We start from the raw sequence: 56,399 nt of genomic DNA on the forward strand, positions 1-56,399 counted from the left end.
GCTCCTTGTAGATCCGGCCCTCGATGATGAGGGCGACCATCTGGCCGAAGAGCTCGGTGGCGGCGCGCAGCTCCATCGAAAGCTGGCGTGGCGCGTAGTGGTGAAGCGCGAAGAGGCCCCAGAGCTTACCGTCGATCACGACCGAGATCGAGAAGGAGGCGGCGACGCCCATGTTGCGCAGGTATTCGATATGGATCGGCGAGACGCTGCGCAGCACCGAAAGCGACAGGTCGATCGGCTGGCCGTAAGGATCGCTCGCCGGGACGATCGGCACGGGCGTCGCGCCGACATCGGCGATGATGCGCGTCTGGTTGCGGATATAGAGCTGGCGCGCCTGGCGCGGAATGTCCGTCGCCGGATAGTTGAGGCCGAGGAAGGGTTCCCGGCCGGAGCGCACGGATTCGGCGATCACCTCGCCCGAGCCGCTTTCGGCGAAGCGGTAGAGCATGACGCGATCGAAGCCGGTGATGCCGCGCAGCTGGCGCACGCTTTCGCGGAAGAGCTGGGTGAGGTCGCCGGTCTTCTGGATCCGGGCGATCATGCTCTTCACCAGCGCGCCGGGATTGACCGTCTGTGTCGTGTCGGTCGGTTCGGCCTCGATGATGATCGAGGCGCCGGAGACATGCACCGCGATGTCGAAGAAGGTGTTCTTGCCGAGAAGGTCGCAGCCGAAGAGCCGCTCCGAGCCGTCATGCGAGGCGATGACCTGGAGCCGGCCGCGGATCGAATGGATCGCCGCCGTCGGGAAGATCGCCGACAGGGGCTCGCCCGGCAGATGGTCGGGCGAGACGTCGAGATAGTCGCCGATATTGGCGGAGACGTGCTGGATCAGCCAGTCCATCGACACGGCGACGAGAAAGCCGAAGGGCTGCACCGTGCCGAGGAGATGGATCGGCTCGCGATCGCAGTTGGACAGATCGACCGGCTCGTCCAGGGGGTGCGGTTCCGCGGTCAAATCACTCGCATTCCGTTCTGAGCCCTGTCGGCGGTCCGCATGGCTTCGAGAAAATAGTCGAACGTCCGGTTCGCGGCGTCCACCGCCCGGTCGCTATCCGCTCCGGTCGCGACGAGCATCTCCGCCGCGTCGAGAAAGGCTCGGAAACGGGTGGGCTGGCCCGCCGCCTCGAGAAAGGACGTCGCGATGGCGGACGGCTTCCCGTCCTCCTCGGCGGCGCGAAGACGTTTCAGGATGAGCCGGGCCCCCAGTCGCGATCCTTCGAGGACATAGGTGACCCCCACCGCTTCGGCAATCGAGGGGCGCGGCAGCGGGAAAGGGGAAACGACGATTGGTCGCAGCTTCATGGCCGCGAGATCGCGGCGCGCGGCCTCGTGGCGGAAGGCCGCCGCGCCGTCGCCGAAATGCCGGAAGACGCCGCTCGCGGCGAGAAGGGGCTCGATCGCGCCGAGGCAGGCCTCGTTGACGATCAGGAAGCGCGCATAGTCACCGCCGCCGCCGTCCGGCTCGCCGATCCGGGCGAAGCCGGCATCCAGACGCTCGTGCGCGAGGCGCGTTTCCAGGCGCAGCCGATGACGGAGGCCCGTCCCGGGCTCGGGCTCTTGGCCACGGGTCGCGGCCGGCGAAGGATCGAACATGAGCCGGCAGTAGCAGTTTTTCCCTGCCGCTTCCAAGGGATGGGGGCGGCGCCGCGTGCCCTCAGAGCCGGTCGCGCAGCGCGAACCAGGACATGGCGAGGAAAAGGATCGGCGCGCGGAGACGCCGGCCGCCCGGAAAGGCGCTGATCTTCAAATCTTCGAGAAGCTTCAGGCGATCGCGATTGCCGGTCACGCGTTCGGCATAGAGCCGCCCGGCGAAGTTCGCCAGCATCACGCCATGGCCCGAATAGCCGCCGATGGCGGTGATGCCGGGCGCGACGGCGCGGATATAGGGCATCCGCTCCATCGTGATGCCGACCGAGCCGCCCCAGGCATGGGTCAGCGGCACGGCGCCGATCTGCGGGAAGATCTCGGCGATCTGCCGGCCGATATCGCCGGCGATGTCGCCGACGGCCGAGGTATAGGTCTCGCGTCCGCCGAAGAGCAGCCGGTTGTCCGGCGTCTTGCGGAAATAGCGCACGACGAAGCGCGAGTCGTCGACGGATTCCCCGCCCGGCAGCACGTCCGTCCCGGCGGGCAGCGGTTCCGTCGCGCCGATGAAGGAGCGGATGGGCATGATGTGGCGCGCCGCCTCGCCGCTGATCGCCCCCCCATGCGCGTTGGTCGCGAGGAGCGCCCGCTCGGCCCTGACCGTGCCGTGCGCCGTCCGCGCCTCGACGCGGCCGCCGACATTTCGCAGCGACAGGACGGGCGTCGCCTCGAAGAGCTTGGCGCCCGCGCCGGCCGCCACCTTTCCCGCGCCGACGAGAAGCTTCAGCGGGTGGAGATGGCCGGTGCCCATGTCGCGCATGCCGCCGAAATAGCGCGCCGAGCCGAGCCGCCCGGCGGTCTCGGCCGCGTCCATGAAGGTCGCATGCGGATAGCCGAAGCGTGTCGCCAGCGCCTCCTGATGGGTGCGATAATCGGCGACGTAACGCTTCTTGTGGGCGACGGAGAGCTGGCCCGGCCGGTAGTCGATGTCGATCGCATGGGTCGCGGCGAAGTCGAGGAGATGGGTCTTCGCCTCCTCGGCGAGATCGAACAGCGCTTTCGCCCGGTCGAAGCCGTAATGTTTTTCCAGCTCCTCCGGCCATTGCCGCTGGCCGGTGCCGAGCTGGCCGCCATTGCGGCCCGAGGCGCCGTCGCCGAGGCGATGGGCCTCGAGAAGCGCGACTGAGACGCCGCGCGCCGCGAGATGCGCGGCCGCCGACAGGCCGGTGAAGCCGCCGCCGACGATCACGACGTCGGCGGCCAGATCGCCCTCCAGCGCCGGATAGGCCGGCCGGTCCGGCACCGAATCCTCGTACCAGGACCGGCCGGGCGAGATGGGGGACTGATAGGCCGCCATCAGACTTGCAGAAGCAGGTATTCGCGCTCCCAGGGGCTGATCACCTGCATGAAGGTCTCGAACTCGCCCCGCTTGATGCCGGCATAGGTGCCGACGAATTCGCGGCTGAAGACGTCGTGGAAGGCGACCTCGGCCTCGAAGGCGGCGACCGCCTCCAGGAGGCCGCGCGGCAGCGAGATCTCGCCGCTCTCGTTCACGGTGCGGTCGGTCGGCTGGTCGGGCTCGATCGCGTTGACGATGCCGAGATAGCCGCAGGCCAGCGAGGCGGCGAGCGCAAGATAGGGATTGGCGTCGGAAGAGGGCAGGCGGTTCTCGACGCGCCGCGCCGACGGGTCGGAGGTCGGGATGCGGAAGGCCGTGGTGCGGTTGTCGTAGCCCCAGGCATTGTTGGTCGGCGCCGACATGCCATAGGTCAGGCGGCGATAGGAGTTCACGTAGGGCGCCATCATCACCAGCGCCGCCGGCACGTAGCGCTGCATGCCGCCGATGAAGCGGTAGAATTCCGGCGAGGGCGAACCGTCTTCCTGCGAGAAGATGTTGCGGCCGCTGTCGATCTCGACCACCGACTGGTGGATGTGCATGGCCGAGCCCGGCTGGCCCTGGATGGGCTTGGCCATGAAGGTGGCGTAGATGCCCTGGCCCATCGCCGCCTCGCGGATGGTGCGCTTGAACATGAACACCTGGTCGGCGAGTTCCACCGGATGGCCGTGGCGCAGGTTGATCTCGAGCTGGGCCGCGCCGTCCTCGTGGATCAGCGTGTCGATCTCCAGACCCTGCGCGTCGGAATAATGGTAGATGTCGTCGATGAGCTCGTCGAACTCGTTGACGCCGCCGATCGAATAGGCCTGTCCGCCCTGGATCTGACGGCCCGAGCGGCCGATCGGCGGCACGAGCGGATAGTCGGGATCGACATTCTTCGAGACGAGATAGAACTCGATCTCCGGGGCGACGATCGGCCGCCAGCCGCGCTCCTCGTAGAGGGCGAGCACCCGCTTCAGCACGTTGCGCGGCGTATAGGCGACCGCCTGGCCCTGCGTGTCGACGAGGTCGCAGATCACCTGCGCCGTCGGGTCGGTCTCCCAGGGCACGGCCGAGAGGGTCGAGAGATCGGGCACGAGCTTCAGGTCGCCGTCGTTCGGCGAATAGCGGAACTCGCCCGATTCCTCCGGATATTCGCCCGAGATCGTGTGCATGAAGAGGGCGGAGGGCAGGGCGAGCGAGGTGTTGCCGGTGAATTTCTTGGCCGGCATCATCTTGCCGCGCGGCACGCCTGCGAGATCGGGCGTGATGCATTCCACATCCTCGATGGCGCGCACGCGCAGCCAGTCCGCCGCCTCGTCCATCGAGCGCACGCCGCGCCGGGAATCGAGGAAGCCGCGCCGCTCGTCCGCCGCCGGCAGGGCGGGCGCCGGATCGCGCTTCGGATTGGCGGCCGTGCCGACCGGCGTCGCCTCCTTGGCGGGCGGCGGCGGCATCGGACCCTTCGGACGATCGATCCTGCCCGGCGACTTCGGGCGCGACGACTTCGGTCTCGACTGGTCGGACATGCAATCCTGCGTGACATGGTGGTGCGCGCGAACCATAGCCGAGCCCCGATCGCGAGGAAAGGCGGCCGTTGCGCCATGCTCGCGCCATGCCGCCTGTGTCTGCCGCTTGACGCGCGGCGTTCCGAAGCGCAGGCCAGCGCGCAAAACTTGAGTGAAAGCGACGAAGATGGACCAACGGGTTCAACAGAAGGCCAAGACGCAGGGGATCGAGGACACGATGTCGGGCGGCAGCGCTGTGGCGCGGGCCGTGATGCGGATGGTGGAGGGCGCCGAGCGGCTGAACCTGCGCCATTCGGCGATCGGCAACCCGCCGGTCTATCCGACCGACACCTTTCCCTGGGCCCGCGAGGTCGAGGCCGAATGGCGGCTGATCCGGGCCGAGCTCGATCGCATCCTGGTGCGCCGCGAGGAACTGCCGGCCTTCCACGAGATCTCCTCGGAAGTGCGCTCGATCTCCTCCGACCGGAACTGGAAGACCTTCTTCCTCTGCGGCTACGGCATCAAGTCGGAGGAGGCGATCCGCCAATGCCCCGAGACCTGGCGCATCCTCCAGAAGATTCCCGGCCTGAAATCGGCGATGTTCTCGATCTTCGAGCCCGGCAAGCATCTGCCGCCGCATCGCGGCCCCTATAACGGCGTGCTGCGCTTCCATCTCGGCCTCATCGTGCCGCCGGAGCCGGAGAAGATCGCCATCCGCGTCGAGAACGAGCTCTGCCATTGGGAAGAGGGCAAGGCGCTGATCTTCGACGACGCCTACGAGCACGAGGCCTGGAACCATTCGGATCAAGTGCGGGTCGTGCTCTTCGTCGATTTCGAGAAGCCGCTGACCTTCCCGGCCAATCTCACCAACAAGGCGATCCTCAACCTCGCGATGTTCACGCCCTTCATCCGCGAGGGTTACAAGGCGCACAAGTCGTGGGAGAAGATGTTCTACGGCGCGGGTCGCATGCATCGCTGACCCGGCCGCCGGGCTTTGCGGGGGAGGGCGCGATGGAGGAGCCGGTCTGGCGCGAGATGCGGGACGCCGATCTCGCAGGCGTGGAAACGCTCGGCAACCGCATCCATCCCGGCCTGACCGAGCGGCCGGAGGTCTTCGCGGATCGGCTCGCGCTCTTTCCGCAGGGCTGCCAGGTCCTCGCCACGGCGACGACGATCGAGGGCTATGCCATTTCCCACCCGGCGCGGCTCTTCGATCCGCCGCCGCTCGACACGGTGCTCGGCCGCCTGCCGGACGATGCCGACGGCTACTACATCCACGACGTGGTGGTGGCGCCGCATCTGCGCGGCGCCGGCCATGCGCGCATCGGCGTCTACCATGCGCTGGATGCCGGCGCCGCCTTTCGCGAGACGGCGCTGATCGCCGTCTACGGCACGATGCCCTTCTGGCAGCGCTTCGGCTTCGCCGACCGCACGGGCGGCATCCGGCCCGAGAAGCTCGCGCCCTACGGGCCGGAGGCCCGCTACATGGTCCGGCGCAAGAGCGCGGTGGAGTTCACGCCCCGGGCCGGCTGAAGGCGAAGGCGCGGGCCGGCGGGTGCCGCCGCCCTTCTCCCGGCTTTTATGCTAGCCGGTTGCCGATCGGCGGCGCGCCCGAAACGCGGCGCGGCGCGGCGAAGGGCGTCCTTCGCGCGACGATCGCGACGATCGATAGGTTGCTGTGCTTCAACGGCTAAGAGCTAAGTCGTTGTATTCGCATGCTGTGATGTCTGAATGCCCGGAGCCGACATGCGGAGGGCCGTCTCATGATCACGACGAGCGACGATGACGCTCTTTCGTCGGCCGCGACGGTCATCGATCGGGAGAAGCCGTCGCGGAAGAGCATGCTGCGCGGCAAGCGCATCCTGATCGTCGAGGACGAGTTCTACATCGCCGACAGCCTCGCGATGGACTTCGCCGATCTCGGCGCCGAGATCGTCGGGCCGGCCGCCTCCATCGACGAGGCTTTCGAGCTTCTCGGCACGGGCGAGACGGTCGACTGGGCCGTGCTCGACATCAATGTCCAGGGCGCGATGATCTACCCGCTGGCGGCGGCGCTGCGCCGTCTCGGCCTGCCCTTCGTCTTCGCCACGGGCTATGATCACTGGATGATCCCGGCCGACTACCAGTCCGTGCCGATCTGCCAGAAGCCGGTCGATCCGGCGAGCGTCGCGCGGCTGCTCGCGCGCTGAAGGGCGCGCGGGCGCCTCAGCTCTCGATCGGCAGGTCGATGGTGCAATGCACCCCGTCGGGACCGATCTCGTAGGTGGTCTCCGCCTTCAGCTGGTAGGGAAGCGCGCGCTCGATCAGCTCGCGGCCATAGCCGCCGCCCTCGGCCGGCGCGTTCGGCATCGGCAGGCCGGTGACGCCGCTTTCGATCCATTCCACCCGCAGCCGCCGCTTCTGGCTCGCGGGATCGGTTTCCACGCGCCAGTTGACGGCCAGCTCGCCGTCCGGGGCGGCCAGCGCGCCATATTTGGTGGCGTTCGTCGCGAGCTCGTGGATGGCGAGGGCGATGGTCTGCACCGTGGCGGAGCGCAGCCGCACGCCCGCCGGCCCGTCCAGCCGGACGCGGCGCGACTGCGGCTCGGCCAGGGCGCCGCGCGCCGAGAGCTCGGTGTGGACGAGCTCGTCGAAGGTGACCCGCCGCCCTTCCTCCAGCCGGGACAGAAGCGCGTTGACGCGCGACAGCGCGCCGAGGCGCTCGCGGAACTGGAGGAGGAACTCGGTGAAGCCCGGGCTCGATTCGGCGGTCTTCTCCGCGATCGCCCGGACGACGCCGAGAAGATTGCGCGTGCGGTGCTGCAATTCGGCGAGCAGCACGCCCTGGCGCTCCTGCATCTGGCGCATCTCGTCGATATCGGTCGAGGTGCCGAGCCATTCCACAACCTTGCCGTCGTCGCCGAAGACCGGCATCGCCCGCGTCCGGAACCAGCGATAGGTGCGATCCTTGGCCTGGAAGATCCGGCCCTCCATTTCCAGCTGGCCGCTCGTCAGGGAGTCGCTCCAGGCGCGGCGCGCCCGTTCCCGGTCGTCGGGATGCACGGCGTTGATCCAGCCGAAGCCCCGGCTCTCCTCTTCCGACAGGCCGGTATAGAGCGACCATTGCATGCTCGCCCAGGTCCAGGCGCCGTCGCTGGAGCCTCGCCAGACGAGCTGCGGAATGCCCTCGGTGAGGGTGCGCAGCCGCTTCTCGCTTTCCTGGAGCGCCTGCTGCGCCTTTGTCAGCGGCGTGATGTTGGTGAAGGTGACGACGATGCCGCCGATGAAGTTGTCGACGCTGCGATAGGGCAGGACGCGCGCCATGTAGCGGGCGCCCGTCGTGCTCTCGACCTCGCGATCGACGCTGCCGAGCGTGCGCAGCACGCGGCGCACGTCGTCCTGGAGGTCGTCATAGGCGATGCGCGACTTGATATGGCCGATCGGCCGGCCGATATCGGTCTCCACCAGATGGAAGACCTCCGTCAGAGCCGGGGTGAAGTTCATCACCCGCAATTCGTTGTCGAGAAACACCGTCGCGATCTGGGTGCTTTCGAGGAAGTTCTTGAGGTCGCTGTTGGTGCGGGCGAGTTCCTGCACGCGATGCGCCAGCTCGCCATTGACCGTGGTCAGCTCCTCGTTGATCGACTGCAATTCCTCCTTCGAGGTTTCCAGCTCCTCGTTGGCCGATTGCAGCTCCTCGTTCAGCGACTGATATTCCTCGTTGGAGGATTTCAGTTCCTCGTTGGTGCTTTCCAGTTCCTCGACGGTGGCCTGGAGGCGTTCGTTCGCGACGCGCAGCTCGGCTTCCAGGCGCTGCACGCGCTCGTCCTGGCGCGGAAGCTCGCCGCCATCGGCGGCGCCGTCCGCAGCGAGCGGCTCGGCATCCTCCTTGAAGATCACGACGAAGCTGCGGGAGGAGGACTGCGTCTCCTCCACCGGCTCGACGATGATCCGCACGGTGCGCGACTGGCCGTTGGTGCCCATGCGCAGATTGCCGGCCTGCACCGGGCGGTTCTGCTCGGCCGCCTGGGTCAGCGCCATGCGCAGGTCGAGGCGCAGGTCGGGATGGACGAGATTGGGCAGGTTCAGGCTCGCCGCGCCGCCGGCCGGCTCGATGAAGCGGCCGGCGCGCCCGGAGAAATGCAGGACGTTGAACTGCGCGTCGACGATGGCGAAGGCCGGCGCATAGCGCTCGGCGATCCGCTCGGCCGTCCGCGACAGGCCGAATTCCAGCGGCGGATGACGCTTTTCCGACGCGGCCTCGCCGCCGACCCGGCGTTCCGTGGGCGTGAAGGGAAAGTCGGGCAGGATGCGTGTCGCCGTGTCGAGGCGGCGGAAGATGCGGAAGCGCGGCTCGATCGGCACGAAGAGATTGGCGTGGCGCGAGGCATTCTCGGAATTGCCGAGAAAAAGATAGCCGCCGGGCTTCAGCGCGAAATGGAAGAGGGGGATGATCCGGCTCTGCAATTCGGCGTCGAGATAGATCAGGAGATTGCGGCAGGACACGAGATCGAGGCGCGAGAAGGGCGCGTCCTTGATGACGCTGTGCTGGGAGAAGATGCACATCTCCCTGATGTCCTTCACGACGCAGTAGGTATTGCCTTCCTTGACGAACCAGCGCGCCAGCCGTTCGGGCGGGACGTCGCGGGCGATGTCGGCGCTGAAGCGCCCGACGCGCGCCGAGGCGAGCGCGCGCCCGTCGAGATCGCTGGCGAAGATCTGCACCTGCGGCACCTCGTCCAGCGTCGCCATGTGCTCGCGCAAGAGGATGGCGATCGAATAGGCCTCCTCGCCGGTGGAGCAGCCGATGACCCAGACCCGCAGCTGGTCGTCGCGCCGCTTGTCCTGGAAGAGCCTCGGGATGATCTGCGTTTCGAGGAGTTCGAACTCCTTCTTGTCGCGGAAGAACTGCGTCACCCCGATCAGGAGGTCGTTGAAGAGGTTCTGTGCCTCGTCGGGCTGGCCGCGCAGCACCTCGACATAATCGGCGACATCCTCGACCTGCGTCACCTGCATGCGGCGCTGGATGCGCCGGATGAAGGTGCCCGACTTGTAGCCGTGGAAATCGTGGCCGGTCTTCTGGCGCAGGAGCGTCACGATGCTGGCCATGGCGCCGGAGACCTCGCGCGTCAGGCTCTGGCCGGGCTCCCTTTGCCGCGACAGGCGCCGTCCATAGGCCATGACGCGATCGGCGAGCTCGTCGGGCGGCAGAAGGAAGTCGGCGAGCGCGGCGGGGCTCGAGCTCGTTTCCAGTTCGCCGCCGCGATGGCGCTCGGTCTCCTCCGCCAGCGTCAGGCCGCCGAGTTCCTTGATCGCCGTGAAGCCGAGCGTGCCGTCGTCGCCGGTCCCCTCGAACATCACGACGATGGCATGGCCATGTTCCTCGCGGGCGAGCGAGAGGAGAAGATTGTCGATCGTGCCGCGCGCGCCCGGCTCGCCCTCCGGCGGCGCCAGATGGAGCCGGCCGTCGGCGATGGTGGTCAAGACGTCGGGCGGGCTGAGATAGAGCCGGCCCGGCTCGATCCGCATGTCCTCGTGGACATTGACGAGCGTGTGGCCGGCCGCCGCGACGGCCTGCCGGAACGCCGCCTCGTCCAGGGCCTCGCGATGCTGGAAGACGAGGATCGCCGCCAGATGCTCGTCGAGGGACAGGCGGGCGAGGAAGCGCTCCAGCGACCCGGTCGCCGCCGCCGAGGCGCCGAGCGCCAGGATCGGCGTGAGGCCTGGCTCCGCCGCTTCCGATCCCTGGCCTCGGCCCTCGCTGTCCATCACGTCTCCCGCCCTTCGATCTCGCTCGGCGCATCGCGGCGCCGCCCCCGGCGAACACCGCGCGGCGTCCGCGCCTTTTCTGGCCCGCCGGCGGCGACCGTCGGAGCCGGCCCTTCGGCGGGCCGGTCCGAATCCCGCGCCGCAGGATAAAGGCTTCCCCATCGGGAGGCATCAGGGCTTCGGGCCGGTTTGGATAAAATTGATTCCCGGCTAAGGCTCCTCCTCCCCGCCCGGCGGCGCGGGCAGCGAGCGCAGCACGGCACGGCGGATCGTTTCGGCGTAGCGACGATATTCCCGGGCGCGCTCCTCGTACATCTCGGCAACGGCGGGCCGACCCGCCTCGCGACCTTCGCGCGCCATCTTCTCAACGAGTTCGGCGCGCTCGCCGATCACCCGCAGCGCCACCCGCAGCGCTTCGTCCACCGAGCCTTCCTGCTCCTTGGCGAGCGCCTCGCCGGTCAGCGCATGCCCGACCTGGCAGCGGAAGCGAAGCGGCTTGGCGTCGCGGATCGCCGACAGGACACCGCCGCATTGCGGGCAGGTGAGGGCGACGGGATCGGCGAAGCGCCGGAAGGCGTCGGGATCGATCCGCTCGCCGGCCGCGATGTCGACCTCCAGGCGCAGATCCGGCGGCACGGGCGGCATCGGACCGGCCGGCTGGGTGACGAGATCGGACAGGATGTCGCCGATCCGGGCGCTCCGCAGGGCGAAGTCGATCTCCACCGCCCGCATCGCGCCGAGCGGCATCTCGTCCGCCACCGCTTCCGCCGGGTCCTGGACGAGCGCCAGGCCGCCGCATTGCTTGATGGCGCGCAGCCCGGCGGCGCCGTCGTTGAGAAGGCCGCTGAGCAGGACGCCGACGACGCGCGGGCCGTAGCTCGCGGCGGCCGAGCGGAAGAGCGGGTCGATGGCCGGCCGCGCCATGTTCTCGCGCGGCCCGTGGCCGAGCCGGATGGCGCCCGGCTTGAGCAGCAGGTGATGGTCGGGCACGCCGAGATAGACGATGCCGGGTTCGATCGGCATGCCGTCGCTGACGGGCCTCACCGGCAGGCGCCCGGCGGCGGCGGCGACCGTGGCGAGAATGCCGAGGCTGCGGGCCGGAATGTGCAGGACGATGAAGACCGCCGCCGGCAGATCGGCGGGCAGGGCCGCGAGGATCGTCTTCAAGGGCGCCGTCGCGCCGGACGATCCGCCGATGACGACGATGTCGTGATGGGTCATGTCCCGTCCTCCCGAAAGGCGAATCGGCCACGGGCGGGTCGGTTCCGGCGGAAGGCGGGAAGATGCTTGGCCGGACCTTCCGGCGCGCCGGCCGGACGCTCGGCATTCGTACGGGCAGGGGGAGGGCGGCGGCCTTCCGGTCTTGCGTTCTCAGTGCGCCCCGGTGCCGAAGCGCAGGGCGCTCGCGCCTTCGGTCAGGCGGCGCCCGACATGAAGAAGCACCGCCTCGATCAGCTTGCGGGTGGCCGGATCGTCGTCGAGCGCGGTCTCGTCATAGGCTTCCATGAGGGAATTCGCGATCCGCACCAGGGTGTCGACCGACGTCGCCGAGAGCGTGTCGCCGACCAAGGGAAACGACCCTTGCGCCGCGTGCCGCTCCAGGGCCTCGACGAGGGCGTCGCGAAAGGCGGCGTGCAGGTGCGGCGCGAGGTCCTCGAAGCGCAGGAGCGGACGGGCGCGGGCGCGCGCCACGTCGTCGCCCACCAGTTCCCGGCTGGCGGCGATGAGGCGCGGCGGGCCGAGGCCGTCGCGGAACAGGGAGACGTGGTTCTCCACCCAGACGAGCTTGCCGGACGGGCGGACATAGCGCTTGCGGATGACAAAGGCCTCGCCGGTGAGGCGGAGCCGGTCGAGATCGGCGATATTGTGGCCGCGATCCTCGCGATAGGTCACGTCGAGCAGACTGCACGCTGTCAGTTCGGCCGAGGGCATCTGCAGCACTTCGCAGAAATTCGCGTCGACGCTGAGAAAGCGGCCGTCCTCATCCGTAAGGGCATGGCCAATCATGGACGAAACGGACACGGCGCCAGCTTCCCTTTGCTTGGGCCTATAGTCTCGTGCCCCGACGGATTTCCGTCAATCGACGCTAGGATAGTTTTCCGCGCGGACTTTGTCCAAGCCCCCGAACCGCTCCAGAACGCCGTCCGCCCCCAGCCGAGCCTTCCGTCGCGACCCCGTTCCTATTGCGCCAGGAAGCGATTAGGAAAAGAAACGACAGTCCCGATCGAAGAAGCGCGCAAGCCCCGACGGTAAGCGGGGCGATGTCGACTATCGGCGGAGTTGGGAGGAAGCGCTGGCGGAAAGGGGGGGATTCGAACCCCCGATACGGTTGCCCGTATGCCGCATTTCGAGTGCGGTGCGATCGACCACTCCGCCACCTTTCCGGGGCGGACATATCTTCGAAACGCGGGCGTCTGTCCAGATGCTTCCGCAACATTCTCGTCATTTCTTCGCGGGCGCCCCCGCCGGGGCGCGCCGCGTTGACGTTTCGTCGCGGCTGCGGTATCGCACACGCGGCCATTCGTGGGTCCGGCGCTCCTCCCTTCGCGCGCTCCGCCCCGGCCAAGCAAAACCATAAGAAGACGGCCCGGAACCCCTGTTCCGAGAGTCCGTGAAAGGACCGTAATGTTCGCAGTGATCAAGACGGGCGGCAAGCAGTACCGCGTCGCCGCCAATGACGAATTCACCATCGAGCGCATCGCCGGCGAGGCGGGCGACAGCGTCTCCTTCGCCGAGGTGCTGATGGTCGGCTCGACGATCGGCGCGCCCTTCGTGGCCGGCGCCACCGTCACCGCCGAGATCGTCGAGCAGACGCGCGGCCCGAAGGTGATCTCCTTCAAGAAGCGCCGCCGCCAGAATTCCAAGCGCACCCGCGGCCATCGCCAGGACCTGACGCTGGTCCGCATCGGCGAGATCCTGACGGACGGCCAGGCGCCGACCGCCAAGGCGAAGGCCGCGACGACCGAGGGCGCGGCCGAGGCCGGTGCCGACGAGGCGCCGCAGGCCGCCAAGCCGAAGGCCGCCCGCAAGCCGAAGGCCGAGGCTGCCGAGGCGACCGAGAACTGATCCGCGCCCCCAGGCGTTCCGACCCCTCCGCGGAGCGGGTCTTCACCGAGATTGAGCGAGCGCGTGCCCCGGCTTCGAGCGAGGGGCGTCGCGGTTCGAAGGAGACATAGAGATGGCACACAAGAAGGCAGGCGGTTCGTCCCGCAACGGTCGCGACTCCGAGTCCAAGCGCCTCGGCGTCAAGAAATCGGGTGGCCAGGCGGTCGTCCCGGGCAACATCATCGTGCGCCAGCGCGGCACGCGCTGGCACCCGGGCGCCGGTGTCGGCATGGGCACGGATCACACGATCTTCGCCACCGTCGAGGGTACCGTGACGTTCCGCAACAAGGCCAACCGAGCCTATATTTCGGTCATGCCGAAAGCCGCAGCCGCAGAGTGACCGGAGCTTCCCGAGCACCGGTGTCCCGACGACCCGGTGCCTAAGAGGCGGACCCGAACGAGGGTTGTGATCTCCGAAAGGTGCGAAAAGGGGAGGAGGGGCGCCTTCTCCCCTTTCTCGTTGCCCCTGAGAGACCGCAGCCATGAGACACGACCTCGACGATCTGGCGGAAGATCCGCTCGAACCTCTCTCGACGCCGCGGCTGCGGCTGCGCGCGCCGCTGGCCGCCGATCTGCCGCGCATCGCCGAACTCGCCAATGACCGGGGCGTCGCCGAGATGCTGGCGCGCGTGCCCCATCCCTATACGCTGGAGGATGCCGAGGATTTCCTCGCCATCGCCGAGGGCAGCGTCGTCTTCGCGGTGGCGCTCGCCGCCAGCGACGAATTCATCGGCGTCTGCGGCCTGCGGCCGACGGAGCGCGCTCGCACGGCCGATCTCGGCTATTGGCTCGGCCGGCCCCATTGGGGGCGCGGCTATGCCACCGAGGCGGCGCAGGCCGTCGTCGATCTCGCCTTTCGCCAGGGCGGCATGGACTGCGTCCTCGCCGGCTGCCGCGCCATCAACGGGCGGTCGCGGCGCGTCCTGGAGAAATGCGGCTTCCAGTATCGCGGCACGAGCACCTTCGTCTCGCTCGCGGCCGGGCGCGTCGCCGGCGAGCAGTTCGGCCTCGACCGCCGCACCTGGGAATCCTTGAAGGCCTGGGGCCGTCTCGGGGCGGAAGCATGCTGAGGCGCGGCGGCGGGCGGGCGTTTCTCGCCGCCTTCGGCATCCTCGTCGGATCGGCGGCGCAGGCGGCGGATTTCGATCCGCTCAGCTTCTTCGCCGGTCGCGCGACGAGCGAGGGTACGGTGACGACCGCTCTCGTCTTCACCGAGCCGTTCACGGCGACCTTCGAGGGACGGGTTTCGAAGGGGAAGCTGGTGCTCGACGAGCGCTTCCGGTTTCCGGAAGGCGAGCGGCTGCAGCGCTGGCATCTCCGGGCGGCGGGCTTCGAGCGCTATGTCGGCACGGTGGAGACGGCCGGAGCGTCCGGCGCGCTCCACGCGCCCGTGCCGGTGACGGGGCGCATCGAAGCCGGCCGGCTGCGGCTCGACTATCGCGGCTATGCGCCGGGCGGCGACACGCTTCTGACCTTCCGGCACCGCATCGCGCTGCGGCCGGACGGGACGGCCGAGAACCGGGTTCGGGTCTCGACATTCGGCCTGCCGCTCGCCACCTCGCGAGTGGTGTTTCGCAAGGTGCCACGGGGCACGAAATGAGTTAGGTAAAGGCGCGGCGGCAACGCCGGCGGGATGTTGCGACGATGAAATTCCTCGACCAGGCGAAGGTCTATATCCGCTCCGGCGATGGCGGGGCCGGCTCGGTTTCGTTCCGGCGCGAGAAGTTCATCGAGTTCGGCGGGCCGGATGGCGGCGATGGCGGACGCGGCGGCGACGTCTTCGTCGAGGCCGTCTCGGGTCTCAACACGCTGATCGACTATCGCTATCAGCAGCATTACCGCGCCAAGACCGGCATGCACGGCATGGGCCGCAACCGCACCGGCGCCAAGGGCGCCGATGTCACGCTGAAGGTGCCGGCCGGCACGCAGGTCTTCGCCGAGGACAACGAGACGCTGATCTGCGATCTCACCGAAATCGGTCAGCGCGAGCGCATCGCCGCCGGCGGCAATGGCGGTTTCGGCAACGCCTATTTCCGCTCCTCGGTGAACCAGGCGCCGCGCCGCGCCAATCCCGGCCTCGAAGGCGAGGAACTGACGATCTGGCTGCGGCTGAAGCTCATCGCCGATGCCGGCGTCGTCGGCCAGCCGAATGCCGGCAAGTCCACCTTTCTCGCTTCCGTCACGGCGGCGCGGCCGAAGATCGCCGACTATCCCTTCACCACGCTCCATCCCAATCTCGGCGTCGCGACGGTCGACGCGCAGGAATTCGTCCTCGCCGACATTCCCGGCCTGATCGAGGGCGCGCATGAAGGCGTCGGCATCGGCGACCGTTTCCTCGGCCATGTCGAGCGCACCCGCGTGCTGCTCCATCTCGTCGCCGCGACGGAGGCGGACGTGGCGAATGCCTATCGCGTCGTGCGCGGCGAGCTCGAAGCCTATGGCGCGGGCCTCGGCGAGAAGCCCGAGATCGTCGCCCTGTCGCAGACCGACGTGCTCGATCCCGAGACGAAATCCGAGAAGCTGCGCGAACTGGCCTCGGCCGCCGGCGGTCCGGTCCATGCGCTGTCCGCCGTCAGCCGCGAGGGCATGACCGACGTGCTGCGCGCCTTGCGCGACGCGATCGCCCGCGAGAAGCAGACGGAAGAGGCGCCGGAGCCCGATCCGCGCTGGGAGCCGGCGGCGGCGGAGCGCGGGCGGTGACGGCGGAAGCCGCACTGCGCGGCGCCCGCCGCGTCGTCGTCAAGATCGGCTCGGCCTTGCTGGTCGACCGGGCGAGCGGTCTGAAGCGCGACTGGCTGGCGAGCCTCGTCGCCGACGTCGCCCGGCTGGCGGCCGAGGGGCGGGAAGTCCTCCTCGTCTCCTCCGGCGCCATCGCGCTCGGCCGCAGCGTCCTGAAGCTGCCCGGCGGTCTCCTGCGCCTGGAAGAGAGCCAGGCGGCGGCGGCGGTCGGCCAGATCGCGCTGGCGAAGGCCTATGCCGATATCCTGGAGCCGCACGGCATCGTCGCCGGCCAGATCCTCCTCACCCTCGGCGACACGGAAGAGCGGCGCCGCTATCTGAACGCCCGCGCGACGATCGGCACCCTGCTGCAATTCGGCGCCGTGCCGGTGATCAACGAGAACGACACGGTGGCGACGGCCGAGATCCGCTATGGCGACAACGACCGGCTGGCGGCGCGCGTCGCGGCGATGATGTCGGCCGATCTTCTGGTGCTCCTGTCGGATATCGACGGTCTCTATACGGCGCCGCCGGCGCTTGACCCCGAGGCCCGGCACATCCCGCTCGTCGAGCGCATCACGCCCGAGATCGAGGCGATGGCGGGCGCGGCGGCCTCCGAATATTCGCGCGGCGGCATGCGCACCAAGATCGATGCCGGCAAGATCGCCACCGATGCCGGCGTCGCGATGATCATCACCCAGGGCCAGCGCCTGTCGCCGCTCGGCGCCGTCCTGTCCGGCGCCCCGGCGACGCTGTTCCGCCCGACGGCCAGCCCGGTCATGGCGAGGAAACGCTGGATCGCCGGCCATCTCAACGCCGCCGGCCGTCTCGTCGTCGATCGCGGCGCGGTGCGGGCGCTGCGCTCCGGCAAGAGCCTCCTGCCGGCCGGGGTGCGCAAGGTGGAAGGCGAGTTCGGGCGCGGCGACGCGATCCTGGTGCTGGACGAGGAAGGGCTGGAGATCGCGCGCGGCCTCGTATCCTACGATGCGGGCGAGGCGCGCGCCATCATGGGCCTGCGCTCCACCGCCATCGAGGCGGTGCTCGGGCGCGGCACGCGCAGCTGCATGATCCATCGCGACGATCTCGTGGTGGCGCGCCATTTCGATGCGGCGGAGGAGGCCGCATGAGCATGCTGGACATGGTGGACAAGGTCGAGGCGCTGATGATGGATCTGGGCGCCCGCGCCCGGCTCGCCGCCCGCGCGCTGGCGACGGCGCCGACCGAGGCGAAGGACGCGGCGCTCCGCGCGATGGCGGCGGCCGTCGCGGCGGACCTGCCGGCGATCCTTGCCGCCAATGCCGAGGATCTCGCCCGCGCCCGTGAAGCGGGCCTCGCCCCCTCCTTCATCGATCGGCTGACGCTGACAGAAACGCGCGTCGCCGCGATCGCCGAGGCGCTGCGCGAGGTGGCGACGCTCCCCGATCCCGTCGGCGCCACGATCGCCGACTGGCAGCGGCCGAACGGGTTGCGCATCCGCCGCGTCCGCACGCCGCTCGGCGTCGTCGGCGTGATCTACGAGAGCCGGCCGAACGTCACCGCCGATGCCGGCGCGCTCTGCCTGAAGGCCGGCAATGCCGTGATCCTGCGCGGCGGCTCGGATTCGGCGAAATCCTCGGCGGCGATCCATGCGAGCCTGCAGAAGGGCCTCGCCGCGGCCGGTCTGCCGGTCGACGCGATCCAGCTCGTGCATGTCAGCGACCGGGCGGCGGTCGGGCACATGCTCGCCGGCCTCGGCGGCGCGGTGGACGTGATCGTGCCGCGCGGCGGTCGCAGCCTGGTCGAGCGGGTGCAGGCGGAAGCGCGCGTGCCGGTCTTCGCCCATCTCGAAGGCCTCTGCCATCTCTATGTCGACGGCGCCGCCGATCTCGGCATGGCCGTCTCGCTCGCGGTGAACGCCAAGATGCGCCGCACCGGCATCTGCGGCGCGGCCGAGACGCTGCTGGTCGATCGCGCCTGCGCCGCCACGCATCTGGCGCCGATCCTGGCGGCGCTGGCCGAGGCGGGCTGCGAGATCCGGGGCGACGCGGACACGCGCGATCTCTATCCGCAGGCCTTGTCCGCGAGCGAGGCGGACTGGCGGACGGAATATCTCGACGCGATCCTCTCCGTCGCGGTGGTCGACGGCGTCGAGGGCGCCATCCGGCATATCGAGCGCTACTCGTCCCACCACACCGAGGCGATCGTCACCGAGGACGCGGCGGCGGCCGAGCGCTTCCTCAACGGCATCGACTCGGCGATCCTCCTCCACAATGCCTCGACGCAATTCGCCGATGGCGGCGAGTTCGGCTTCGGCGGCGAGATCGGCATCGCCACCGGCAAGATGCATGCGCGCGGCCCGGTCGGCGTCGAGCAGCTGACGAGCTTCAACTACCGGGTCCTCGGCACCGGCCAGACGCGGCCGTGAGCGGCGTTTCGTCCCGCGACAAGGCCGGCCGTCGGGTGTCGTCTTCCGGGTCGGGCGAGGGGCCGGCGAGGAGGGACGTGGCCGCGCGGCGGCGGCAGGTCGCGGACACGCGCTGATGGCGGCAAGATCGTGATGAGGGACGCTGCGTCGCTCGCGCCGGACCCCTCCCTGCGCATGCCGCTCGCGCTGCCGGGAATGCGGATCGGCCTATTCGGCGGTTCCTTCGATCCGCCCCATCCCGGCCATCGGCTCGTCGCGGAGACGGCGATGCGGCGGCTGGAACTCGACCGGCTCTGGTGGCTCGTCTCGCCCGGCAATCCGCTGAAGCGGCATGATGGGCTGCGCCCCCTCGCCGAGCGGCTCGCCGCCTCGCGCGCGCTGATGCCGGAGCGGCGGATCGACGTCACCGGCTTCGAGGCGGCCCATCGCCTGCGCTATACGGCCGATCTCATCCGCCTTCTCGCCCGGCGCCGGCCGCATGTCCGCTTCGTCTGGGTCATGGGCGCCGACAGCCTGCGGAGCTTCCATCTCTGGCAGGACTGGCGCGACATCCTGCGCATGGTGCCGGTCGCGGTGGTGGATCGGCCGGGCGCGACGCTGGCGGCGCTGCATTCGCCGATGGCGATCGCCTATCGCGCCGCGCGTCTGGCGGAAGCGGACGCCGCGCTGCTGCCCTTCCAGAAGACGCCGGCCTGGGTCTTCCTGCACGGGCCGCGATCGCCGCAATCCTCGACGGCGCTGCGCGCTTCATCTTCACGCAATTAAGGCGTTACTATCATTCTTTCGGGCTAGGACCGGCACCGCTTCTTGAAAGCGTCACCGTTCGGGCCCTATCTTCATCCTGTGGGAGAGGGCATCCCGCCCTTTCCCGACTCTTGAGGGAAAAGGAAACCCCCTGCTGAGAACTGCCACTCCGGCCGAAGACGCCATGCTCTCCGGTTCGACCGACGGGGACGCCGGCAAGTCCGGCTCGTCCATCGTCGCCACCGTGCTTCGCAGCCTCGATGATTCCAAGGGCGAAGACATCTTCTCCATCGATCTGACGGGCAAGTCGCCGCTCGCCGACCATATGGTCATCGTGTCGGGCCGCTCGAACCGCCATGTCACGGCCGTCGCCGACCATCTCCTGCGCGACCTGAAGGATGCCGGCTACGGCAACTGCCGCGTCGAGGGGCTGCAATCGGGCGACTGGGTGCTGATCGACGCCGGGGATGTCATCATCCACGTCTTCCGCCCCGAGGTCCGCGCCTTCTACAATCTGGAGAAGATGTGGTCCGTCGGCGAGGCGAAGGACGGCACCCTCCACTGAACGGGCCTTCGCCAGGTCGCGCGGATGGGCCGGTCCGGCCCCCGCGCGGCCTCGTTCCGCCCTTGTGCCCGCTCCGCCGAGACGCTAGCCGAGCGCTGCGTCTTTCGGAGGAGCGGGTCATGGAGCGCGACGCATGCGGGTGACGGTCGCGGCGGTCGGCCGGATGAAGGCCGGGCTGGAGCGTGAACTGGCGCAGCGCTATTTCGACCGGCTGGCCAAGGCCGGCGGCGCGATCGGGCTCGACTATGCGGGTCTCCTGGAGGAGACGGAGTCGCGCGCCCAGACGGTGGCCGAGCGCAAGCGCGACGAGGCCGGGCGCCTCCTCGCCGCCCTGCCGGACAAGGCGGCGCTCTGCCTTCTCGACGAGACCGGCAAGACCTTTTCCTCGGAGGAGTTCGCCAACCGCCTCGCCACGATCCGCGACGAGGGCCAGCGCGATCTCGCCATTCTGATCGGCGGCCCGGACGGGCTCGATCCTGAACTGCGCGCCAGGGCGCGCCTCGTCGTCGCCTTCGGCGCCATGACCTGGCCGCACCAGATCGTCCGCATCCTTCTCGCCGAACAGCTCTACCGCGCCGCGACCATCCTCTCCGGCCACCCCTATCACCGCGCCTGACCGGCCGGCCTGTGGCTCGCCGGCCACGCCCGGCCCGCTATTTTCGTCGTTTCGCGCGTCGGCCATGCCCCGGCCATGCTCAGCCCCGATCAAGCCACACGCGCTCCGATAGGCCTGGGCAAAAGGTTGAGCGCTTGTTAACGAGAAGGCGCTAAGCGAAGGCAAGGAAGGCGCGCGGCGCCGGCCGAGGCCGATCGGCGCATGGCGGCGCGGCGTCTTCGCGAAAGGATTTTGGGTTCGTTGCGAAACGGCGGGGCAGGGCGGGCGCGAGGCCCAGGCAGGGAGTGGGTCCGCCGCTCGCTGGCCTGTCTCGCGCTTCTGTCGCTCCTGCCGCCCCTCGCGCGGGCCGAGGACCTGCCGGTGGTGCCGGTCGTCGCCGCGCCCGAGGCCGAGCGGAGCGCCGCCATCCAGGCGGAACGGGTGCGCACCGCCGACCAGCTCGCCGCCCTGTCGGCCACCATCTCGCTGACCAAGGACGGCATCGCCAAGCTCGATGCCGAGATCGCCGCGCTCGCCTCCGACCGCGACCGCCTGCGCCAGGCGATGATCGAGGCGGCCGCCGCGCAGAAGGCGCTGGCCCGCGACGTCGCCGAGACCGAGCGCCGCATCGATGCTCTGGCAGGCGACGAGGCAGGGCTGAAGGCCTCGCTCCGGGCGCGGCGCGGCCTTCTCGCCGAGGTGCTGGCGGCGCTGGAGCGCATGGGGCGCAAGCCGCCGCCGGCCCTGCTCGTCAAGCCGGACGATGCCCTCGGCTCGGTCCGCAGCGCCATCCTGCTCGGCGCCGTCGTGCCGGGCATCCGCTCCGAAACCGAGAAGCTCCTCGGCGATCTGACGCAGCTCGCCTCGGTGAAGACCGAGATCGCCGCCGAGAAGGCGCGCTATGTCGCGAGCCTCACCCAGCAGCGCCAGGAGGAGGAGCGGCTCGCCCGCCTCTTCGCCGAGAAGGAGAAGCTGGAGGAGGGGAGCCGCGACCGCCGCGCGGCGGAGGAGAAGCGCGCCGCCGAACTCGCCGCGCAGGCGACGAATCTCCAGGAGCTGATCGCCGCGCTCGACCGCGACGCGGCGAGCGCCCGCGCCGCCGAGGAGGCCGCCCGCCGCAAGGCGGAGGCGCTCGCCAAGGCCGAGGCCCTGGCGAAGGCCGAGGCGGCCAAGCCGCTTTCGCCCGACGAGCGGGACGGCGACCGGCCCGTCGCCGAAACGCCTCCCGCCGGGACGGCTCCGGAGGCCGAGCCCGGCTACGACGTCGCGTCACTTCGCCGTGACATGGCGCGCATCGCCCCCTCCGCCCCATTTTCGACACTGAAGAACCGTCTGTCGCCTCCGGTGGCCGGCGAGGTCGCGACGGCGTTCGGGGCGAGCGACGGGATCGGGCGGCCGAGCGCCGGCATGGTCTTCCTGGCCAAGCCCGGCGACGTGGTGACGGCGCCGGCGGACGGACAGGTGCTCTATGCCGGACCTTTCCGCTCCTACGGGCAGCTATTGATCCTTGACGCCGGCGACGGCTATCATGTTGTTCTGGCGGGCATGAGCCGCTCGGATGTCGAGGTTGGGCAAAGCGTCTTGGCCGGGGAGCCCGTGGCCGTGATGGGGGCCCGCAGGGTCGCCAGCGCATCGGGTGCCGAGTTCGAGGCGAGCGAGCCCTCGCTTTACGTGGAATTTCGCAAGGACGGGAAACCGGTCGATCCGTCGCCATGGTGGGCGGGACGGCCTTCGGGAAGGACCAGGAATGATACGTAAGCTCTCGCTTCTCTTCGCCGGGGCGTTGATGGGCGCGACGGCGATGACGGTGATCGTCGGCCAGCAGGCCGGCGTCGCCAACGCCGCCGGGTCCGACACCTATCGCCAGCTCGCCATCTTCGGCGACGTCTTCGAGCGCGTCCGCGCCCAATATGTCTCGGTGCCGGACGACCAGAAGCTGGTCGAGACGGCCATCAACGGCATGCTCACCTCGCTCGATCCGCATTCGAGCTACATGAACGCCAAGGAAGCGGCGGACATGCGCACCGAGACGCGCGGCCAGTTCGGCGGCCTCGGCATCGAGGTGACGATGCAGGACGAGCTGGTGAAGGTCGTCTCGCCCTTCGAAGGCACGCCGGCCGACAAGGCGGGCATCCTCGCCGGCGATCTCATCGCCGAGATCAATGGCGAGCAGGTGCGCGGCCTGACCCTCTCCGAGGCGGTGGAGAAGATGAAGGGCGATATCGGCTCGTCCGTCACGCTGACCATCGTGCGCGACGGCGCCACCAAGCCGCTGCGCATCTCGCTGAAGCGCGACGAGATCAAGGTGCCCTCCGTCCGCCACGAGGTGAAGGACGATGTCGGCTATATCAAGCTGCTGAAGTTCAACGAGCAGACCACCGTCGGCATGGAAGAGGCCATCGCCGACATCGAGAAGAAGGTCCCGGCCGACAAGCTGAAGGGCTTCGTGCTCGACCTGCGCCGCAATCCGGGCGGCTTGCTCGACGAGGCGGTCTCGGTTTCCGACGCCTTCCTCGAATCCGGCGAGATCGTCTCCACCCGGGGCCGCAACCCGGAGGAGACCCGCCGCTACAATGCCCGCTCCGGCGACGACATCCACGGCAAGCCGCTGGTCGTGCTCGTCAATGGCGGCTCGGCCTCGGCCTCGGAGATCGTGGCCGGCGCGCTGCAGGACCAGCGCCGCGCGACGGTCGTCGGCACGCGCTCTTTCGGCAAGGGCTCGGTGCAGACCATCATCCCGCTCGGCGGCAACGGCGCCCTGCGCCTGACGACGGCGCTCTACTACACGCCGTCCGGCCGCTCGATCCAGGGTCGCGGCATCGATCCGGACATCGCGGTCGAACAGCCGCTGCCGGACGACATCAAGAAGCAGATGGGCCTCGATTCCAACGACGAGGTGACGCGCGGCGAATCCTCGCTGCGCGGCCATATCACCGGCAAGGAAGAGAATGCCGAGGGCTCGGGCTCGCTCGACTACGTGCCGCCGGACGCCAAGGACGACATCCAGCTGAACTACGCGCTGGACCTCCTGCGCGGCGTGAAGACCGACGCCGCCTTCCCGCCGAAGTCGGAAAAGCGCGCCGCCAACTAAGGGCCGCTTTCTCCGCAGCATCCGAAAGCCCCGGCGGGTCCGTCCCGCCGGGGCTTTTTTATCGGCACGACCGTCGTGCCGCGTCCCCTCTCCCGAGCCGGGAGAGGGTGCCGGCAGGCGGGTGAGGGAGCCGTGGGGCGCGGGCGTCGCCGCCGGACAGCGAAACTGCTCTGCGGCCGAAACGCGGATCGCGAAGCGCCCGTTATTCCCTCATCCGCCTGCCGGCACCTTCTCCCGACTCTGGAGAAGGAGGACGCTGCACGGCCTTTGCCTCCTTCGTAAAGAAGCGGTCGAAGCTGCCAAGTCGGTCGACGGACGAGCGCCCTTCCTCTCCCCTGCGGGGAGAGGGTGGCCGCGAAGCGGCCGGGTGAGGGGCATGGGGCGGTGGAGAATGACCAAGGCGGCTCGGCTTCGCCGACCCCTCATCGCCTCCCGGCACTTCTCCCCGCAGGGGAGAAGAAGGCGGTGGCGCGGCTTCGTCCCGGCCGACACCGCAGAAGCAGCCGATCCGAACGCCCGGCGGCGGCGCCACCGCGTCCCTCTCCCGAGCCGGGAGAGGGTGCCGGCAGGCGGGTGAGGGAGACGTAGGGCACAGACGATGACATTCGCCATGGGGTGCGGATGTCGGCGCTCTATGGCTCCCTCATCCCGCTGCCGCGACCTTCTCCCGACTCGGGAGAAGGAGGAGGCTTTGCGACCTTCGCCTTCCTTGGCGCCGAAGAAGCAGAATGACGGCAGAAGGAAGGGCGCCCTTCCTCTCCCCAGCGGGGAGAGGGTGGCCGCGAAGCGGCCGGGTGAGGGGCCTGCGGCGGTGGAGAATGACCAAGGCGGCTCGGCTCCGCCGACCCCTCATCGCCTGCCGGCACTTCTCCCCGCAGGGGAGAAGAAGGCGACCGCAACGACGGTGCGATCCTCTCTGCCGGACGACAATCCAGCGCGGCAAAACGAAAGTCCGGTCGAGCCACGCTCCAGCCTCGTCTTCTAGGCTTCGGCCCGATGGACGATCTTTACCGACCGCTCGGCCTCGACAGTCCCCACCGCGCCTGGCGCCTGCCGGCGGTGAGGCTGGATCGGCTTGTTCTGATGCTGGCGGTCGGCGGCATCCTCGGCGGCTCCGCCGCGATCAGTCTCGACCGGCCGGTGCTGCGCCAGGTCGATGTCTTCGCGGAACAGGCGGAGCGCGAGGCGGCGGCCGAGATGGCGGCCGCGCTGCCTTCGCCGCCGGAGCCGGCCGTCAAAGCCGCGCCGCTCCAGCCGCTCGGGCGCAGCAGCGCGCCGGAGGACAGCGCCGACCCGAACCTGCCGACGGTCAGCTATCCGCCGAACCTTTCCGGCGACTACGGCCGGCTCGTGCCGGTGCGCGACCCGGGCTCCCTGCGCCAGGCGCCGGGCGAGGCCGACAAGGTGGACGAGGCGCTGACCGAGCCCGGCGAGGAAGGCCCGCTGCCGGTCCGCGCCGCCGATGGCCGCCGGCCCTTCGACGTCTATCAGGCCGAGCCGGCCTCCGATCGCGGCACGCGCATCGCCATCGTCGTCGGCGGGCTCGGCATCAGCCAGACCGGCACGATGCGGGCGGTGGAGCAATTGCCGCCGGCCGTGACGCTCGCCTTCGCCGCCGCCGGCAACAGCCTGGACCGCTGGATGCGGCAGGCCCGCCGGAGCGGCCACGAATTGCTGCTGCAATTGCCGATGGAGCCCACCGGCTATCCCGACGTCTCGCCCGGCGCCCATACGCTGACCGCGAAGGACGCGGCCGGCCGTCGCTGGCGTGATCTCGACTGGTCGCTCGGCCGCCTGACGAACTATGTCGGCGTCATGAACTATATGGGCGCGCGCCTGACGGGCGACGCCGAGGCGATGCCGGCTCTCGCCACCGAACTCGCCCGGCGCGGGCTCCTTTATCTCGACGACGGCACCTCGGCCCGCAGCCTCGCCCGCGACGCGGCGAAGCAGGCGGGGGCGGTCTATGCCGGCGCCGACATCCTGCTCGACGCCCAGCAGGACCCGGACTCGATCCGCCGCCGCCTTGATGCGCTGGAGCGGACGGCGCGGGCCGGCGGGCGGGCGATCGGCGTCGCCTCGGCCTTCGAGAGTTCCATCGCCACGCTCGGGGCCTGGATCCGCGAGGCGGAGGGGCGCGGCATCGTCATCGTCCCCGTCTCGGCCCTTGCCGACGATCCCGAGGCACGATGACGGGATCGCCTCGGGAACCATCCTGCCACTGAGCATATTCTAGGCGCGGTGGCGCGCCCCGTCGTGGCGCCCGACGGGACGAGGCGTCAGATGAGCACGGTGGCGATGGACCTTCCGGCCAAGGCCGGAACGGCGCGATCGAGGTCGGTCAAGGCGCTCGGCGCCGTCAATTTCTTTCTCGCCGACGTGCGCGACGGCCTTGGTCCCTTTCTCGGCATCTTCCTCGTCGGCCAGGGCTGGGACACGGCCTCCATCGGTCTGGTGATGACCATCGGCGGCATCGCCGGCATGCTGGCGACGACCCCGCTCGGCGCGCTGGCCGATGCTTCGAAGGCGAAGCGCTTCATGGTCGGCTTCTGCGCGGCGCTGACCATCGTCGCCTCGCTCGCCATCCTGTTCATCCCGAGTTTCGCCTTCGTCGCCGCCTCGCAGATCGCGACCGGCATCGCCGGCGCGGCGATCGGCCCGGCCCTTGCCGGCCTGACGCTCGGCCTCGTCGGCCAGAAGGGGCTCAGCCATCAGCTCGGCCGCAACGAGGCCTGGAACCATGGCGGCAATGTCGTCGCGGCGGCGGGCGCCGGCTTCTTCGGCTATGAATTCGGCCTCACCGCCGTCTTCATCCTGATGACGCTGATGGCAGCCGGCTCGATCGTCGCGGTGCTGACCATCCGCGCCGAGGATATAGACCACGACGTGGCGCGCGGCCTAGAGCGCAAGGGCGGCGAGGAGAAGGAGGCGCCGTCCGGCTTCAGCGTGCTCTGGCGCTCGACGCCGCTCCTGATCCTCGCGGCGACGCTGATGCTCTTCCATTTCGGCAACGGCGCCATGCTGCCGCTGCTCGGCCAGCAGGTGGCGGCGGAGGCGAAGGCGGGCGACGAGGCCGCCGATCCGCTGACCGCCAGCGGCAATGCCGCCGCGAGCGACGCGGCCGCGCCGACGACCATCGGCCCGACGGCCGCCGCGCCCGGCCAGCCGGCGGCGCAGCCGGCCCGCCAGCCCTCGACCCTCCAGCAGCTCCTGTCCGACCCGGTCTCCTACACGGCGGCGACGGTGATCATCGCGCAGCTCACCATGATTCCGGTGGCGCTGCTCGCGGCGGCCTTCGCCGGGCGGCGCGGCTATTTCCTGCTCCTTGTCGCGGCCCTCGTCGCCCTGCCGATCCGCGGCCTCATCGCCGGGCTCTGGCCGAGCCCCTATGCGCTGGTGCCGGTGCAGATGCTGGACGGCGTCGGGGCGGGCCTTCTCGGCGTCGCCGTGCCGGGCCTCGTCGCGCGGATGCTGAAGGGCACCGGCCATGTGAATGCCGGCCTCGGCGCGGTGATGACGGTGCAGAGCGTCGGCGCCTCGCTGAGCCCGGCCATCGCCGGCGCGATCGTCACTCAGTTCGGCTTCTCGACCGCCTATCTGGCGCTGGCGGGCTTTGCGGTCTGCGGTCTGGTTCTCTGGCTGATTTCCGCGCCGAAGCTCGTTTCCGCTTGCTCCGGCGAATAGGGGCGGCGAAAGCTTCCCGGTCGTCCCGCCCCGCCACGGTTTTTCCAGAGTTCCCATGTCCGTCCTGAATTCGAACGACCTCACCTGGGCGATCTGCGCCTTGGCGGTGGCGGGGGTGATCCTGCGCCCCTTCTCGGTGCCGGAATGGATCTTCGCCGTCATCGGCGCGGCCCTTCTCCCGGTCCTCGGCCTGTTGCCGCTACGCGAGGTGGGCACCGGCATCGCGTCGGGCACCGACGTCTATCTGTTTCTCGCCGGCATGATGCTGCTGGCCGAAGTGGCGCGGCGCGAAGGGCTGTTCGACTATCTCGCCGCCCATGCGGCGCGCTCCGCCAAGGGCTCGCCGCAGCGGCTTTTCGTCCTCGTCTATCTCATCGGCACGATCGTCACCGTCTTCCTGTCGAACGACGCGACGGCCGTCGTGCTGACGCCCGCCGTCGCCGCCGTCGCCCGGGCGGCCTCGGTCGCGACGCCGGTGCCTTACCTTCTCATCTGCGCCTTCGTCGCCAACGCGGCGTCCTTCGTCCTGCCGATCTCCAATCCCGCCAATCTCGTCGTCTTCGGCGAGGACATGCCGCCGCTCGGCGAATGGCTGGCGCGCTTCGCGCTGCCCTCGCTGCTCGCGATCGTCATCACCTTTCTCGCGCTGCGCTGGACGCAGCGGAACGACCTCCAGGGACGCACCAGCAGCGAGATCGCCATTCCGACCCTGTCACGGGGCGGGCGCATCGCGGCGGCCGGCCTCGTCGTCGCGGCGCTCGTGCTTCTCCTCGCTTCCGGTCTCGGCTTCGACCTCGGCTGGCCGACGGCGCTGGCCGGCGCCGCGACGGCTCTCGCCGTGGTGCTCGGCGAGCGCTCGAACCCGCTGGCCCTCGTGAAGGGCGTGTCCTGGGACACGCTTCTCCTCGTCGCCGGTCTCTTTGTCATCGTCCGCGCGCTGGAGCTCAGCGGGTTGCAGACCCTCCTGACCCGCTCGTTCGAAGGCCCGCTCAACGCCGCGCCGCAGCTTGGTGCCCTGATCGCCGGAGCGGTGGCGGCCTTTGGCTCGAATGTGACGAACAATCTGCCGCTCGGTCTCGTCGCCGGCTCCTTCACCACTTCGGCGCATCTGCCGGGGCCGGTGGTGGACTCGATCCTCATCGGCATCGATCTCGGGCCGAACCTTTCCGTCACCGGCTCGCTGGCGACGATCCTCTGGCTCTCGGCGCTGCGACGCGAGAACCTGTCCTTCGGCGCGCTGCGCTTCCTGAAGCTCGGCCTTCTCATCATGCCGGCGGCGCTGCTGCCGGCGCTCGCCGCTGTGATCCTCCAGCCCTGGCGCTGAATCCGGGCTCCGCGGTTGCCTTCGGCCGGTGCCGCGCGATAGTCCATCGCCACAACAGGAACGGATGGCCGCCATGATCGCCCCGATCGAGTTCGAGACGCTCCCCTATCGCCCCTGCGTCGGCATCATGGTGCTGAACGCCGAGAACAAGGTCTGGGTCGGCCGGCGGCTGGTCGAGCCGAAGGGCGAGATGGAGGGCGCGACGGCGCTCTGGCAGATGCCGCAGGGCGGCATCGACGAGGGCGAGGACCCGCTGCCGGCGGCCAAGCGCGAGCTCTTCGAGGAGACCGGCATCCAGAGCGTCTCGCTCATCGGCGAGAGCGAGGATTGGGTGACCTACGACCTGCCGCCGCAACTGGTCGGCATCGCGCTGAAGGGCCGCTATCGCGGCCAGCGCCAGAAATGGTTCGCCTTCCGCTTCGAGGGCGAGGAGAGCGAGATCCAGATCGACCCGCCGCCCGGTGACCACCCGGCCGAATTCGATGCCTGGGCCTGGAAGCCGATGGACGAAGTCCTGGAACTCGTGGTCCCGTTCAAGCGCGCCGTCTACGAAGTGGTGATCGGCGGCTTTCGGCGCTTCGAGCTGGTCTGACGAGGCGTTCGACGCCGTGCGGAAGTGCAGGGGCCGCGTTTGGGACGCGGCCCGTTTGGCGCGTGAGCCGCGCCGCCCGGCTGTTCAGCCGATGGTGAAGTCGATGCGCTGCAGGGTCTGGCCGTTCAACGACAGGCGGACGCGATAGGTGCCCGCCTGCCAGGCGGCGCCCGGGCGGGGGAGGGAGGCCCGCACCCGGCGGCCCACCTCGCCGACGCGCAGCGCCACCTGATCGATCCTGAAATTCGGCGGGTTGTTCGGGCCGGTGTCGAGCGCGAGCCAAGTCACGGTGACGATCGAGCCCGGCGCGACGTCGACGAGATCGGCGCGCATGAAGATTTCCGGCGTATCGAGGGCGAAGCTGCCTTGCGTCGGCGCGCCGTCCTCCGCCGTGGAAACGACGACGTTCTGGACGCTGGCCGCCTCCGCCAGGAGCGGCGCGAAGCTGACCATGGCGAAAGCCAGGAAGGCGGCGCGAAGAATGGAGCGCAAGACGGGACCTCGATCGGATGCGGTGCGGGAGTCTCAGCGCCACGCGGCGGGCGGGAGCGCCGAATCGCCGCGTCGGGCTTCCCCGTCTTCAAAGCACGCCGAATGCGACGAAACCGTGCCGTGCGGCCGCTGTCCAAAAGAAAAGGCGGGCCGAGCCCGCCTTGGTCGCCTGCGACAGGACAATGCCGCGCGGATCAGATGCCGAGCGCGGCGCGGGCATCCTTGAGGTTGGCGAGCTTGCGCTCGGCCTTGAACTTGTCGTCCGGGTTCGAAGCGTCGCGCACGTCTTCCTCGGCATCGCGGATCTGCGCGTCGAGGGCGGCGCCGTTCAGCTCTTCCACCGGCGTCGCGTGTTCGGCGAGAAGGGTGAAGCCGTCCGGTGAGATGTCGGCGAAGCCGCCCTGGACGAAGAAGCGCCGTTCCGTGCCGCTGGCGAGGGTCGCGGTGACGACGCCCGGCTTCAGCGTCGTCATCAGCGGCGCGTGGCGGGCCATGACGGTCAGATAGCCCTCGCTCGCCGGGGCGATCACCGCCGTCACGCTTTCCGAGACGAGGAGGCGTTCCGGGGAGACGAGTTCGAACGGGAAGCTGTCAGCCATGGGTCTTGGACCTGTCGAGTGCGGCCTCGAAATGCTCGACGGCCGTCTGGAACTTGTCGCGGCAGCCCGGATTGCAGAATCCGACCACCGCGCCCTTGTAGAGGGTGAGGGAATCCGGCGCGACCGGCTTCCCCGACCAGGGACAGGTCTCGTTCACGGCAGCCGCGAGGTCGAGACCCGTCTCCGTCATGGCTCAGCCCTGCGTCAGCTTCTTGGCCTTCTCGATCGCCTGATCGATCGAGCCGACCATGTAGAAGGCGGCTTCCGGCAGGTGATCGTACTCGCCCTCGACGAGGCCCTTGAAGGAGCGGATCGTGTCCTCCAGCGGCACGAGCTGGCCCGGCGAACCGGTGAAGACCTCGGCGACAAAGAAGGGCTGGGACAGGAAGCGCTCGATCTTGCGGGCGCGCGCCACCGTCAGCTTGTCCTCTTCGGACAGCTCGTCCATGCCCAGGATGGCGATGATGTCCTGCAGCGACTTGTAGCGCTGCAGCGTCGCCTGCACCTTGCGGGCCACCTCGTAATGCTCCTCGCCGAGGATCATCGGCGACAGCATGCGCGAGGTGGAATCGAGCGGATCCACCGCCGGGTAGATGCCCTTTTCCGAGATCGCCCGGTTGAGCACGGTCGTCGCGTCGAGATGGGCGAAGGAGGTCGCCGGCGCCGGGTCGGTCAGATCGTCGGCGGGCACGTAAATGGCCTGCACCGAGGTGATCGAGCCCTTGGTCGTCGTGGTGATGCGCTCCTGCATCGCGCCCATGTCGGTGGCGAGCGTCGGCTGGTAGCCCACCGCCGAGGGGATGCGGCCGAGCAACGCCGACACTTCCGAACCCGCCTGGGTGAAGCGGAAGATGTTGTCGACGAAGAACAGCACGTCCTGGCCCTGGTCGCGGAAATGTTCCGCGATGGTGAGGCCGGTCAGCGCGACGCGGGCGCGGGCACCCGGCGGCTCGTTCATCTGGCCGTAGACCAGCGCGGCCTTGGAGCCGGCGGCCGAGCCGTTGTTCTCGTGCGGGTCCTTGTTCACGCCCGACTCGATCATCTCGTGATAGAGATCGTTGCCCTCGCGGGTGCGCTCGCCGACGCCGGCGAAGACGGAATAGCCGCCATGCGCCTTCGCGACGTTGTTGATCAGTTCCTGGATCAGCACGGTCTTGCCGACGCCGGCGCCGCCGAACAGGCCGATCTTGCCGCCGCGCGCATAGGGGGCGAGGAGATCGATGACCTTGATGCCGGTGACGAGGATCTGCGATTCCGGCGACTGCTCGATATAGGGCGGAGCCGGCTGGTGGATGGCGCGCTTCGTCTCCGACTGGATCGGGCCGATCTCGTCGATCGGCTCGCCGATGACGTTCATGATGCGGCCGAGCGTGGCGTCGCCGACCGGCACCTCGATGGGCGCGCCAGTGTCGACGACTTCCTGGCCGCGCACCAGACCCTCGGAAAGATCCATGGCGATGGTGCGGACGGTGTTCTCGCCGAGATGCTGGGCGACTTCCAGCACGAGGCGATTGCCGTTGTTGTTGGTTTCGAGCGCGTTCAGGATCTCGGGCAGATGGCCGTCGAACTCGACGTCGACGACGGCGCCGATGACCTGCGCGACGCGGCCCTTCAGCTTGGAATCGGTTCCCTGGCTTTGGGACATCGTGAAGGTGTCGGACATAAGGATCGTTCCTTCCGGTCTCGTCAGAGCGCTTCCGCGCCCGCGATGATTTCGATGAGTTCGGTCGTGATCTGGGCCTGGCGCTGCCGGTTGTAGGAGATCGACAGGCGGTTGATCATGTCGCCGGCATTGCGGGTCGCATTGTCCATGGCGCTCATGCGCGCGCCCTGTTCGGAGGCGGCGTTCTCCAGAAGCGCGCGCAGGACCTGCACCTTGATGTTGCGCGGCGCGAGATCGGCGAGGATCTCGGCGGGATCCGGCTCGTATTCGTAGACGAGCGAGGGACCGCGCTGCGCGTCGGCCGCCGGCGCCTCGACGGCGGCGGGAATGACCTGCCGCGCCGTCGGGACCTGCGTGATCACGTTCTTGAATTCGGAGAAGAAGATGGTCGCGACGTCGAAGCCGCCGGCCGCGAAGCGGTCCAGCACCTTCTCGGCGATCCCCTCGGCCGTGTCGAAGCCGACCTGCTTCACGTCGCGCAGCTCGATGCGGTCGACGATCTTGCCGCCCTGGTCGCGGCGCAGCATGTCGTAGCCCTTGCGGCCGACGGTGAGGATCTCGACCTTGCGGCCCGCCGCCTCGAGGCGACGGACATGCTCGCGCACGAGGCGCACGATCTGGGCGTTGAAGCCGCCGGCAAGGCCGCGATCGGAGGTGAAGACGACGAGGAGGTGGCGATCCTCCTTGCCGGTGCCGGCCATGAGGGCCGGCGCCTCGCCTTCCGTGGCGCTCGCGATATTGGCGATGACGGAGGCCAGGCGGTCCGAATAGGGCCGCGCGGCCTCGGCCGCCTCCTGCGCCCGGCGGAGCTTGGCCGCCGCGACCATCTGCATGGCCTTGGTGATCTTCTGCGTCGCCTTCACGGAGGCGATGCGATTGCGCAGGTCCTTTAGGGACGCCATCGGCGGCTGGTCTCCGGTATCTTCGCGTCGGTCTTAGGAGAAGGACTTCGCGTAGGAGTCCAGAGCGGCCTTGAGCTTGGCGCGCGTGTCGTCCGAAAGCTGCTTCTCGCGGGCGATCGTCTCCAGGATCTCCTTGTGCTCCGTGCGGAGCGAGGCGAGGAGACCCTGTTCGAAGGCGCCGACTTGGTTGACGGCGAGCTTGTCGAGATAGCCCTGCGTGCCGGCGAAGATCACCGCCACCTGCTCTTCCGTCTTCAGGGGCGAGAACTGCGGCTGCTTCAGCAGTTCCGTCAGGCGCGCGCCGCGGTTGAGGAGGCGCTGGGTCGCGGCGTCGAGATCCGAGCCGAACTGCGCGAAGGCCGCCATCTCGCGATACTGCGCGAGCTCGCCCTTGATGGAGCCGGCGACCTGCTTCATCGCCTTGACCTGCGCGGCCGAGCCGACGCGCGACACCGAGAGGCCGACATTCACCGCCGGGCGGATGCCCTGGTAGAAGAGGTTGGTCTCGAGGAAGATCTGGCCGTCGGTGATCGAGATCACGTTGGTGGGGATATAGGCGGACACGTCGTTCGCCTGCGTCTCGATGACGGGGAGGGCGGTCAGCGAGCCGGCGCCGAGATCGTCGTTGAGCTTGGCGGCACGCTCCAGAAGGCGCGAATGCAGGTAGAACACGTCGCCCGGATAGGCCTCGCGGCCCGGCGGACGGCGCAGCAGCAGCGACATCTGGCGATAGGCGACGGCCTGCTTCGACAGGTCGTCATAGCCGATCACGGCATGCATGCCGTTGTCGCGGAAATACTCGCCCATCGCGCAGCCGGCGAAGGGGGCGATATACTGCATCGGCGCCGGGTCCGAGGCGGTGGCGGCGACGACGATCGAATATTGCAGCGCGCCGCGCTCTTCGAGCGTGCGCACGAACTGCGCCACCGTCGAGCGCTTCTGGCCGACCGCGACATAGATGCAGTAGAGCTGGTCGCCGGTGCGGCCCTCGTCATGGGCCGGCTTCTGGTTGAGGAAGGTGTCGAGCAGGATGGCGGTCTTGCCCGTCTGGCGGTCGCCGATCACCAGCTCGCGCTGGCCGCGGCCGATCGGGATCAGCGCGTCGATGGCCTTGAGGCCGGTCGACATCGGCTCGTGCACCGACTTGCGCGGGATGATGCCCGGCGCCTTCACGTCGACGCGGCGGCGCTCGGCGCCCTCGATCGGGCCCTTGCCGTCGATCGGATTGCCGAGACCGTCGACCACGCGGCCGAGCAGGCCCTTGCCGACCGGCACTTCCACGATGGCGCCGGTGCGGCGCACGGTGTCGCCTTCCTTGATGCCGCGGTCGGAGCCGAAGACCACGACGCCGACATTGTCGTGCTCGAGATTCAGCGCCATGCCGCGCACGCCGCCCGGGAACTCGACCATCTCGCCCGCCTGGACGCTGTCGAGCCCGTAGACGCGCGCGATGCCGTCACCGACGGAGAGAACCGTGCCGACCTCGGAGACTTCCGCCTGATTGCCGAAGTTCTTGATCTGATTCTTCAGGATTGCGGAGATTTCCGCGGCGCGGATTTCCATCAGCGGACCTCTTTCAGCGCGAGCTTGAGCGAATTGAGTTTGGTGCGGAGCGACGTGTCGATTTGCCGCGACCCGATCTTCACGATCAGGCCGCCGAGAATCGCCGGATCGACGGTCTCACGCATCGTTACGGTCTTCTTGGCGTAGGCGCCCAGCGTCTCGCCAAGCTCCCGACGCTGGTTGTCGTCGAGGGGCTGGGCGCTCGTCACCTCGGCCTCGACCTCGCCGCGATGGGCGGCGGCCATCTGCTGAAAGCCGCGAATCATGCCGGGCAGCGCGAAGAGCCGCCGGTTTGCCGCCACGACCTTCAGGAAATTGCCGGTGAGCGGGCTCGGCCGGCTGGACTCCACGATGGCGGAGACGGCGGCGACCTGATCCTCGGCCGAAAAGAGCGGGCTTTCGACGAAAGCCTTCAGCTCGGAATTCTCGTCGATGGCGCGACCGAACTGGGTCAGCTCCGACTCGACGCTGTCGATCTGGCCCTCGTCGCGGGCGAGTTCGAAAAGGGACAGGGCGTAGCGTTCTGCGACTCCGGAAACCGGAGAGGATGATGTAGCCACGGAGACGCGCTTCTCTTCCTGCTGCGTTCGAGCATCAGGCAGGGTGCGACTGCCAAGTGCTTGAATCGTTTGCTGATCCTCCCAGCGGACGTCGCGCCGCCGGCCATCCCTTCCTAAGGGCACGGCCCTCCTAGCATAGCCCTTTCGGCTCGACAACGCCGTAAGCTGGCTCCGCGCCAAGCTTTTGCCGCTTTCTGCGAGGCGGCACGGCCGGTCAATTGGGGATGAGGTTAAAGGCCGCCGCGAGCGGCATGGCGGCGAGCGCCAGCTGAAGAAGGAGGAGGAGGGCGTTGAGGATCGTGCCGCCCTTGTCCGACAGCATGGCGACCAGCCGGCCGAAGGCCGCAAGCGCCCAGGCGCCGCCCAGCATCAGCTGCACATAGGGCTGGTCGAAGAGCAGCATCGTCATCAGCCCGTTGCCGATATAGAAGCCGCCGATGATCGAACGCGCCTCGCCGGCGCCTTCCGGATGGAGCGGCGCCGCCTGGAGGCGCAGCGCGCGCAGGAAGGTGCGCGGCAGGAACAGGGCGAAGACGCCGATCAGCGCCGTCACCGCGCCGGCGACGAAGGGCAGCAGTTCGGCATTGGTTTCGGGCAGGGCGAGTTCCAGCATGGCGCTCTCTTCGGCAGGAGGCCGCTCCCTAGCGCGATCGCCGAATCGGGTAAACCGTCCGTTGCGCCTCGGACGGGTCTTCCGTCAGGCCGGGCGGCCGGCGGCGCGCAGCTTCGGCGCGGGGCGCGGGCGCGGATCGCGCAGGAGGCGGCCGAGCGGGCGCTCCAGAACGTACCAGCAGACGACGCCCGATGCCGTCACCAGCGCGACGAGGACGAGAACGGCCAGTTCGAAGGGCAGGATGCCGAGCCCGAGCTTCGCCATCACCTTCGCCCAGCCGGGCAGGGCGAAGACCTGGAACAGATAGATCGAATAGGAGGCGTCGCCGAGAAGGCGCAGGAGCCGGCCGCCGGCATGGCGCGGCAGCGGGCGGTCGTAGAGGGCGAGCACCACCAGCATCGCCGGAAAGCCCCAGGCGAGAAAGCGCGCCGGTCCCGCCTCGTGCGGCGGCCAGTAGACGGTGACGGCGAGCGCGAAGAGGCCGAGACCGAGAAAGGCCCGGCGCGTCAGGGGATCGAGCCGCCCGCCCGCCAGCACCCACCAGGCGATGGCGACGCCGCCGAGGAAGTCGAGCAGCAGCCAGCTCGTCAGAAAGGTGAGCGTCGGATGCGTGGGCCGCAGGATCGTGCCGGCGATGACGAGGGCGCAGAGCACGGCGCCGAGGCCGAGGAGGCCAGGTTTTCTCGGCATCAGCAGCGCGACCGCGAAGAGGCCGTAGAAGAAGAATTCGTAGTTGAGCGTCCAGCCGACGCCGAGCACCGGCGAGATCGGACCCTCCGGCGAGGGGAGGGGAAGGAAAAGGTAGGAGCCGGCGATCCAGGCGAGGTCGAGGCCGCCGCGCGGATGGCCGAAGAGGTCGGGGCCGGCGACCAGGAGCGCGACGCCGAGCGAGGTGAGGAGCCAGTAGATCGGGGCGATGCGCAAGACGCGGCGGCGTAGGAACTCGCCGACCGCGCCGGCCTTCCCGAAATCCCCGGCATGCACATAGAGCATGATGAAGCCCGAGATGACGAAGAAGATATCGACCCCGGCATCGCCGAAGGTCCATTGATTGCCGCGCATCGTCAGAAAGAGCGAGCCGCCCGCCTTGTCGGGAAAGGTGACGGAGATCCGGGTGATCGAATGGATGAAGACGACGGCGAGGGCGGCCAGGGCGCGGAGCAGCTGAATGCCCTCGAGCCTGCCGGCCGAGGCTGATCCGCTGGGTTTCATCGCGCTGCTCCCGGTGGCTCGGCACTCCGACTGACGCTGTCAATAATCATAGGTGGTGGTGAAGAGTCAAAGGCAAAGGGGGCGGGATTACTCAAGCGATTTCAGCTTGAGATTAATAAAATCATAAGTGTCCTAAAGGAAGCTTTGGGGGTCGACGTCGATCTGCACTTGCACGGTGCCGCGCGGTGCCGGCGCCGTGGCGAGCATCGCACGCAGGAAGCCCTGAATGCGGGCCTGCCGGGTGCCGAGCACCAGCAGGCGGTAGCGGTGGCGCCCGCGCACCAGCGCGAGCGGCGCCTCGGCGGGTCCAAGCACCTCGATGCCCGCATCCTGCGGCGCGGCGCGGCGCAGCGCCCGCGCATGGATCTCGGCCTCGCGCTTGGCGTCGGCGGAGACGATCACCGCCGCCAGCCGGCCGAAGGGCGGCAGGCCGGCCCGCTCGCGCTCCAGCGTCTCGCGCTCGTAGAAGGCGCCGGCCGAACCGCTGGCGATCGCCTGCATCACCGGATGCTCCGGCTGATAGGTCTGGATCAGGCCGCGGCTCGGCAGGCCGGAGCGCCCGGCGCGGCCCGTCACCTGATGCAGCAGCTGGAAGGTGCGCTCGGCGGCGCGGGGATCGCCGTTCGACAGTCCGAGATCGGCATCGACGGCGCCGACCAGCGTCATCTTCGGAAAATGGTGGCCCTTGGCGACGAGCTGCGTGCCGATGACGATATCGGCCTCGCCCTCGGCGATGGCGTCGAGCTCGCGGCGCAGGCGGCGCGGCCCGCCGGCGAGGTCGGAGGACAGAAGAATGGTGCGCGCGTCCGGGAAGGTCTCCAGCATCTCCTCGGCGATGCGCTCGACCCCCGGCCCGCAGGCGACGAGATGGTCGAGCGTGCCGCAGGCCGGACAGGCTTCGGGGCGCGGCCGCGAGAAGCCGCAATGATGGCACTGAAGCTGGCCGCGCAAGCGGTGATCGACTAGCCAGGCCGAGCAGTCGGCGCATTCGAAGCGATGGCCGCAGGAGCGGCAGAGCGTCAGCGGCGCGTAGCCGCGCCGGTTGAGGAAGAGAAGGGCCTGTTCGCCGCGCAGGACGGTCTCGCGGATAGCCGTCCGCAGCACCGGCGAGACGAAGCAGCCGCGCTCCGGCGGATGGCTGCGCATGTCGACGAGGGCGAGGTCCGGCAGCGCCGCCTCCCGGAAGCGCGCGCCGAGCCGGACATGGCCGTAGCGGCCCGCGGCGGCATTCACCCGCGTTTCCAGCGAGGGCGTCGCGGAGGCGAGCATGACCGGAAAGCCGCCGATATGGCCGCGCACCACCGCCATGTCGCGCGCGTGGTAGAAGGTGCGGTCCTCCTGCTTGTAGGCGGGGTCGTGCTCCTCGTCGACGACGAGGAGGCCGAGCTCGCGGAACGGCAGGAACAGCGAGGAACGCGCGCCGGCGACGACGCGCACCTGGCCGTCCGCCACCTGCCGCCAGACCTTCTCGCGCGTCTTCGGCGGCAGGTCCGAATGCCATTGCGCCGGCTCCGTGCCGAAGCGGGCCTGGAAGCGGTCGATGAAGGCCTGGGTCAGCGCGATCTCGGGCAGGAGGATGAGCACCTGCTGGCCCGCTTCGAGCGCCGCCGCCACCGCCTCGAAATAGACTTCCGTCTTGCCCGAGCCGGTGACGCCTTCGAGCAGCGTCACCGAGAAGCCGCCGGCCTTCGCCGTCGCGCCGAGAGTCTCGGCGGCCGCGCGCTGGCTGTCGGACAGCGCGGCGCGGCCGTGCCGGAGGTCCGGCGGCGCGACGACGGGCGGCGGCGGCAGGCGCACCGCGCGAAAGGCGCCGAGCTTCACCAGCCCGTCGACGACGGAGGCCGTGACCCCCGCCGCGCGCGCCAGGCCCGGCCGCGACCAGGCCTCCGCCTCGGCGGCCGTGTCGAGCACGCGGGCGCGCGCCGCCGTCAGCTTGTCCGGGCGCGTTCCGGTCGGCTCCAGGCCCTCGATCCAGGGTTCGGGGTCGAAGGCGGTCGGCGCGCGCAGCGCCATGCGCACCACGAGGCCGGGCGGCGAGATCGTATAGTCCGACACCCAGTCGATGAAGCGGCGCATGTCGGGCGTCAGCGGCGGGCAGTCGAAGACATGGGTGATCGCCCGGAGCTTCTTCGGGTCGATCGCCTCCGGCGGCAGGGCCTCGTCCCAGACGACGCCCGCGACCTGCCGGGGCCCGAGCGGCACCTGGACGATGGAGCCGGGCTCCACCGCCATGCCCTCCGGCACGACATAGGAATAGGGGCGATCGGTCGGCAGCGGCACGAGCACGGGCACGACGCGCGCCGGCCCGAACAGGTCCTCCATGATCGATGGTTCGTGTCGCTCGTTCACGTCGCCGCCGCTTCGGCCTATGTCCCAATCCGCCGGCCCGGCGCGGGCCGCTAGGTCTCCATAGCGGATCGGAGGGAAAGACGCATGGTCACGAAGGTTGCCTTGATCGTCGGCGGCGGCAGCGGCATGGGCGCCGATGCCGCCCGCAAGCTGCGGGCCGACGGCTTCGAAGTGGGAATCCTGTCCTCGTCCGGCAAGGGCGAGGCCTTGGCGACGGAGCTCGGCGGGATCGGCGTCACCGGCTCGAACCGCTCGGAGGCGGATCTCCAAGCGCTGGTCGACGGCGCCTTGCGGCGCTGGGGCCGGATCGACGCCCTCGTCAACAGCGCCGGCCACGGGCCGCGCGGCGCGCTGACGGAGCTGTCCGATGCCGACTGGCACGAAGGGCTCGACACCTATCTCCTGCCGATGATTCGGGCGACGCGGCTGGTGCGCCCGGCGATGGAGGCGCAGAAGGCGGGCTCGATCGTCAATATCTCGACCTTCGCCGCCTTCGAGCCGGACCCCGCCTTTCCGACCTCGGCGGTGTTCCGGGCCGGCCTCGCCTCCTATGCCAAGCTCTTCGCCGACGCCCATGCGGCGGCCGGGCTGCGGATGAACAATGTCCTGCCCGGTTTCATCGACAGCTTTCCGGCGAACGAGGCGCGGGTGCGGCAGATCCCGATGGGGCGCTACGGCCGGGTCGGGGAAGTGTCGGAGCTCGTCGCCTTTCTCGCTTCGGACCGCTCCTCCTACATCACCGGCCAGAACATCCGCATCGACGGCGGCATCACCCGTTCGGTTTGACGACGAACGAAGCGCCGGGCGCCCGCCGCTTGGACGACGCCCGGCATGGTGCTAGAATCCCCGCCGTCCAGGATGGCTGCGGGAGGCGGCGATGAAGGACGTGAGTTTCGCGGGGCCGATCCCCGAGGTCTATGCCCGGCGGCTCGTGCCGCTGTTATTCGAGCCCTATGCGCTCGATCTCGCCGCCCGGGTGGCCGAATCGGCGCCTCGGGACGTGCTCGAGACGGCGGCCGGCACCGGCGTCGTCACCCGCGCCTTACGCGCCCGGCTGCCGGACACTCGCCTCGTCGCCACCGATCTCAACCAGGCGATGCTCGATCAGGCCCGGGCGCATGGCGCGGCGCCGGCACGGGTCGTCTGGCAGGCGGCCGACGCCCTGGCGCTGCCCTTCGAGGCGGCGAGCTTTGACGCGGTGGTCTGCCAGTTCGGCACGATGTTCTTCTCCGATAAGGTGGCGGGGCATCGCGAGGCGCGCCGCGTGCTGCGGCCCGGCGGGCGCCTCTTCTTCAGCGTCTGGGCGGAGCTTGCCGCCAACGACTTCGCGCGGACCGTTCACGAGGCGGTGGCGGAGGTCTTTCCGGGCGATCCGCCGCGCTTCATCGCGCGCGTCCCCCATGGCTATGCCGAGCCCGATGCCATCCGCGCCGATCTCGAAGGCGCCGGCTTCGAGGACATCGCCATCGAGACGGTGGAGGCGCGCAGCCATGCGGAGAGCGCCCGCGACGCGGCGCTCGCCTTCTGCCAGGGCACGCCGCTCCGGGCCGAGATCGAGGCCCGCGACGCGGCCAAGCTGGACGAGGCGACCGACTGCGCCGCCGAGGCGCTGGCGAAGCGCTTCGGCACCCATGCGATCGAAGGGCGGCTGCGCGCCTTCGTCGCGACGGCGCGCCGCTAGCGGCCGGGCGCCGGATCGCGTCGGGCCGGCGGCGTCAGACGCGCCGCTCGACCATCATCTTCTTGATCTCGGCGATGGCCTTCGCCGGGTTCAGCCCCTTCGGGCAGGTCTGCGTGCAGTTCATGATCGTGTGGCAGCGATAAAGGCGGAACGGGTCCTCGAGCTGGTCGAGGCGCTCGCCCGTCGCCTCGTCGCGCGAATCGATCAGCCAGCGATAGGCCTGGAGCAGCACGGCCGGGCCGAGATAGCGCTCGCCGTTCCACCAATAGGAGGGGCAGGAGGTCTGGCAGCAGAAGCAGAGGATGCACTCGTAGAGGCCGTCCAGCTTCTCGCGGTCGGCATGGCTCTGGCGCCATTCCTTTTCCGGCTCCGGCGTCTCGGTCTTCAGCCAGGGCTCGATCGAGCGCAGCTGCGCATAGGGCACGGACAGGTCCGGCACGAGATCCTTGATCACCGGCATGTGCGGCAGGGGATAGATCTTGATGGCGCCGGCCACCTCGTCCATGCCCTTGGTGCAGGCCAGCGTGTTGCCGCCGTCGATATTCATCGCGCAGGAGCCGCAGATGCCTTCGCGGCAGGAGCGGCGCAGCGTCAGGGTCGAATCGACCTTGTTCTTGATCCAGAGCAGCGCGTCGAGCACCATCGGGCCGCAATCGTCGGTGTCGACATAGAACGTGTCGAGACGCGGATTCCGGCCGTCGTCAGGCGACCAGCGATAGATCGCGAATTCGCGGACGTTCTTGGCGCCCGCCGGTTTCTCCCACACCTTGCCCTTGGTGATCTGAGAGTTTTTCGGAAGGGTTAGCTCGACCATCTGAGGATTAACCGGCTCGCAGTTTGGAACGGGTCCAGACATAGAAGGGTGCGATGCAAAACGGAAGCGGCAAAGCCGCGCAGCGTTCCGCGCGAATCGTTTGAAAGCGGACCTTCGCCGGAAACCCCGCCGCGTCCGCCTTCAGCCCTGCCATAGCCGGACAAAGGGAAATTTTACGTTGCTGTGCAATGAGCATTTGCAGCGCGACTCGGCGAATGAAGGCTCGTGAGAAAAACCATCCGACTGACCTTGCCGCGGGACGGCGATCTGCGGGCCGGCCTCGGCGGCCGGCTCGCTTTGGCCTCCGCCGCCATCGCGGTCGGCCTGCTGCTGCTGACGGCGGGCGCCCTCGCGCCCGTCTGGCAGGCTTTTTCCGACGCCGGCCGGGACTTCGAGGATCTCGGCCATTTCCGCCATGTGCTCGAAGCGGTGAACCGGATCTCGGTCGAGCGCGGACCCGCCAATCGCGCCATGTCCCTCGGGCCCGGGCATCCCGAGGCCACGATGCGGCTGGCGGAGGCTCGGACGGCGACGGACCGGGCGCTGGACGATCTCGCCGAAGCGGAGGACCGCATCCACGGGGCGCGGGGCGACGACGCGACGACGCGCCGGCTGATCGAGCTGGCGCGCATGGTGCTCGCGAACGGCCGCCGCGAGGTCGACCGGGTCGCCGCCGCGCCGGACGGGTGGCGCACCAGCGCCGATCTCCGCTTCGCGATCGGCGGCATGTTCGCGGCCTACGATGCCTTCCGCCAGGTCGTGCAATGGGAGATCGGCGCGCTCGGCCGGCGCAATCCCGATCTCGTCGGCCATGCGATGGTCACCGACGCGGCGAGCGAGATGCGCGAATATGGCGGGCGCCTCGGTTCGCTCGTCGTGCCGTCGCTGGCGCGGCGCGAGCCGCTGGCGGCCGCGCAGCTGACCGCCATCGCCGAAACGCGGGGCCGCCTCAGGGAACTCTGGGGTCTCTTGCGCCAGCAGGCGGCGCTGGGGCCCGGCTCGGCTTTGGCGCCGCTCGCCGAGGCGATCGAGCGCGACGCGCTGGAAAAGGGCCTGCCGCTCATCGCCCGCCTCGTCGCCGAAGGCACGGGGCGCGCCGACTATTCGCTCGACATCGACGGGCTGACCGCCACCTATGTGCCGACCCTGAAGCCGATCGAAGACCTGCGGCAGGCCTATCTCGACCTGATGGTCGGCGAGGCGGCGGCCAAGCGCCATGCGGCGCTGCGCTATCTCGTCCTGGTCGGGCTCGGGGCCGGCGGCGTCCTGGCGCTGCTCGCGGCGCTGCTCGTCTGGCTGCGGCTCGGTGTCCTCCAGCCGCTGCTCGCGGCCCATGCGGCGGTGATCGCGCTCGCGGCGGGCGACGCGCCGGAGGTCGGCCCGATGGCGGCCCGTCGCGGCGAGCTGCGCCATCTCTTCGCCTCGCTCGGCGTGCTGCGCCAGCGGCTCGCCGAGCGCGAGGCGGCCATGGCCGAGCTTCGGCGGCAGGCGGAAACCGACGCGCTCACCGGCGTCGCCAATCGCCGTTCGCTGGATCGGCGCGGCCTTGCGGTCGAAGCGGGCGCGCCGGTCGGCGCCTGCCTCGTCATCGCCGATGTCGATCACTTTAAGGTGGTGAACGACACCTATGGGCATCAGGCGGGCGACGACGCCCTGCGGCTGGTGGCCGGCCTTCTTCGGCAGGCCGCGCGACCGGGGGACATGGTGGCGCGCTTCGGCGGCGAGGAATTCGCCATCCTCCTGCCCGGCGCCGAGCCCGCCTTCGCCATGCGCGTGGCGGAGCGGCTGCGGCGCGCGCTCGCCGCCCAGCCCTTCCGCATCGCGGACGGCGCCGTCGACGTTCCGCTGCGCGCTAGCTTCGGCGTCGCGGCCGGGCGTCTCGGCGCGCCGGACTGGTACGAGCTGATCGCCGCCGCCGACCGCGCCCTCTACCGGGCCAAGCGCGACGGGCGCGACTGCACGCGCTTCGCCGGCCCGATCATCGAGGCTCCGGCTTCCGAAGGCGCCGCGAAGCCTCTAGGAGAAGGGGTGGCGGCCGCCGCCTGAGGGCGCCGCATTTCGAAGCCGAGGAGGCCGGCCATGGACGCAGCGAAGTTTCTGGGGCGGGCGATCGAGGCGGGGCAGGGGACGGCCGAGGCCGATCTCGTCCTGAAGAACGGCCACTTCCTCGATCTCGTCACCGGCGAACTCGTCGCCTCCGACATCGCGGTGGTCGGCGAGCGCATCGTCGGCACCTTCTCGACCGACTATCGCGGCGCCCGCGAGATCGATGCCGGCGGCAGGATCGTCGTGCCCGGCTTCGTCGACACGCATTTCCATGTCGAATCCTCGCTGATGCCGCCGCAGGAATTCGAGCGCTGCGTGCTGCCGCGCGGCGTCACCACCGGCATCTGCGACCCGCACGAGATGGCGAACGTGCTCGGCACGGCCGCCTTCGACTGGTTCCTCGCCAATGCGGAGACCATGGCGATGGATCTGCGCGTCCAGCTCTCCTCCTGCGTGCCGGCGACGGACCATCTCGAAACCTCCGGCGCGCGCATCGGCGCCGAGGATCTGAAGCCCTTCATGGACCATGCCAAGGTGATCGGCCTCGCCGAGTTCATGAACTTTCCGGGCGTCCTGATGCGCGATCCGGGCGTCATGGCGAAGCTCGCCCTCTTTCACGGCCGCCATGTCGATGGCCACGCGCCGCTGCTGCGCGGCGCCGCGCTGAACGGCTATATCGCTGCCGGCATCCGCACCGAGCACGAGGCGACGGGCCCGGACGAGGCGATGGAGAAGCTGCGCAAGGGCATGACGGTCCTGATCCGCGAGGGTTCGGTCTCGAAGGATCTCCACGCGCTCGCGCCGATCCTCACCGAGCGCACCTCGCCCTTCCTCGCCTTCTGCACGGACGACCGCAACCCGCTCGACATCCACGAGGAAGGGCATTTCGACTTCATCATCCGCACCGCGATCCGCCTGGGCGCCCCGCCGCTCGCCGCCTATCGCGCCGCCTCCTGGTCGGCGGCGCGGGCCTTCGGGCTGATGGATCGCGGCCTCGTCGCGCCGGGCCAGCGGGCCGATCTCGTCCTTCTCGACGATCTGGAGGATTGCCGCGTTTCCGGCGTCGTCGCCGGCGGGCGGATGGTGGAGGACGCCCTCTTCGCGGGCCGCGCCGCCGTCGCGCCGATCGGGCGGCGAAGCGTCAAGGCGCGCCGCGTCGGGCCGGAGGACTTCCGGGCGAAGGGCTCTGGTCCCTCGACCCCGGTGATCGGCGTCGTGCCCGGCAAGATCATCACGCTCCGCCACGACATGCAGCTTCCTTATGACAATGGCGAGCGGCGGATCGATCTCGACCAGGACGCGGTGAAGGTCGCGGTGGTCGAGCGCCACGGCGTCAACGGCAATATCGGCGTTGGCTTCGTCCATGGCTTCGGCATGAAGCGCGGGGCGATCGCCTCCTCGGTCGGCCATGACAGCCACAATATCACGGTGGTCGGGGCCGACGAGGCGGACATGGCCGTCGCGGTGAACGCGCTCGGCGCGATGGAGGGCGGCTTCGTCGTGGCGGAGGGCGGAAAGGTGCTCGCCTCGATCGCCCTGCCGGTCGCCGGCCTGATGAGCCTCCAGCCCTACGAGGAGATCACCGCGACGCTGGTGACCCTCCGCCACGCCGCGAAGAGCCTCGGCGTCGTCCTGCCCGAACCCTTCCTCCAGGTCGCCTTCCTGCCCCTGCCGGTGATCCCGCATCTGAAGATCACCGACAAGGGGCTGGTGGATGTCGACCGGTTCGAACTCGTGGAGGCCTGAGGCGCGGTGACGCGGTCGGCGCCCACGGCCGCCGGGAGATGGTTTCGGTGCGAGGGTCCCCGGTCGTGACGGCTCCGATCGAGGCCTTCGATACCGACATCGCCCTCCTGCCGGTCACGCAGGCGACGCGGGCGATCTTCACCGATCTCTACATCGAGCGAAGTCTCCTGGTCTTCATTCGAACCGGGTCGAAGCGGATCGTCTGTCCCGTCGGCGGCGAACTGTTCGGCGAAGCCGGCGACGTGATGATCTTCCCGCCGCATTCGATGGTGACGATGGAGAATCGTCCCGTGATGAACGACGGCTACCGCGCCGAGGGCCTGAGCTTCCCGCATGCCCTGGCCGACGCGGTCTTCGCCGGACACAGCGTCCGGTCGAGCCGAAGCGGCGTCCAGATCCTGCGCTCGGACCCGCACCGGCCGGAGACCGTCCTCGCCCTGGTCAAGGAAACGCTGGCGGACCCGACCCTGCCGGCCGCGATCCGGCGGCATCGGCTTCTGGAGCCGCTGGTCTGGCTGCGCGAGGCGGGGGTGCGCCTGTCGGCTGGAGACGCCGATCTTCCGCTCGCCCGGGTGCGGCGGCTGATCGAGGTCGATCTGTCTCGTCCCTGGCGCCAACCGGAAGTGGCGGCGCATTTCGCGATGAGCGAGGCGACCTTCCGCCGCTGGCTTGCCCGATCCGGCTTCGGCTTTTCCAGGATTCTGTCGAATACCCGTCTGGAGCGCGGGCTTGCCCTGCTCCAGACGACCGCCGTGCCGGTGTCGCGGATCGCGCTGGAATGCGGCTTCAAGACGCCGTCTCACTTCTCCGAGGCCTTTCGGGAGCGGTTCGGCATCACGCCGCGTCAGATCCGGTCGACGCAGGATTGAGCGTTTCCCGATAGTCTCTGAGCGGTGGGCGAAAGCGCCCGCGTGGCCGGGGCGCTATGCCTCGGGTGCAGCGACCTGCACCCCTGACCAAGAGGCCCATCATGTTTCGCACCACTTTTCTCGCGGCGCTGGCATTTGCCGGCGCGATGACCGGCGCCGCCGGCGCCGAGGACTTCAAGCTCACCAGCACGTCGGTCGCCGAGGGTCGGCCGCTCTCCTCCGATCAGGTCTTCGAGGGCTTCGGCTGCAAAGGCGGAAACGTCTCGCCGGACCTCGCATGGTCGGGCGCCCCCGTCGGCACGAAGAGCTTCGCGATCACCGCCTACGATCCCGATGCGCCGACGGGTTCGGGCTGGTGGCATTGGAACGTCGTCGACATTCCGGCCTCGATCTCCTCGCTGGCAGCGGCGGCGAGCGGCAAGGGCGCGATGCCGGCCAAGGCCCTGGAACTCGCGAACGACTATGGCGCCAAGGGCTTCGGCGGCGCCTGCCCGCCGGCGGGCGAAGTGCATCGCTACGTGTTCACGATTCACGCGCTGTCGGTCGAGACGCTGGATCTGCCGGCGAACCCGAGCAACGCGCTGGCGGGCTACATGATCGGCGCGAACACGATCGCCAAGGCCCATATTACCGCGGTCTACAGCCGCTGAGCCTGTCGGGCGTGAGGATCGGGACCGGTCTCTGACCGGTCTCGATCTTCGATCCGCAGGGCTCTCCCGGAAACGAAAACGGCCCGCTTTTGCGGGCCGTTGGCGTTCGAGGCGAAGGCTTCAGTACACCCGCTTCTTCGGCTTGATGTACTCGATCTGGTTCGACAGCGTGTAGGTATGCACCGGCCGGTCGTCCAGCGTGATGGTCTTGTTCACCGTGTCGCAGAAGGACAGGGTGTGCTTCATCCAGTTCTGGTCGTCGCGGTCGGGGAAGTCCTCGCGGGCATGGGCGCCGCGCGATTCCTGGCGGGCGAGGGCGGAATCCATGGTCACGACCGCCTGGCTGATCAGGTTGTCATATTCCAGCGTCTCGATGAGATCGGTGTTCCAGACCAGCGACCGGTCCTTCACCGCGATGTCCTCCGAGCCATGCCAGACCTCGTGGATCTTGGTATGGCCCTCTTCCAGCACCTCGCCGGTGCGGAACACGGCGCAGTTCGACTGCATCGTGCGCTGCATCCGGTCGCGCAGCTCCGCCGTCGAGGTGCCGCCGGAGGCGTGGCGGAAGCGGTCGAGCCGGGCGAGGGAATTGTCGCCGGCATCGGCGGGGAGGGGCTCGTGGCTCTCGCCGGCCGCCACCGTCTCGGCGCAGCGCAGCGCGGCGGCGCGGCCGAAGACGACGAGGTCGATCAGCGAGTTGGAGCCGAGGCGGTTCGCGCCGTGCACGGACACGCAGGCCGCCTCGCCGACGGCCATCAGGCCGGGCACCACGGTGTCGGCATTGCCGTTCTTCTTGGTCAGCACCTCGCCGTGATAGTTCGTCGGGATGCCGCCCATGTTGTAATGGACCGTCGGCAGGACCGGGATCGGCTCGCGCGTCACGTCGACGCCGGCGAAGATCCGCGCCGATTCCGAAATGCCCGGCAGGCGCTCGGCCAGGATCTTCGGATCGAGATGGTCGAGATGCAGGAAGATGTGGTCCTTGTTCTTGCCGACGCCGCGACCCTCGCGGATCTCCATGGTCATGGAGCGCGAGACGACGTCGCGGCTGGCGAGATCCTTGGCGGAGGGGGCGTAGCGCTCCATGAAGCGCTCGCCCTCGGAATTGGTGAGATAGCCGCCTTCGCCGCGCGCGCCCTCGGTGATGAGGCAGCCCGCGCCATAGATGCCGGTCGGGTGGAACTGCACGAATTCCATGTCCTGCAGCGGCAGGCCGGCGCGCAGCACCATGGCGTTGCCGTCGCCGGTGCAGGTATGGGCAGAGGTCGCCGAGAAATAGGCGCGGCCGTAGCCGCCGGTGGCGAGGATGGTCTTCTTCGCCCGGAAGCGGTGCAGCGTGCCGTCGTCCATGCAGAGCGCGACGACGCCCCGGCAGGCGCCTTCCTCGTCCATGATGAGGTCGATGGCGAAATATTCGATGAAGAATTCCGACGAATAGCGCAGCGACTGGCCGTAGAGCGTGTGCAGGATGGCGTGGCCGGTGCGGTCGGCGGCGGCGCAGGTGCGCTGGGCGGCCGGGCCTTCGCCGAATTCCGTCGTCATGCCGCCGAAGGGCCGCTGATAGATGCGCCCGTCCTCGGTGCGGCTGAAGGGCACGCCGAAATGTTCGAGCTCGTAGACGGCGGCTGGCGCCTCGCGCACCAGATATTCGATCGCGTCCTGGTCGCCCAGCCAGTCCGACCCCTTCACGGTGTCGTACATGTGCCAGCGCCAGTCGTCCTTGCCCATGTTGCCGAGCGAGGCGGCGACGCCGCCCTGCGCGGCGACCGTATGCGAGCGGGTGGGGAAGACCTTGGTGATGCAGGCGGTCTTGAGGCCGGCCTGGGCGGCGCCGAGCGTGGCGCGCAGCCCCGAGCCGCCGGCGCCGACGACGACGACGTCGAAGGTGTGGTCGACGAACTGATAGGCCTTGGCCTGCGGCAGGACGGTGCGATGCGGCTGGCCGCCGCTCGGCGTGTCGGACTGGACCATGGTTCTCAGGCTCCGAAGGTCAGCTTCACGATCGCCATGAGCGCGACGGCCGCGACGACGATGGCGAAGAACGTATTGAGGATCTGCAGCGGCACCCGGAGATGGCCGTGGATGTAGTCCTCGATGATCACCTGCATGCCGAGCCGCATGTGGAAGGTGGCCGAGACGATGGTCAGCGCCATCACCAGGGCGACGAAGGGATGGCCGAGCGCGGCGCGCACATCCGGATAGGTGCCGTCGTGCAGCGCCACGAGGATGATGACGAACAGGGTGAGCAGCACGGCGTTGGAGATGCCGCTCAGGCGCTGGTGCCAGAAATGGCCCGTGCCGTCATGGGCGGCGCCGAGGCCGCGGACACGGGAAAGGTCGGTGCGCATCCTCATGGATGACTCTCCTCAGAAGATCGCGACGGCGAGCCAGAGCAGGACGGTGAGACCGGCCGAGCCCGCGACATTGGCGAGGGCGAGCTTGGTCGAGGTCTCCTTGGCGAGCCCGTGCCCGGTATCCCAGATGAAATGGCGGATGCCGCCCAGCATGTGGTGGATCAGCACCCAGGAATAGACGAAGAGGACGAGGCGGCCGAGGATCGAGCCGAAGAACCAGGACGCCCAGGCGAAGGCCTCGGGGCCGCTCGCGGCGGCGGCCAGCCACCAGACGACGAGGATCGTGCCGAAATAGAGCGCGCCGCCGGTGATGCGGTGAATGATCGACACCGCCATGGTCGGGCGGAAGCGGTAGACGGTGAGGTGCGGCGACAGGGGGCGTGTCAGTTTCGCGTCGGACATGAAGGCTCCTCGGGACGGCCCGTGGCGGAGCTCTTGCCGCGGCGCACCCTACGGCAAGGTAAAAGGTCATCGCGCGCGCGAATGCAAGAGCTTGGAATCGGTCAAATGTAGGGAGGGCGGCCAAAAATCGATTAAGCCGCACGCCGCCGGAAGAGGCCGGTCCGGCGGATCGGACGGGCGCGGGGCGCGGCGCGGCGGCGGGAGCGGTCCCGGCGAATCGCCGCAGGCCGGGCATCGCAGCCAAATCTTGACGATTCGCCCGTAGAATTCGTCGCGGCGCTTCTCTGTCAGTTGTTCCCATGCTCGCCCCACGCCGCATCCAAGGCCAGCGACTTGTCCGGGCGATCGCCGTGGTGATCGCTCTCGCGATCGTCGTCACCTCGGGCATGACGATCCTCGCCGGACGCCAGGACGCGCTGCGCGACGCGCAGGAGGATCTCGACAGCATTTCCAGCGGCGTCGTCCGGCACATGCGCAACAGCATCGAGCTGTCCAACGCCATCCTCACCGGCGTCGCCCGCTCGCTCCAGAAGAGCGACGGCACGATGGACCAGATGAAGACGGTCAGCGAGGACATCGCCGCCGTGTCCGCCGCCACGACGCGCATCCGCGAGATCCTCTTCGCCGAGAGCGGCGGCTGGGTTCTGGCCTCGTCCCTCGGCGAGGCGGGCCTGCACCGCAATGTCATGCGCGAGCCTTTCTTCCGCCGGCCGCTCGCGCGCGACGCCGAGCCGTTCGGCCTGACGAAGACGACGGCCGTCGAGCCGAGCATCGTCGTCAGCCGGCGCGTCGAAGGTCTCGACGGGATCGAGCGGGGCGTCGTCGCCGCCACCATCCCGGAAGCCTATTTCCGCCAGACCTACACGACCTTCGACACCGGGCGCGGCATCGAGGTCGAGCTGCGCGGCGAGGACGGAGCCTCGCTTCTGCGCTATGGCGGCTTCGACCCCGCCGCCGCCTTCGAGGGTCTCAGCATCGAGCGGCGGGTCGAGCCGCTGCCCTATCGCCTGATCGTCCGGCGGCCGAACCGGCTGATCCTCAGGGAATGGTCGTCGCATCTGCCGCTGCAGGCGCTCGCGACGCTGGCCCTTCTCGTCCTCGTCTTCGCCGTCGCCCATCTCGTCGCGCGACTTTTGACGCGCGGCCGGATGGAGCAGGAGGCGCTGGCGCGCCAGGCGATGACCGATCCCCTGACCGGACTCGGCAACCGGCGCGCCCTGATCGAGGGCATGCGCGCCGCCATCCTCGCCGCCGCCGAGGGGCGGTCGTCCTTCGCGGTGCTCCTGATCGATCTCGACCGCTTTAAGGCGATCAACGACGTCCATGGCCATCTGGCGGGCGACGCGGTGCTGGCGATGGTGGGAACGGCGCTGCACGACGTCATCGGCCGCGACGGCCTGATCACCCGGCTCGGCGGCGACGAGTTCGCCGCCGTGGTGCCGGGCCTGTCGCCCGCCGAGCTTCGCGCGACGCTGGCGAATCTGGCCGAGCGCATCCGCCAGCCGCTCGACTGGCAGGGAAGCCAGCTCAATGTCGGCGTCAGCATCGGGGTCGCCCTCTGCCCCGATCACGGCACCGATGCCGACACGCTGCTGCAGGGCGCCGACCTCGCGATGTACCAGGCCAAGCACGGCCGGGACGGCTGCATCCGCTTCTTCGCCGCCGATCTGGAGGATCGCGCCCGCGCCCGCCGCAAGCGCGAGGCGGAACTGAAGCTCGCCATCGAGCGCCAGGAGATCCGCCCCTATTACCAGCCGATCGTCGCCTTCGCCGGCGGCGAGCTCGTCGCCTTCGAGCTTCTCGCCCGGTGGCATCATCCGAGCGACGGCGTGCTGGCGCCGGCGGAGTTCATCGAGCTCGCCGAGGAATGCGACCTCATCACCCCGATGACCCTCGCCCTCCTGCGGCAGGCCGTCGCCGACGCGGCGGACTGGCCGGCTCATATTCGTCTGGCGATCAACATCTCGCCGCGCCAGCTGCGCGAGCCCCTTTTGGCCCATCGCCTCATCGAGGCGGTGCGGGCCGGCGGCTTCGATCCGCATCGCCTGGAGGTCGAGCTGACCGAGGACGCGATCCTCGACGACTACGAGCTCGCCAAGGCCGCCATGTCGGTGCTGCGGCTCAACGGCGCGACGCTCGCCCTCGACGATTTCGGCATGGGCTATTCCAGCCTGTCGCATCTGCGCGAATTGCGCTTCGACAAGCTGAAGATCGACAAGAGCTTCGTCCAGGCCCTGCCGGGCAATGCCGAAAGCCGCAAGCTGGTCGACGCGATCTTGCAACTGGCGTCGAGTTTCGGCATGCGCGTCACGGCGGAAGGGGTGGAGACCGCCGAACAGGCGGCCTTTCTCGCCGGGCGGGGATGCCAGCGCGGGCAGGGCTATCTCTACGGCCGGCCGGCCGACGCGGCGGCGACGCTGCGTCTCCTGTCGGGCGGCGCGCCGCGGCAGGGCGCGACGGCCGAGCACCGCAGCCTCGGCTGAGCGCCGGACGCCATTCCCTCCGGCGGCGCGGGCGCCAGATCGCTCGCGGAAGGAGACGCGGCCTTGGCGAGCGAAGACCCGATCATCACCGTGCTTCGCCTCGTCGACGAGATCGAGGAGGACGATCCCGAGGAACTGGTGCGCCGGTTCCGCAAGGCGCATCCCGATCTCGACCGTCAGGCCTTTCTGGACGCCTGTACGGTGGCGCTCGACATCATCGACACGCGGCCGAAGCGCTTGCACTGAACGCCCCGCCCGACCTCTGGCGCGAGTTCCGATGGGCTAATGCGAAAGGGCTAGGCAGTTCCGTTCGAATGCTGAATAGTGAGGCGAACCCCGAAGGGGACGACCCGAGTCGAAACATCGGAACTCTCATGCACAAACGCCTTCTGGTCAGCGCCGCGGCTTTCGCGCTCGCAATGTCGACGCTTGCGGCATCCGCGCAGGAGAAGGTCCTGCGCATCTTCAACTGGTCGGACTATATCGAGCCGTCGATCCTGGAGGACTTCAAGAAGGAGACCGGCATCGACGTCGTCTACGACACCTATGATTCCAACGAGATCCTGGAGACCAAGCTTCTGGCCGGCGGCACCGGCTACGATATCGTCGTGCCCTCGGCGGACTTCATGTCGCGCCAGATCCAGGCCGGCGTCTTCCAGAAGCTCGATAAGTCGAAGCTGACGAACCTTCCGAATATGTGGGACTTCGTGCAGAAGAAGGTCGCCGCCTACGACCCGGACAATGCCTATTCGGTTAACTACATGTGGGGCACGACCGGCATCGGCTACAACAAGAAGAAGGTGGCCGAGCTCCTGCCGAACGCGCCGGTCGATTCCTGGGCGCTGGTCTTCGATCCGAAGAATGCCGAGCCGCTGTCGAAATGCGGCATCGACATGCTGGATTCCGGCTACGAGGTGATCACGGCGGCCCTGCGCTATCTCGGGCTCGATCCGAATACCAAGAGCCCGGAGGACTTCAAGAAGGCCGAGGAGCTTCTGGTGAAGGTGCGGCCCTATATCCGCAAGTTCCACTCCTCCGAATATGTCAACGGCCTCGCCAATGGCGACATCTGCGTCGCGGTCGGCTTCTCGGGCGACGTGCTCCAGGCCAAGAACCGCGCCGAGGAGGCCAAGCAGGGCGTCGAGATCGCCTATTCGATCCCGAAGGAGGGGGCGCTGCTCTTCTTCGACCAGTTCGCCATTCCCTCCGACGCGCCGCATGTCGACAACGCGCTGACCTTCATCAACTACATGATGCGGCCGGACGTGATCGCGAAGGCCTCGAACTTCGTCCATTACGCCAATGGCAACAAGGCCTCGCAGGAATTCGTCGACAAGGCGATCCTCGAGGATAAGTCGGTCTATCCCGACGAGGCGACGCTGAAGAACCTCTTCACCAAGCAGGCCTACGACGCCAAGACGCAGCGCCTCGTCACCCGCGCCTTCACCACGGTGAAGACCGGCCGCTGAGCCGCGTTCTTCCGCCGTCCGCCCGGTCGCCGCAGGGTCGGCGGCCGGGACGATCATGCCCGTTCCGCCTTGTCCGCGAAAGCCGTCGATGGCCGTCCAAGCTCAAGTCAAGTCCCTCGGCAATATCCGCCGTCAGTTCGAGCCCTGGAACGATCCCGCCGAAAGGCCGCTCATCGAGGTGGCCGGCGTCACCAAGCGCTTCGGCACCTTCACGGCGGTGGACGACCTGTCGCTCGGCATCTACCGCCGCGAGTTCTTCGCGCTGCTCGGGCCGTCGGGCTGCGGCAAGTCCACGCTCCTGCGCATGCTGGCCGGCTTCGAGGAGCCGACGAGCGGCGACCTGCGCCTCGAGGGCCAGAGCCTCGTCGGCGTGCCGCCGCACAAGCGGCCGGTGAACATGATGTTCCAGTCCTACGCGCTCTTTCCGCATATGAGCGTCGAGAAGAACGTCGCCTTCGGTCTCAAGCAGGACGGGATGGCGAAGTCCGAGATCGCCGACCGCGTCGCCGAGATGCTGAAGCTCGTGAAGCTGACGCCCTTCGCCAAGCGCAAGCCGCAGCAGCTTTCCGGCGGCCAGCAGCAGCGCGTGGCGCTCGCCCGCTCGCTGGCCAAGCGGCCGAAGGTGCTCCTCCTCGACGAGCCGCTCGGCGCGCTCGACAAGAAGCTGCGCGAGGAAACGCAGTTCGAGCTGATGGACCTGCAATTCGAACTCGGCCTCACCTTCGTGATCGTGACGCACGACCAGGAGGAGGCGATGGTGATGGCCGACCGCATCGCCCTGATGCGCGAGGGGCGGATCGCCCAGGTCGCGACGCCGGCCGTGATCTACGAGGCGCCGGTCAGCCGCTATGTCGCCGACTTCATCGGCAACGTGAACATTCTCGACGCCACGGTCGAGAGCCGGAGCGACGGCCGGCTGCGCCTCGCCGGTCCCGGCGGCGCGATCGAGGTGGAAACGCCGCTCGCCCTGAAGCCCGGCGCCAAGGCCGGCATCGCGATCCGCCCGGAAAAGATGCGGATCGGCCGCGACCGGCCCGCCGGCGCCGTCAATGCCTTCGAGGGCGAGATCTACGACATCGCCTATCTCGGCGACGTGACGCTCTATGTCGTGAAGCTGAGGACGGGCGAGCTCATGCGCGCCACCGTCATCAACGCGGCGCGCGGCATCGAGGCGCCGCTCACCTGGGACGAGGCGGTCTGGCTCTCCTTCGCGCCGGATGCCGGCGTCGTGCTGGTGGACTGACGGCCATGGCGGAGGAGCGTTCCCAATCCGCCCATGGCGGGCGGCTCTACAAGAGCGTGGTCGTCGGGGTGCCCTATCTCTGGCTCCTCGTCTTCTTCTTCGTGCCCTTCCTGATCGTCCTCAAGATCTCGCTCTCGACGACGACGATCGCCCAGCCGCCCTATCTGCCGGTCTTCGATTTCGATCTCGCCTCCGTCCTCGCGGGCGTGAAGGAATTCGTCCCCGACAATTACGGCTTCCTCTTCGGCGACCCGCTCTATATCGACGCCTATCTGTCGAGCCTGCGGATCGCCGCGACCTCGACGGCGCTGGCCCTTCTCGTCGGCTATCCCTTCGCCTACGGCATGGCGAAGGCGCCGGCCGGCCTGCGGCCCGTGCTCCTGATGCTGACGATCCTGCCCTTCTGGACGAGCTTCCTCATCCGCGTCTATGCCTGGATCGGCATCCTGAAGAACGAGGGCCTCCTCAACCAGTTCCTGCTCTGGACGGGGCTGATCCACGAGCCGCTCTCGATCCTCAACACGGAAGTCGCCGTCTATATCGGCATCGTCTATTCCTATCTGCCCTTCATGGTGCTGCCGATCTATTCGAGCCTGGAGCGCATGGACCACCGGCTGATCGAGGCGGCGAACGATCTCGGCTGCCCGCCGGCCAAGGCCTTCTGGCGGATCACGCTGCCGCTTTCGCTGCCCGGCGTCCTCGCGGGCACCTTCCTCGTCTTCATTCCGGCGGTCGGCGAATTCGTCATTCCCGATCTCCTCGGCGGCTCCGACACGCTGATGATCGGCAAGACGCTCTGGGACGAGTTCTTCAACAATCGCGACTGGCCGGTCGCCTCGGCGGTGGCGGTGATCCTGCTCCTGGTGCTGGTGATCCCGATCGTCTTCTTCCAGCGGTCCCAGGCGAAGGTCGAGCGATGAACCGATCCTGGAGCCCCTTCAACATCGCCTGCGTCGCGCTCGGCTTCGCCTTTCTCTACGTGCCGATCGTGATCCTGGTGATCTATTCCTTCAACGCCTCGCGGCTCGTCACCGTCTGGGGCGGCTTCTCGACGCAATGGTATGTCGCGCTCTGGCACAATACCCAGATGCTGGAGGCCGCCTGGGTGACGATCCGCGTCGGTCTCCTGTCCGCGACGCTGGCGACGGTGCTCGGCACGCTCGCCGCGATGGCGCTGGTCCGCTTCGCGCGCTTTCCGGGCCGGCTGGTCTTTTCCGGCTTCATCTCGGCGCCGCTCGTCATGCCGGAAGTGATCACCGGCCTGTCGCTGCTGCTGCTCTTCGTCGCCCTGGGCTTCGATCGCGGCTTCTGGACCCTGACCATCGCCCATGTGACGCTGACCATGTGCTTCGTCGCGGTGGTGGTGCAGTCGCGCCTCGTCTCCATGGACCGGCGCATCGAGGAAGCGGCGCAGGATCTCGGCTGCCCGCCCTGGAAGACCTTCTTCGTCATCACCCTGCCGCTGATCTGGACGGCGGTCGCCTCCGGCTGGCTCCTCGCCTTCACCCTGTCGATCGACGATCTGGTGATCTCGTCCTTCACCACGGGACCCGGCGCCACGACCCTGCCGATGCGCATCTACAGCCAGGTGCGGCTCGGCGTGACGCCGGAGATCAACGCCGTCTGCACGATCCTGATTGCCGTCGTCTCGG

At 69.0% G+C, this 56,399-nt stretch carries 52 protein-coding genes and 1 tRNA gene (2 of these 53 only partly in view); 31 read left to right on the forward strand and 22 right to left on the reverse strand.

Going from position 1 to position 56,399, the window contains the following annotated elements; translation table 11 throughout:
• From IEY14_RS07375 to IEY14_RS07390, 4 genes are all read right to left on the reverse strand, one after another.
• Nucleotides 1-955: the 5' portion of an HWE histidine kinase domain-containing protein gene (locus IEY14_RS07375; protein WP_244639376.1), read on the reverse strand. Its footprint begins 1,628 nt before the window's first position; only the first 955 of its 2,583 coding nucleotides appear in the window; the start codon lies at nt 953-955; its stop codon lies off the left edge, out of view.
• Nucleotides 952-1,593 carry a biliverdin-producing heme oxygenase gene (locus tag IEY14_RS07380; RefSeq protein ID WP_188907582.1) on the reverse strand — a complete coding sequence of 214 codons (642 nt, stop codon included), beginning with the start codon at nt 1,591-1,593 and terminating at the stop codon, nt 952-954. The genes IEY14_RS07375 and IEY14_RS07380 overlap by 4 nt, the downstream gene beginning before the upstream one ends.
• A gap of 61 nt (nt 1,594-1,654) precedes the next feature.
• Entirely contained in the window at nt 1,655-2,941 is a 1,287-nt protein-coding gene (locus IEY14_RS07385) for an NAD(P)/FAD-dependent oxidoreductase (protein WP_188907583.1), read from the reverse strand.
• A complete protein-coding gene (locus IEY14_RS07390; protein ID WP_188907584.1) occupies nt 2,941-4,416 on the reverse strand; it encodes a glutamine synthetase family protein in 1,476 nt (491 codons plus the stop codon). Before IEY14_RS07390 ends, IEY14_RS07385 begins: the two co-directional genes overlap by 1 nt.
• Nucleotides 4,417-4,654: 238 nt before the next feature.
• Here IEY14_RS07390 and IEY14_RS07395 point away from each other — a divergent pair, with 238 nt between their 5' ends.
• The 3 genes from IEY14_RS07395 (at nt 4,655) to IEY14_RS07405 (ending at nt 6,656) form a co-directional block, all read left to right on the forward strand.
• Nucleotides 4,655-5,446, forward strand: coding sequence for an aspartyl/asparaginyl beta-hydroxylase domain-containing protein (locus IEY14_RS07395; protein WP_188907585.1), 792 nt, complete (start codon nt 4,655-4,657; stop codon nt 5,444-5,446).
• Nucleotides 5,447-5,478: 32 nt separating this feature from the next.
• Entirely contained in the window at nt 5,479-6,000 is a 522-nt protein-coding gene (locus IEY14_RS07400) for a GNAT family N-acetyltransferase (protein WP_188907586.1), read from the forward strand.
• A 230-nt stretch (nt 6,001-6,230) separates the two neighbouring features.
• A complete protein-coding gene (locus IEY14_RS07405; protein ID WP_244639377.1) occupies nt 6,231-6,656 on the forward strand; it encodes a response regulator in 426 nt (141 codons plus the stop codon).
• Nucleotides 6,657-6,672: 16 nt separating this feature from the next.
• Here IEY14_RS07405 and IEY14_RS07410 read toward each other — a convergent pair whose 3' ends face one another.
• The 4 genes from IEY14_RS07410 to IEY14_RS07425 form a co-directional block, all read right to left on the reverse strand.
• On the reverse strand, nt 6,673-10,215 hold the full coding sequence (locus IEY14_RS07410; RefSeq protein WP_188907587.1) for a CheR family methyltransferase: 3,543 nt from the start codon (nt 10,213-10,215) through the stop codon (nt 6,673-6,675).
• A 210-nt stretch (nt 10,216-10,425) separates the two neighbouring features.
• Nucleotides 10,426-11,436: a chemotaxis protein CheB gene (locus IEY14_RS07415; protein WP_188907588.1), complete on the reverse strand. Its 1,011-nt coding sequence runs from the start codon at nt 11,434-11,436 to the stop codon at nt 10,426-10,428.
• Nucleotides 11,437-11,586: 150 nt separating this feature from the next.
• A complete protein-coding gene (locus tag IEY14_RS07420; RefSeq protein WP_188907589.1) occupies nt 11,587-12,237 on the reverse strand; it encodes a PAS domain-containing protein in 651 nt (216 codons plus the stop codon).
• Between the two features lie 272 nt (nt 12,238-12,509).
• Nucleotides 12,510-12,599 (reverse strand) — tRNA-Ser (locus tag IEY14_RS07425).
• A gap of 241 nt (nt 12,600-12,840) precedes the next feature.
• Between IEY14_RS07425 and rplU the strand changes: the two genes are divergently transcribed.
• The 16 genes from rplU (at nt 12,841) to IEY14_RS07505 (ending at nt 29,037) form a co-directional block, all read left to right on the forward strand.
• Entirely contained in the window at nt 12,841-13,281 is a 441-nt protein-coding gene (gene rplU / locus IEY14_RS07430; RefSeq protein WP_188907590.1) for a 50S ribosomal protein L21, read from the forward strand.
• A gap of 112 nt (nt 13,282-13,393) precedes the next feature.
• On the forward strand, nt 13,394-13,660 hold the full coding sequence (rpmA, locus tag IEY14_RS07435) for a 50S ribosomal protein L27 (RefSeq protein WP_188907591.1): 267 nt from the start codon (nt 13,394-13,396) through the stop codon (nt 13,658-13,660).
• A gap of 142 nt (nt 13,661-13,802) precedes the next feature.
• Complete coding sequence (locus tag IEY14_RS07440) at nt 13,803-14,390, forward strand: GNAT family N-acetyltransferase (RefSeq protein WP_188907592.1); 588 nt, start codon at nt 13,803-13,805, stop codon at nt 14,388-14,390.
• A complete protein-coding gene (locus IEY14_RS07445) occupies nt 14,384-14,920 on the forward strand; it encodes a DUF3833 family protein (protein WP_188907593.1) in 537 nt (178 codons plus the stop codon). Before IEY14_RS07440 ends, IEY14_RS07445 begins: the two co-directional genes overlap by 7 nt.
• A gap of 44 nt (nt 14,921-14,964) precedes the next feature.
• Complete coding sequence (obgE, locus tag IEY14_RS07450) at nt 14,965-16,020, forward strand: GTPase ObgE (protein WP_188907594.1); 1,056 nt, start codon at nt 14,965-14,967, stop codon at nt 16,018-16,020.
• Entirely contained in the window at nt 16,017-17,165 is a 1,149-nt protein-coding gene (proB, locus tag IEY14_RS07455; RefSeq protein ID WP_188907595.1) for a glutamate 5-kinase, read from the forward strand. The genes obgE and proB overlap by 4 nt, the downstream gene beginning before the upstream one ends.
• Entirely contained in the window at nt 17,162-18,442 is a 1,281-nt protein-coding gene (locus IEY14_RS07460) for a glutamate-5-semialdehyde dehydrogenase (protein ID WP_373288934.1), read from the forward strand. The genes proB and IEY14_RS07460 overlap by 4 nt, the downstream gene beginning before the upstream one ends.
• Before the next feature lie 132 nt (nt 18,443-18,574).
• Complete coding sequence (locus tag IEY14_RS07465) at nt 18,575-19,207, forward strand: nicotinate-nucleotide adenylyltransferase (RefSeq protein WP_244639378.1); 633 nt, start codon at nt 18,575-18,577, stop codon at nt 19,205-19,207.
• 67 nt (nt 19,208-19,274) lie between these two features.
• On the forward strand, nt 19,275-19,751 hold the full coding sequence (gene rsfS, locus IEY14_RS07470; RefSeq protein WP_373288947.1) for a ribosome silencing factor: 477 nt from the start codon (nt 19,275-19,277) through the stop codon (nt 19,749-19,751).
• 133 nt (nt 19,752-19,884) lie between these two features.
• Nucleotides 19,885-20,367 carry a 23S rRNA (pseudouridine(1915)-N(3))-methyltransferase RlmH gene (gene rlmH, locus IEY14_RS07475; RefSeq protein WP_188907597.1) on the forward strand — a complete coding sequence of 161 codons (483 nt, stop codon included), beginning with the start codon at nt 19,885-19,887 and terminating at the stop codon, nt 20,365-20,367.
• A gap of 231 nt (nt 20,368-20,598) precedes the next feature.
• Complete coding sequence (locus tag IEY14_RS07480) at nt 20,599-22,104, forward strand: murein hydrolase activator EnvC family protein (RefSeq protein ID WP_244639379.1); 1,506 nt, start codon at nt 20,599-20,601, stop codon at nt 22,102-22,104.
• Nucleotides 22,094-23,437, forward strand: a complete 1,344-nt coding sequence (locus IEY14_RS07485; protein ID WP_188907599.1) for a S41 family peptidase — start codon at nt 22,094-22,096, stop codon at nt 23,435-23,437. The genes IEY14_RS07480 and IEY14_RS07485 overlap by 11 nt, the downstream gene beginning before the upstream one ends.
• A 996-nt stretch (nt 23,438-24,433) precedes the next feature.
• The gene (locus IEY14_RS07490; protein ID WP_244639380.1) at nt 24,434-25,630 is read left to right on the forward strand and encodes a divergent polysaccharide deacetylase family protein; all 1,197 of its coding nucleotides are present in this window, start codon (nt 24,434-24,436) and stop codon (nt 25,628-25,630) included.
• Nucleotides 25,631-25,720: 90 nt separating this feature from the next.
• On the forward strand, nt 25,721-27,121 hold the full coding sequence (locus tag IEY14_RS07495; protein WP_210318306.1) for an MFS transporter: 1,401 nt from the start codon (nt 25,721-25,723) through the stop codon (nt 27,119-27,121).
• A 55-nt stretch (nt 27,122-27,176) separates the two neighbouring features.
• Nucleotides 27,177-28,445: an arsenic transporter gene (locus tag IEY14_RS07500; protein ID WP_188907600.1), complete on the forward strand. Its 1,269-nt coding sequence runs from the start codon at nt 27,177-27,179 to the stop codon at nt 28,443-28,445.
• Between the two features lie 73 nt (nt 28,446-28,518).
• Nucleotides 28,519-29,037: an RNA pyrophosphohydrolase gene (locus IEY14_RS07505; protein ID WP_188907601.1), complete on the forward strand. Its 519-nt coding sequence runs from the start codon at nt 28,519-28,521 to the stop codon at nt 29,035-29,037.
• An 84-nt stretch (nt 29,038-29,121) separates the two neighbouring features.
• Here IEY14_RS07505 and IEY14_RS07510 read toward each other — a convergent pair whose 3' ends face one another.
• The 10 genes from IEY14_RS07510 to IEY14_RS07555 all read right to left on the reverse strand — a co-directional run bounded on the left by IEY14_RS07510 (nt 29,122) and on the right by IEY14_RS07555 (nt 38,963).
• Nucleotides 29,122-29,529, reverse strand: a complete 408-nt coding sequence (locus IEY14_RS07510) for a hypothetical protein (RefSeq protein ID WP_188907602.1) — start codon at nt 29,527-29,529, stop codon at nt 29,122-29,124.
• 194 nt (nt 29,530-29,723) lie between these two features.
• A complete protein-coding gene (locus IEY14_RS07515) occupies nt 29,724-30,128 on the reverse strand; it encodes a F0F1 ATP synthase subunit epsilon (RefSeq protein WP_188907603.1) in 405 nt (134 codons plus the stop codon).
• Entirely contained in the window at nt 30,121-30,318 is a 198-nt protein-coding gene (locus IEY14_RS07520) for an eL24 family ribosomal protein (RefSeq protein WP_188907604.1), read from the reverse strand. Before IEY14_RS07520 ends, IEY14_RS07515 begins: the two co-directional genes overlap by 8 nt.
• A gap of 3 nt (nt 30,319-30,321) precedes the next feature.
• A complete protein-coding gene (atpD, locus tag IEY14_RS07525) occupies nt 30,322-31,791 on the reverse strand; it encodes a F0F1 ATP synthase subunit beta (RefSeq protein ID WP_280515028.1) in 1,470 nt (489 codons plus the stop codon).
• A gap of 23 nt (nt 31,792-31,814) precedes the next feature.
• A complete protein-coding gene (locus tag IEY14_RS07530) occupies nt 31,815-32,693 on the reverse strand; it encodes a F0F1 ATP synthase subunit gamma (protein ID WP_188907605.1) in 879 nt (292 codons plus the stop codon).
• A gap of 33 nt (nt 32,694-32,726) precedes the next feature.
• Complete coding sequence (atpA, locus tag IEY14_RS07535; RefSeq protein ID WP_188907606.1) at nt 32,727-34,256, reverse strand: F0F1 ATP synthase subunit alpha; 1,530 nt, start codon at nt 34,254-34,256, stop codon at nt 32,727-32,729.
• Nucleotides 34,256-34,816, reverse strand: a complete 561-nt coding sequence (locus tag IEY14_RS07540) for a F0F1 ATP synthase subunit delta (RefSeq protein ID WP_188908101.1) — start codon at nt 34,814-34,816, stop codon at nt 34,256-34,258. The genes atpA and IEY14_RS07540 overlap by 1 nt, the downstream gene beginning before the upstream one ends.
• A gap of 214 nt (nt 34,817-35,030) precedes the next feature.
• A complete protein-coding gene (locus IEY14_RS07545; protein WP_188907607.1) occupies nt 35,031-35,429 on the reverse strand; it encodes an AGROH133_08824 family phage infection protein in 399 nt (132 codons plus the stop codon).
• Between the two features lie 84 nt (nt 35,430-35,513).
• Nucleotides 35,514-36,641: an acyltransferase family protein gene (locus IEY14_RS07550; protein ID WP_188907608.1), complete on the reverse strand. Its 1,128-nt coding sequence runs from the start codon at nt 36,639-36,641 to the stop codon at nt 35,514-35,516.
• Nucleotides 36,642-36,773: 132 nt separating this feature from the next.
• Complete coding sequence (locus IEY14_RS07555; RefSeq protein WP_188907609.1) at nt 36,774-38,963, reverse strand: primosomal protein N'; 2,190 nt, start codon at nt 38,961-38,963, stop codon at nt 36,774-36,776.
• Nucleotides 38,964-39,074: 111 nt separating this feature from the next.
• Between IEY14_RS07555 and IEY14_RS07560 the strand changes: the two genes are divergently transcribed.
• Both IEY14_RS07560 and IEY14_RS07565 read left to right on the forward strand, forming a co-directional pair.
• Nucleotides 39,075-39,776 (forward strand): SDR family oxidoreductase, encoded by a 702-nt coding sequence (locus IEY14_RS07560; RefSeq protein ID WP_188907610.1) that lies wholly within the window; start codon nt 39,075-39,077, stop codon nt 39,774-39,776.
• 91 nt (nt 39,777-39,867) lie between these two features.
• Nucleotides 39,868-40,671 (forward strand): class I SAM-dependent methyltransferase, encoded by an 804-nt coding sequence (locus tag IEY14_RS07565; protein WP_188907611.1) that lies wholly within the window; start codon nt 39,868-39,870, stop codon nt 40,669-40,671.
• A 34-nt stretch (nt 40,672-40,705) separates the two neighbouring features.
• Here the strand turns inward: IEY14_RS07565 and IEY14_RS07570 are convergent, their stop codons facing one another.
• Nucleotides 40,706-41,485 (reverse strand): succinate dehydrogenase iron-sulfur subunit, encoded by a 780-nt coding sequence (locus IEY14_RS07570; protein ID WP_188907612.1) that lies wholly within the window; start codon nt 41,483-41,485, stop codon nt 40,706-40,708.
• A 225-nt stretch (nt 41,486-41,710) separates the two neighbouring features.
• Here IEY14_RS07570 and IEY14_RS07575 point away from each other — a divergent pair, with 225 nt between their 5' ends.
• From IEY14_RS07575 to IEY14_RS07590, 4 genes are all read left to right on the forward strand, one after another.
• Nucleotides 41,711-43,531: a GGDEF domain-containing protein gene (locus IEY14_RS07575; RefSeq protein WP_188907613.1), complete on the forward strand. Its 1,821-nt coding sequence runs from the start codon at nt 41,711-41,713 to the stop codon at nt 43,529-43,531.
• A gap of 33 nt (nt 43,532-43,564) precedes the next feature.
• Complete coding sequence (ade, locus tag IEY14_RS07580) at nt 43,565-45,277, forward strand: adenine deaminase (RefSeq protein ID WP_188907614.1); 1,713 nt, start codon at nt 43,565-43,567, stop codon at nt 45,275-45,277.
• Between the two features lie 65 nt (nt 45,278-45,342).
• Nucleotides 45,343-46,146: a helix-turn-helix transcriptional regulator gene (locus IEY14_RS07585; protein WP_244639381.1), complete on the forward strand. Its 804-nt coding sequence runs from the start codon at nt 45,343-45,345 to the stop codon at nt 46,144-46,146.
• A 101-nt stretch (nt 46,147-46,247) separates the two neighbouring features.
• Nucleotides 46,248-46,796, forward strand: a complete 549-nt coding sequence (locus IEY14_RS07590; protein ID WP_188907616.1) for a YbhB/YbcL family Raf kinase inhibitor-like protein — start codon at nt 46,248-46,250, stop codon at nt 46,794-46,796.
• A gap of 120 nt (nt 46,797-46,916) precedes the next feature.
• Here IEY14_RS07590 and sdhA read toward each other — a convergent pair whose 3' ends face one another.
• From sdhA to sdhC, 3 genes are read right to left on the reverse strand one after another with little or no spacing between them, the layout of a single operon-like run.
• Nucleotides 46,917-48,767 (reverse strand): succinate dehydrogenase flavoprotein subunit, encoded by a 1,851-nt coding sequence (sdhA, locus tag IEY14_RS07595; RefSeq protein WP_244639382.1) that lies wholly within the window; start codon nt 48,765-48,767, stop codon nt 46,917-46,919.
• 5 nt (nt 48,768-48,772) lie between these two features.
• Entirely contained in the window at nt 48,773-49,150 is a 378-nt protein-coding gene (gene sdhD, locus IEY14_RS07600; RefSeq protein WP_188907617.1) for a succinate dehydrogenase, hydrophobic membrane anchor protein, read from the reverse strand.
• 12 nt (nt 49,151-49,162) lie between these two features.
• The gene (gene sdhC / locus IEY14_RS07605; protein WP_188907618.1) at nt 49,163-49,552 is read right to left on the reverse strand and encodes a succinate dehydrogenase, cytochrome b556 subunit; all 390 of its coding nucleotides are present in this window, start codon (nt 49,550-49,552) and stop codon (nt 49,163-49,165) included.
• A gap of 350 nt (nt 49,553-49,902) precedes the next feature.
• Between sdhC and IEY14_RS07610 the strand changes: the two genes are divergently transcribed.
• From IEY14_RS07610 to IEY14_RS07635, 6 genes are all read left to right on the forward strand, one after another.
• A complete protein-coding gene (locus IEY14_RS07610) occupies nt 49,903-52,035 on the forward strand; it encodes a putative bifunctional diguanylate cyclase/phosphodiesterase (protein ID WP_188907619.1) in 2,133 nt (710 codons plus the stop codon).
• 63 nt (nt 52,036-52,098) lie between these two features.
• The gene (locus tag IEY14_RS07615; RefSeq protein WP_188907620.1) at nt 52,099-52,281 is read left to right on the forward strand and encodes a hypothetical protein; all 183 of its coding nucleotides are present in this window, start codon (nt 52,099-52,101) and stop codon (nt 52,279-52,281) included.
• A gap of 128 nt (nt 52,282-52,409) precedes the next feature.
• Entirely contained in the window at nt 52,410-53,504 is a 1,095-nt protein-coding gene (locus tag IEY14_RS07620; RefSeq protein WP_188907621.1) for a polyamine ABC transporter substrate-binding protein, read from the forward strand.
• A gap of 88 nt (nt 53,505-53,592) precedes the next feature.
• Nucleotides 53,593-54,747 carry an ABC transporter ATP-binding protein gene (locus IEY14_RS07625; RefSeq protein ID WP_188907622.1) on the forward strand — a complete coding sequence of 385 codons (1,155 nt, stop codon included), beginning with the start codon at nt 53,593-53,595 and terminating at the stop codon, nt 54,745-54,747.
• A 5-nt stretch (nt 54,748-54,752) separates the two neighbouring features.
• Nucleotides 54,753-55,667, forward strand: coding sequence for an ABC transporter permease subunit (locus IEY14_RS07630; protein ID WP_188907623.1), 915 nt, complete (start codon nt 54,753-54,755; stop codon nt 55,665-55,667).
• Nucleotides 55,664-56,399, forward strand: the 5' portion of a protein-coding gene (locus IEY14_RS07635; protein WP_188907624.1) for an ABC transporter permease. The gene runs 95 nt beyond the window's last position; only the first 736 of its 831 coding nucleotides appear in the window; it begins with the start codon at nt 55,664-55,666; the stop codon falls past the right edge of the window. Before IEY14_RS07630 ends, IEY14_RS07635 begins: the two co-directional genes overlap by 4 nt.

Origin of the sequence: Aureimonas endophytica, from assembly GCF_014642635.1 — a bacterium.
GTDB classification, from domain to species: Bacteria; Pseudomonadota; Alphaproteobacteria; order Rhizobiales; family Rhizobiaceae; genus Plantimonas; species Plantimonas endophytica.

Bases quoted from the DNA above. Each gene is read 5' to 3' on its own strand.
- IEY14_RS07380 (WP_188907582.1), bottom strand. From the start codon at position 1,593: ATGTTCGATCCTTCGCCGGCCGCGACCCGTGGCCAAGAGCCCGAGCCC.
- IEY14_RS07385 (WP_188907583.1), bottom strand. From the start codon at position 2,941: ATGGCGGCCTATCAGTCCCCCATCTCGCCCGGCCGGTCCTGGTACGAG.
- IEY14_RS07390 (WP_188907584.1), bottom strand. From the start codon at position 4,416: ATGCCGCCGCCGCCCGCCAAGGAGGCGACGCCGGTCGGCACGGCCGCC.
- IEY14_RS07395 (WP_188907585.1), top strand. From the start codon at position 4,655: ATGGACCAACGGGTTCAACAGAAGGCCAAGACGCAGGGGATCGAGGAC.
- IEY14_RS07400 (WP_188907586.1), top strand. From the start codon at position 5,479: ATGGAGGAGCCGGTCTGGCGCGAGATGCGGGACGCCGATCTCGCAGGC.
- IEY14_RS07405 (WP_244639377.1), top strand. From the start codon at position 6,231: ATGATCACGACGAGCGACGATGACGCTCTTTCGTCGGCCGCGACGGTC.
- IEY14_RS07410 (WP_188907587.1), bottom strand. From the start codon at position 10,215: ATGGACAGCGAGGGCCGAGGCCAGGGATCGGAAGCGGCGGAGCCAGGC.
- IEY14_RS07415 (WP_188907588.1), bottom strand. From the start codon at position 11,436: ATGACCCATCACGACATCGTCGTCATCGGCGGATCGTCCGGCGCGACG.
- rplU (WP_188907590.1), top strand. From the start codon at position 12,841: ATGTTCGCAGTGATCAAGACGGGCGGCAAGCAGTACCGCGTCGCCGCC.
- rpmA (WP_188907591.1), top strand. From the start codon at position 13,394: ATGGCACACAAGAAGGCAGGCGGTTCGTCCCGCAACGGTCGCGACTCC.
- IEY14_RS07440 (WP_188907592.1), top strand. From the start codon at position 13,803: ATGAGACACGACCTCGACGATCTGGCGGAAGATCCGCTCGAACCTCTC.
- IEY14_RS07445 (WP_188907593.1), top strand. From the start codon at position 14,384: ATGCTGAGGCGCGGCGGCGGGCGGGCGTTTCTCGCCGCCTTCGGCATC.
- obgE (WP_188907594.1), top strand. From the start codon at position 14,965: ATGAAATTCCTCGACCAGGCGAAGGTCTATATCCGCTCCGGCGATGGC.
- IEY14_RS07460 (WP_373288934.1), top strand. From the start codon at position 17,162: ATGAGCATGCTGGACATGGTGGACAAGGTCGAGGCGCTGATGATGGAT.
- IEY14_RS07465 (WP_244639378.1), top strand. From the start codon at position 18,575: ATGAGGGACGCTGCGTCGCTCGCGCCGGACCCCTCCCTGCGCATGCCG.
- rlmH (WP_188907597.1), top strand. From the start codon at position 19,885: ATGCGGGTGACGGTCGCGGCGGTCGGCCGGATGAAGGCCGGGCTGGAG.
- IEY14_RS07485 (WP_188907599.1), top strand. From the start codon at position 22,094: ATGATACGTAAGCTCTCGCTTCTCTTCGCCGGGGCGTTGATGGGCGCG.
- IEY14_RS07490 (WP_244639380.1), top strand. From the start codon at position 24,434: ATGGACGATCTTTACCGACCGCTCGGCCTCGACAGTCCCCACCGCGCC.
- IEY14_RS07495 (WP_210318306.1), top strand. From the start codon at position 25,721: ATGAGCACGGTGGCGATGGACCTTCCGGCCAAGGCCGGAACGGCGCGA.
- IEY14_RS07500 (WP_188907600.1), top strand. From the start codon at position 27,177: ATGTCCGTCCTGAATTCGAACGACCTCACCTGGGCGATCTGCGCCTTG.
- IEY14_RS07505 (WP_188907601.1), top strand. From the start codon at position 28,519: ATGATCGCCCCGATCGAGTTCGAGACGCTCCCCTATCGCCCCTGCGTC.
- IEY14_RS07515 (WP_188907603.1), bottom strand. From the start codon at position 30,128: ATGGCTGACAGCTTCCCGTTCGAACTCGTCTCCCCGGAACGCCTCCTC.
- IEY14_RS07520 (WP_188907604.1), bottom strand. From the start codon at position 30,318: ATGACGGAGACGGGTCTCGACCTCGCGGCTGCCGTGAACGAGACCTGT.
- atpD (WP_280515028.1), bottom strand. From the start codon at position 31,791: ATGTCCGACACCTTCACGATGTCCCAAAGCCAGGGAACCGATTCCAAG.
- IEY14_RS07530 (WP_188907605.1), bottom strand. From the start codon at position 32,693: ATGGCGTCCCTAAAGGACCTGCGCAATCGCATCGCCTCCGTGAAGGCG.
- atpA (WP_188907606.1), bottom strand. From the start codon at position 34,256: ATGGAAATCCGCGCCGCGGAAATCTCCGCAATCCTGAAGAATCAGATC.
- IEY14_RS07545 (WP_188907607.1), bottom strand. From the start codon at position 35,429: ATGCTGGAACTCGCCCTGCCCGAAACCAATGCCGAACTGCTGCCCTTC.
- IEY14_RS07550 (WP_188907608.1), bottom strand. From the start codon at position 36,641: ATGAAACCCAGCGGATCAGCCTCGGCCGGCAGGCTCGAGGGCATTCAG.
- IEY14_RS07555 (WP_188907609.1), bottom strand. From the start codon at position 38,963: ATGGAGGACCTGTTCGGGCCGGCGCGCGTCGTGCCCGTGCTCGTGCCG.
- IEY14_RS07560 (WP_188907610.1), top strand. From the start codon at position 39,075: ATGGTCACGAAGGTTGCCTTGATCGTCGGCGGCGGCAGCGGCATGGGC.
- IEY14_RS07565 (WP_188907611.1), top strand. From the start codon at position 39,868: ATGAAGGACGTGAGTTTCGCGGGGCCGATCCCCGAGGTCTATGCCCGG.
- IEY14_RS07570 (WP_188907612.1), bottom strand. From the start codon at position 41,485: ATGGTCGAGCTAACCCTTCCGAAAAACTCTCAGATCACCAAGGGCAAG.
- ade (WP_188907614.1), top strand. From the start codon at position 43,565: ATGGACGCAGCGAAGTTTCTGGGGCGGGCGATCGAGGCGGGGCAGGGG.
- IEY14_RS07590 (WP_188907616.1), top strand. From the start codon at position 46,248: ATGTTTCGCACCACTTTTCTCGCGGCGCTGGCATTTGCCGGCGCGATG.
- sdhA (WP_244639382.1), bottom strand. From the start codon at position 48,767: ATGGTCCAGTCCGACACGCCGAGCGGCGGCCAGCCGCATCGCACCGTC.
- sdhD (WP_188907617.1), bottom strand. From the start codon at position 49,150: ATGAGGATGCGCACCGACCTTTCCCGTGTCCGCGGCCTCGGCGCCGCC.
- sdhC (WP_188907618.1), bottom strand. From the start codon at position 49,552: ATGTCCGACGCGAAACTGACACGCCCCCTGTCGCCGCACCTCACCGTC.
- IEY14_RS07620 (WP_188907621.1), top strand. From the start codon at position 52,410: ATGCACAAACGCCTTCTGGTCAGCGCCGCGGCTTTCGCGCTCGCAATG.
- IEY14_RS07625 (WP_188907622.1), top strand. From the start codon at position 53,593: ATGGCCGTCCAAGCTCAAGTCAAGTCCCTCGGCAATATCCGCCGTCAG.
- IEY14_RS07630 (WP_188907623.1), top strand. From the start codon at position 54,753: ATGGCGGAGGAGCGTTCCCAATCCGCCCATGGCGGGCGGCTCTACAAG.